This is a genomic window from Kocuria rhizosphaericola, assembly GCF_044462205.1.
GTDB lineage: Bacteria > Actinomycetota > Actinomycetes > Actinomycetales > Micrococcaceae > Kocuria > Kocuria rhizosphaericola.
In genome coordinates this window covers 1-54,192 of sequence record NZ_JBISWK010000081.1, presented here as the reverse complement: position 1 = coordinate 54,192, position 54,192 = coordinate 1, and the positions used below count along the sequence as shown (strand labels likewise).

The window sequence follows — 54,192 nt, the reverse complement described above, 5'->3', positions numbered from 1 at the left end:
GCCGCAGGGCGAGGCGGCGCCGGCCGGTCCCGAGCTCGCCGCGGCGGTGCCGCCGCCGCTCGTTAGACTGGTCCGCGCCCCCGACCGGACGATCGCACAGAACAGGTCCCCATGACGTCCCTGCTCGCCCCGCTGCTCCTCGCCGCCACCGCCGTGATCCAGGCGCTCGGCCGCTACGAGTACCACCAGAACGGCATCACCGTGGTGGGCCAGATGCTCTTCCCGATCTTCTTCGCCGTCCTGGCGATCTTCCTCGCCCGCCGCGGCGAGCGGGGCGCCTACGGCACCGCGCACCTCGGGCTGCTCGTGGTCGGCGCCGTCCTGTTCGTCCTCACCCTGGTCGGCCGGAACGGCACCGTCCCCCAGCTCTACCCCTCCGTGTGGATCTACTACGCGGCGTTCGCGCTGCTGGCGGTCCAGGCCGCGCTGCGCATCGCGGGGACCCCCGGGCGCCGGCGCGGGGACACCCCGGCCGAGGACCCCGCCCCGCGGGGCTGAGCCGCTACGGGGCGGCCGCGACTCCGCCGACGCGCTCGAGCACCAGTCCCGCCAGCTCCTCGGCCCGGGTCTCGGGCAGCCAGTGGCCGGCGTCCAGCTCCACGAACCGGTAGGGCCCCCGCACCTGCTCCGCCGTCAGCTCCGCGGCCCGCCGGCCCAGGGCGAGGTCCCGGTTGCCCCACGCGTACGTGGTCGGCACGTCGACCGGACCGGTGCGCAGCCGCGACAGCGGCAGGGCGCGGTACCAGTTCAGGGCCCCTGTGAGCGCGCCGGGTTCCCGCATCCGCGCCGCGTAGCGGGCCGCCTCCGCGGCGGGCAGGCCGGAACGGCGCAGGAGGTCCTCGAGGCGCGGTCCGAGCAGCGCCTCCGGGAGGAGGGGCAGCTGGAAGGCCCCGACGTAGGCCGAGCGCAGCGCCTGCGGCGAGCGCGTCAGGGAGCGTGCCAGGGCCCGGGGGTGCGGGACCGAGGCCACCGTCAGGGACGCCGTCCGCTCCGGCCGGTGGGCGGCGAGGGCCCACGCCACGATCCCGCCCCAGTCGTGGCCGACGACGTGCGCCCGGTCCAGTCCGGCGGCGTCCAGCAGCGCCACGGCGTCCTGGACGAGCAGCTCGAGCCGGTAGGCGCGGCGGCCCCGCGGCCGTGCCCCGGGGGCGCAGCCCCGCTGGTCGGGCACGAGCGTGCGCAGCCCCGCGCGCTGCAGCACGGGCGCGACCCGGGTCCAGCACGTGCCGTCCTGCGGGAAGCCGTGCAGCAGTAGCACGGGCTCCCCGTCCGGGGGCCCGTCGTCGCGCACGTCGAGGTGGAGGCCGCCGGGTGGGCGGCAGGTCGGCCGGTCCGACCCCTCGGGACGGCCGGACCCTCCGGGTCGCCGCGTCGGCCCGGCACTCACTCGTCGGGGGCGCGCCGCGCCCCCGACAGCGGGGTGCGCCACACGCCCGGGTCCGCGACGGGGAACCGGCGGCCGGTCACCGAGCCTGGGATGACACGGACGAAGACGCCCTTCTGGCCCGTCTGCCACGGGAACAACGGCAGGTCCACGGTGTCCATCAGCTCCTGGACCTGCTGGATACGCTCGGCGCGGCCCTTGACCACCACGCTCCACGCCTTCGCGGAGGACTCGTCGTACCCGTCGATCTCCACCGCCACGGGGACGTCGGTCAGCGCGCCCGCGATCTTCGTCCCCTCGGCCGAGCGGAAGACGAGCGTGCCGTGGTCCACCACGAAGTTGATCGGGAAGATGTCCGGGTGGTCCTCCACCCACACGGCGAGGCGGCCCACACCCGCGTCCCGCAGCAGTTCCCAGCAGCTGTTGACCGCCAGCTCCTCCACGTCGTTGCCGTGCGTGTCCGTCATCGTGTCCTCCGTCGTCGTCGCTGTCCCGGTCTGCTGCCGCGTCCTGGTCCTCGTTCTGCGCCTCGTTCTGTTCCGGGGGCGTCCACGGCCCCCGTCACTCGAAGTCGGCGAGCCAGAGGTCCGGGCCGAACACCTCGTACTGGATGTCCCGGGCCGGGACGCCGCGGGCGATGAGCGCGCTGCGCACGGCCTGCATGAACGGGAGCGGGCCGCACAGGTAGTACTGGGCGTCGTTCGGGAGGTCCATCGCGCGGAGGTCCATGAACCCCTCGCGCTCGTCGCCGCTCCTCTGCCCGGTCCCCGCGGGCTGCTCGAACCACGCCGTCAGGGACCCGTCCTGCAGGGCGCCGAGGTCCTCCTCGATCTGCCCGCGCAGCGCGAACGTCTCCGGGGAGGTGTCCGCGTGGAAGAACCGCACCGTGCGCTGCGAGCCGTCCTTCACCAGGTGCGAGAGCATGCCGGCCATGGGGGTGACGCCGATGCCGGCGCTGGCCAGGACCAGGGGCCGGTCGCTGTACTCCAGGACCACGTCGCCGGAGGGCACCGACAGCACGACCTCGTCGCCCACCTGCACCTGGTCGTGCAGGAGGGTGGACATCTCGCCGGCCGGAGTGCCGTTGCCGCGCACCCGCTTGACCGCGAAGCGCCGGTGGTGGCCGTCGTCGGCGCGGGTCAGGCTGTACTGCCGGGGCTGCTGCACCCCGTCGGGCATCTCCATCTTCAGCGTCACGTACTGCCCCGGCAGGGACCGCTTCACCTCGCGCTCGTCGACGCGCTCCACCACGAAGGTGACGACGTCCTCGGTCTCGGGGATCTTCTCGACCACCCGCCAGGTCCGCCAGACGGTCTCGGGGGAGAGCCGGACCGCGTCGTAGAGGCCCCGCTCCTGGTTGATGAGCATGTTGGCCATCAGCCAGTAGACCTCGTCCCAGGCCGCGGCGACCTCCGGGGTCACGGCGTCGCCCAGGACGTCCACGATGGCCCACATGAGGTTGTCGTGCACGATCTGGTACTGGTCCGGGTGCAGTCCCAGGGAGACGTGCTTGTGCGCGATGCGGGAGAGCAGGTGGTCCGGGAGCTCGGTGGGCTTGTTCACCAGGTAGCCGGCGAAGGCGGCCACGGAACCGGCCAGCGCCTGCTGCTGCCGGCCGTCGGCCTGGTTGCCGCGGTTGAACAGCCCGTCCAGCAGCTCGGGGTGCTCCCCGAACATGTGCGCGTAGAAGCGCTGGGCGATCTCCTGGATGTTCTCCCCGACCACGGGGAGCGTGGCCTTGACAACGGGGTACGAGGTGTCCGACAGCACGGTGGGCTCCTTCAGGGGCACCGACGTCGTCGACGGCGCTCTGGTCGCGTTCCGTCAAGCTAGCACCGCACCGGACGCCGTACCAGGACATGACACGGCGGTGCCCGGTCCCGTCGTGGGCCAGAATGGGAGGGACGCACCGACCGGCAGAGGCGAAGGGGACCGGAACGACATGACCGATCAGGAGCAGGGCCTCACCCACGTGCGCGCGGACGGGTCCGCGCACATGGTGGACGTCTCGGGAAAGGCCGTCACCACCCGCGAGGCCACCGCGACGGCCACGCTGCGCACCCGCCCCGACGTCGTCGAGCAGGTCTTCGCCGCGGACCTCCCCAAGGGGGACGCCCTGCCGGTGGCCCGGGTCGCGGGGATCATGGCGGCCAAGAAGACCCCGGAGCTCGTCCCGCTGTGCCACCCCCTGCCGATCAGCAAGGTGACCGTGGACTTCGACCGGCTGGCGGACGGCGTGCGGATCAGCGCGACGGTGCGGACCCGCGGGGTGACGGGCGTGGAGATGGAGGCGCTGACCGCGGCGACGGTGGCCGCGCTGACGCTCTACGACATGATCAAGGCCGTGGACAAGCTCGCGGAGATCGACCGGGTCAGGGTGCTCGCGAAGTCCGGCGGCAAGTCCGGGGACTGGGTGCGGACCGGCGGGGACTCCGCATGAGGAGCGCCGCCGTCGTCGTCGCCTCCACCCGCGCCGCCGCCGGGGCCTACCAGGACCGGAGCGGGCGGATCGCCGCCGACTGGTTCGGCTCCCACGGCTTCGCGGTCGAGGGCCCCTTCGTGGTGGCCGACGGCGAGGACGTCCGCGCCGAGCTCGAGCGGCTGCTCGTGGCCCGCGCCCCCGAGGACCGTCCCCGGGTGGTCGTGACCAGCGGCGGGACCGGCCTCGCCCCGGACGACCTCACCCCCGAGGTCACCCGGCCCTTCCTGGACCGGGAGCTGCCCGGCGTCATGGAGGCCCTGTGGGCGGAGGGCCGCCGGAGCACGCCGCTGGCGGTCCTCAGCCGCGGGCACGCCGGGGTCAGCGGCTCCACCTTCGTGGTCAACCTCCCCGGCTCCACCGGAGGGGTGCGGGACGGGCTGACGGTGCTCGAACCGCTCCTCGACCACGTCTGCGACCAGCTCGAGGGCAGGCGCGACCGCGGGCACGACGCCCACCACGACCACCGATCGCACGAGGAGACCGACCGTTGAGCACCCCCGGACCCATCCAGGCCGACACGGCCGTCGTCGCCGCGTTCGTGACGGTCGAACCGCTGGACCACGGGCAGGCCGTCGCGGCCGTGCAGGACGAGCGCACCGGCGCCGTGGTCTCCTTCAGCGGCGTCATCCGCGACCACGACGGCGGCCGCGCCGTCACCAGCCTCGACTACACCTGCCACCCCGGCGCGGACCGGGCCATCCAGGACGTTGCCCGCCGGGTCGCCGAGGAGTTCCCCGGGGTGCGCATCTGGGCCGCCCACCGGATCGGCCACCTGCGGGTCGGGGACTCCGCCCTGGAGGCCGCCGTGGCCTCCGCCCACCGCAAGCTCGCGTTCGCCGCCTGCGACGCGCTCGTGGACCGGATCAAGACCGAGGTGCCCATCTGGAAGGAGCAGCTGTTCGCGGACGGCTCCACCGAGTGGGTCGGACTGGACGCCTGAACGCCGTGGACCTGCCCCCGCTCGTCGACCCCGCCCCGGCGCTCACCGACGCCGAGCTGCGCCGCTACGCCCGTCACCTGACCGTCCCCGAGATCGGCGAGGTGGGCCAGCGCCGGCTCAAGAACGCCCGGGTGCTGTGCGTGGGCGCGGGCGGCCTCGGCTCCCCGGCCCTGCTCTACCTCGCCGCCGCGGGCGTCGGGACCCTCGGGATCGTCGACGACGACGTCGTGGAGACCTCCAACTTGCAGCGCCAGGTGATCCACGGCGGGACCACGCTGGGCGCGGCCAAGACCGCCTCGGCCGCCGCACGGATCGCCGACCTCAACCCGCTGGTGCGCGTCGTGGAGCACCGCGAGCGGCTCACGGCGGCCACCGCGGAGGACGTCCTGGCCGGCTACCACCTCGTCCTCGACGGCACGGACAACTTCGAGACCCGGTACCTCGTCTCCGACGCGTGCGAGCTGGCCGGTCTCCCGCACGTGTGGGGCTCGATCCTGCGCTTCGACGGCCAGTACTCGGTGTTCTGGGGCGCGCACGGGCCCACCTACCGCGACCTCTACCCCGTGCCCCCGGCGCCGGGCACGGTGCCCAACTGCGCCGAGGCCGGGGTGCTCGGCGTGCTGCCGGGCCTGCTGGGCACGGCCATGGCGGTCGAGGCCGTCAAGCTGGTCACCGGGATCGGCACCACGATGCTCGGCCGGGTCGCCACCTACGACGCCCTCTCGGCGCGCTGGTGGGAGATCCCGCTCGCGCCCACGCCGGGCCGCGCTCCCGCCACGTCCCTCGCCGCGGCCGAGGACGGCGCCCCCGCCTGCCCGGCGCCCGGCCCCGCCCCGCTGCCCGAGGACGTCCCGACCGTCACGGCTCCCGAGCTCGCGGCGCTGCTGGCGGCGCGGGAGCGCGGCGCGGCGGACTTCGAGCTCGTCGACGTCCGGGAGCCCTACGAGGCCCGGCTCGCGGCGATCCCCGGCGCGCGGCTGGTCCCGCTGGGGCAGTTCGAGTCCGGGGAGGCCCTCGCGGGGATCGACCCGGACCGCCGGGTGCTGCTGCACTGCAAGGCCGGGGCACGCTCCGAGCGAGCCCTGCGGCTCCTGGTGGCCTCGGGGCACCCCGACGTCGCGCACCTCCAGGGCGGGGTGTTGGCGTGGATCGAGCAGGTGGACCCGTCCCAGCGGCCCTACTGACCGGGCGGCGGGACCCCTGCCGCGCTGCCCCCGCACTACGCGGGGAGCGGACAGCCCTGGCCACGGGTCGGCCCCGTCTGCCTACGGTGGGGCCGTACCGTTGACGACGAGAGGATTCCACGTGTCCGAGAACAGCATCTCCGCCAGCCGCACCATCGACGCCCCGGCCGACGCCATCTTCGACGTCCTGAGCCTGCCCTCGCGCCACCAGCAGATCGACGGCTCCGGCACCGTCGTCTCCGGCGACGACCAGCGCATCCAGGAGGTCGGCCAGGTGTTCGTGATGAACATGAACGGCGAGCACATGGGCGGCGACTACGTCATGGAGAACACCGTCTCCGGCTACGACGAGAACAAACTCCTCGCCTGGAAGCCCAAGCCGCAGGGCGCGGAGCTGGAGGGCTGGGAGTGGATCTGGGCGCTCGAGCCCCAGGGCCCCGGCGCCACGCTGGTCACCGAGACGTACTCCTGGGAGCACGCGACCCCGGAGGCCCTGAAGGCCGTGTCCTTCCCGCTCTTCCAGGAGGGCGCCCTGGAGCACTCCCTCGAGCGGCTCTCGGCGGCGGTCTCCGAGAAGTGAGCGCCTGAGCCGCCGTGGCAGCACGGACGGAGGCCGATGCCGGATCGACCCACAGGATCTCCCACTGGTGGCCGTCGGGGTCCCGGAAGCAGCGCGAGCGCAGGAAGCCGTAGTCCTGGGCGTCCCCCTCGGTCCCGCCGGCGCGGACGGCGCGGTCCACGATGGTGTCGATCTCGTCGGGGGAGTCGACGCTGAGCGCGTTGACGACCGAGGCGTCGGCCGGGGTGCCGGGCGTTCCCGGGCCCACCAGGCGCAGGTGGCGGTCCTCGCTCAGGACCATGACGTGCTCGTCCTCGCGGATCTCGACGGTCCCGGCGCCGCTGCCCTCGAACGCGGGGTGCAGGCGCCAGCCCAGACAGGAGTAGAACCGCTTCGACCGCTCCAGGTCCGAGACGGGAAGGGTGATGAATTCTGTCGGTGCCATGACGTTCCCTTCTTGGTGCGGCAGGACCCGCCTTCAGCATGGCCCCCGGCCAGTGGGGGCGCAACGGTGTGACAGGCGCCTCGCCCGCATGTCAGGGCGGCATCGGAAAGGCATCGGAATGGGTGGGCGCCCTCCGGGGTTGGAACGGGCATGCAGGTCATCGGAGTCGAGTCGTTCGGAGGACCCGAGGTCCTCGCCGTCCACGAGGTGCCGGACCCCCGCCCCGGGCCCGGGGAGGTGCGGATCCGGGTCAGGGCGGCCGCCGTCAGCCCCACGGACACCGTGTTGCGCGCCGGCGGTCAGCCGCTGGAGCACCTGCGGCCGCCGTACGTGCCGGGGATGGACGCGGCCGGGATCATCGACGAGGTCGGGCAGGGCAGCGCCTGGCACGTGGGGGAGGCGGTCATGGCCATCGCCCTGCCGCGCGGGGAGCACGGGGGCGCCTACGCGGAGTTCCTGGTCGCCCCGGACGACTCGATCGCCCGCCTCCCGGCGGGCACGGACTTCGCCACCGCCTCCACGCTGCCCATGAACGGGCTCACCGCCCTGCAGATCCTCGAGGTGCTGGACCTGCAGCCCGAGCAGACCCTGGCCGTCACCGGGGCCGCGGGGACCCTGGGCAACTATGTGGTGGAGCTGGCCAAGCACGAGGGCCTGACCGTCGTGGCCGATGCGTCGGACCAGGACCTGGAGCTCGTGGAGAGCCTGGGCGCCGACCACGTGGTCGCCCGCGGCGACGACGTCGCGGAGCGGATCCGCGAGTTCTTCCCCGACGGGGTCGACGCCCTCGTGGACGCTGCCGTGCTCCACGAGAAGGCGGCTCCCGCCGTCCGGGACGGCGGGGGCTTCGCGACCGTGCGGCACTGGACGGGGGACCCGGGCCGCGGGATCAGGGTGCACCGGATCAGCGTGCCCCAGGAGTACCACTCCGGTCAGAAGCTCGACCGGTTGCGCCGGTACGTGGAGGAGGGCGTGCTGTCCCTGCGCGTGGCCGACGTCCTTCCCGCCGCGGACGCCGCCGAGGCGCACCGCCGGCTCGAGGCCGGTGGCGTGCGCGGGCGCCTCGTCCTGGAGCTCTGACGCCCGGGTCCCGGAAGCCCGCTCTCGGAGAGTCGGCTCAGAAGTGGGACCGGTACTGGTGGTCGATCCCGACCTGGTCCACCTTCCGGTGGAAGCGCATCCCGGCCAGACCGCCCAGGACCGCCGCGAGCAGCGGGATCAGGACGGCGACGACCAGGGCGATGATGCCGCCCGTGGTCAGGGTGCCCTCGCCGATCGGGATCCGCGGGAAGCTGTTGAGCTCGCGCAGGACGTTGAACTGCTCGCCCGCCACCGCGCCCAGGACCGCCAGGACGACCGCGACGAGGATCGCCCAGAGCCACACGGCCACCCCCTGCTTGGCGCCGTCGAACCGGGCCATGCGCCCGGCCACGTAGCCCCCGGCGAAGTAGGCGACGAAGAGGACCAGGGCGAGGGCGATCCCGCTGACCACGCCCACGGTGCCGGCGTCCTGGGCCACCTGCTCCGCGATCTCGCGCGGATCGGTGCTGGTCGCCACCCCCACGCCCGCGCCGATCGCGCCGAGCAGGGCGGTGAGCAGCACGGCGATGCCCGTGGCGGTCATCCAGCCGAAGAACGCGGAGCCGAACTTCATGCCCCCGAACTCCCGCTTCTCCGCCGCGACCACCTCCTGCCGGCGGCCCCGCGGGGTGGATGAGCCCGGGCGGTCCGTTCCGGCCCCCCGGGGCCCCTCCGGAGCGGTCGATCCTGACGGGTCCTGGGGTGCCATGACTCTCTCCTCACGTCCGGCCATCAGCGTGCTCCACATGCTCCTCCCGTCGGTGGCGGTCCGCAATGGGGCCGGGCGCCGCCCGGGGGTGTGCTCCACGTCACCGCCGGACATAGGCTGGTGCCCCCGGGCCGCCCCGCACGGCGGTCCGCGCGCTGCTCGGACGGAAGGTCACGACCATGGAACGCACTCCCGACTTCACACCGCGCACGGCCGTGGTGACCGGCTCCGACTCCGGCATCGGGCGGGCCACCGCCGTGGCGCTCGCGGCGGCCGGCCTGGACGTGGGGATCACCTGGCACCAGGACGAGGCCGGCGCCGAGCGGACGGCGGAGGAGGTCCGGTCCTACGACCGCCGGGCCGTGGTGGCGCGCCTGGACACCACGGAGCTGGAGAGCTGCGGTGACGTCGTCGACGGCCTCGTGGAGCGGCTCGGCGGCGTGGACGTGTTCGTGAACAACTCGGGCACGGGGGCGAACGTCCCGTTCCTGGAGACGTCCCTGGCCACGTGGCGCAAGGTGCTGGCCACCGATCTCGACGGCGCGTTCGTGTGCCTCCAGGCGGCGGCGCGGCACATGGTGGCCGCCGGCCGGGGCGGCCGGCTGATCGCCGTCACGAGCGTCCACGAGCACGTGCCGCGGGTGGGCTCGAGCGCCTACGACGCCGCCAAGCACGGTCTCGGCGGGCTCGTGAAGACCATCGCCCTCGAGCTGGGGGAGCACGGGATCACCGCGAACTCGGTGGCCCCCGGGGAGATCGCCACCCCCATGACAGGGCAGGAGGACGAGAACCCGCGGTCCACCCACCGCCCCGGCGTGCCGCTGGGCCGGCCCGGGGACGCCCGCGAGATCGCCTCGGTCATCGCGTTCCTCGCCTCCCCGGCCTCCGCCTACGTCACCGGGGCGTCCTGGGTCGTGGACGGCGGCATGGTGCAGATGGGGCCGCAGGCGGGCTCCCACCTGACGAGCGACGAGTGGCGGAAGGGGTAGCTCCGCCCGCGTCGCAGGACACCACGGTTTCCTCCGAGCCCGGAGCGCCGGGCGCTCGAACGCCCCCGGCGGCCGCCCGTGCGCGGACGGGCCCTCAGGGGTCGAAGTGGGTGGTGGCCGGGCCCTGTCCGACGGTGGTGACCAGTTCCGCGGCCAGGTCGCGCAGCTTGACGTTGCGGTTGCTGGAGGCGGCCCGCAGGATGTCGAAGGCCTGCTCCTGCGTGCAGCGGTTCTGGCCCATGACGATGCCCACGGCCAGGTCGATGGTGGTCCGCGACGCCATGGCCGCCTTCAGGTCCGCCTCGGCGTCCCGGTGCTTCTCCATCCGCAGGGCCAGGAGCAGCGCGGTGGAGGCGGAGGCCACCTCGCGCTGGACGACCTCGATCGTCGCCGGGTCGAACTTGTGGGGGCGGTCCGCGTAGAGGTCCAGGGCCGCGGCGGCCTCGCCGGCGAGCTCCAGGGGCACCCCGAGGGCGGAGAGGACGCCGTTGGCGGCGGCGGCCCTGCCGTACTCGGGCCAGCGGGGGTCGGCACGGGTGTCCGGGACGTGGACCAGCCGGTGCTCGCGGGAGGCCGTCAGGCAGGGGCCGTCACCGTAGTGGTACTGGATCTCGTCCAGCGCCTCGGCCTCGGGGCTGGACGAGGCGACGGTCGACGACCGCTTCGGCCGCAGCAGGGTGACCGCGCACCACACCTCGTCCCCGTGGGTGGACAGGGCCTGGGCGATGGTGGTCGTGAGGGCGTGGAGGAAGGACGTGATGTCCTCGCTCTCGAGCAGCAGCTCGTGCAGCGGTGCCGCGGGCGCGCCGCTCGTCTCGTGCTCCGTCATGGTCTTCCTCCGGTGGTCGCAGCGGGCACGCGGTGCAGGTGCCGTCGGCCCTGGTCGTCGGGGCCTTGGGGTCCTCGGTGTCCTCGGTGTCCTCGGGGTCCTCAGGGTCCATCATGCCGTGTTCCCGGACGCTCGGCGCCGGGCGCCGTGGCGTCCCGGCGTCCGGTGCGCGCGTCCGTCCGGATCCCGACCACCGGAGCGAGCCCACGGCCGTCGCCCGCGGGCCGGTGCGCACCGGCGGAGGACAGAAAACGCACGGGGCGGTGGCTGATGTGGACGGGGGATCCTACCCTGGACGGAGGTCGAGCAGACGGCCGTGCGACAGACGGCATGCGACGAAGGATGCTCTCGTGGACCACAGACTCTCCGTTCTCGTGCAGGTCGACCTCGGCGGCGCCTACGTGCGCCTGGCCGTCACCGGTTGCCTGACCGAGGCCAACCAGCACGTCCTGTATCCGCTGGTGCGCCGGGCCCGGACGCTGATCCCCCCGGTGACCGTCAGCGTCGATCTCACCGCCGCCGACCACGTCGAGGCGATCGCGGTGGACCTGCTGCGCTGGGCCGTCGACCACGACGGGACCATGGGCGGCGCCGGAGCCGGGGCCGTGGAGCTGGTGGTCCCCGACGACCTGCCCGGTCACCGGTCCGCCCTGCCCCCGGTCGTGCGCCGGCTGGAGGCCTGGAGCCGGTGAGCAGGGCCTCAGGCCGCCCCTGAGCCGGGGGCGCACGGTCGCGGGGTGCCGGTCGAGGGCCGCGCTCCTCTTTCCCCGTCCGGCCCGGCACCGGCCCGCCGCGGTGGCCGCGGCCGGTCACCGGCGATCTCGTTGCGTGGCCGGGCTGGCCTAGAGTGGGGTCCGACCCCGCACGCCGTCGCACGGTCGGGAGAGCCGGTCCGGGCGGCCGCGGACCGCGCTACCGTGCAGCACGGCTCCGCCGCCCGCGTGGCCCGCGGGGGTCCGCGCCCCGTGTGCGTCCGCTCCTGCGCGCACCCACCCGAGAACTGAGGCCATGGTGAGCTCTTCCTCCACCGCCGTCACGTCCCGCGCCGGACGCTCGACGGTGCTGACCGGCCTGGCGTGGTTGCTGCTGGCGGGCGTGCTGGTGCGGTCCGTCTGGCTGGTTTTCGACGGCAGCATCGACCTGGACGTCTACCGGCTCGGCGGCATGGCCGTGGTGGACCGGCACGGGTTCGCCGACGAGCTCTACGGGCCCGGGCTGAGCCTGCACGACGACGGCGGACTGCCGTTCACCTACCCGCCGTTCGCGGCGCTGCTGTTCGTGCCGCTCGCCTACCTTCCCGAGTGGCTCACCGAGCTCGTCCTGGGGCTCACCTCGATCGGCATCGCCGCAGGGCTCTCCGCCGTGCTCCTGCGCCGGGCGGCCGCCCGCGGCCGCCCGCTGCCGCTGCAGAACCTGCTGGGCCCGGCCACCGCCGTGGCCGCCGGCACCGCGGTGCTGCTGTGGTCGGGGCCCTGGATGCGCAACATCGGTCTGGGGCAGATCAACGCGCTGCTCCTCGCCCTGGTGCTCTACGACCTGCTGCGCACCCGCGACGACACCCTTCTGGGCCGGATCCCCCGCGGGTTCTGGATCGGGCTGGCCGCCGGGGTCAAGCTGACGCCCCTGGCCTTCGGGCTGGTGTTCCTGGTGCGCGGACAGCTGCGGCCGATCCTCACGATGGGCCTGACGTTCGGCGCGACCGTGCTGCTCGGGTTCCTGGTGCTGCCGCGGGACGCGGTCGTGTTCTGGACCGAGGCCGTGGTCAGCGACGAACGCGTCGGCAACACCGCGTACGTCGACAACACCTCGCTGCAGGGGGTGCTCCTCCACCTCGGCGTCCCCGGAGAGGTGGAACCCCTGCTCCGCTGGGCGCTGGTCCTCGCCATGGTCGTGGGCGTCGCCCTGCTGATCCGGGTCCTCGCGGCCCGGGGCATGATCCTCTCCGTGGTCGCGGTCAACGCCCTCGTCATGCTCTACATGTCCCCGGTCACCTGGTCCCACCACCACCTGTGGTGGGGGCTCGTGTTCACGGCGCTGTGGGTCGAGGCGTGGCCGGCGTTCCTCCGGGACGGCCCGCGCCGGCTCGCCCTGGTGCTGGGCGGGGTCGCCCTCGTGGGCCTGTACGTGGGGCCGATCCGCTGGGACGCGTGGCTGCGGCCCCTGGGGGTCCCCGGCCCGGCGATCGACCTCGTGGCCGCCCTGTCCTATCTCGCGCTGTTCCTGCTCCTGGCCCTGTGGGTGGTCACCGGGCTGCGGGCCGGGACCCGGGGCGCCGGCGACGCGGGCCGTGGCTGAGCCCGGCTCCTGGGCCGGCTACGACCGCGGCAGCCCGGGCTACCGCAGGGTGCTGCTGGCCCTGCTGTGCGCCGGGGTGGCGACGTTCGCGCAGCTCTACTCCGTGCAGGGCGTGCTGCCGCTCATGGCCACGGACCTCGGGATCGATGCCGCGGAGGCGTCCCTGGGCGTCTCCGCCGCGACCCTCGGCCTCGCCGTGGGCGTCCTGCCGTGGTCCGTGGTCTCCGACCGGTGGGGCCGGCTGCGGACCATGGTGATGGCCGTGGTGTCCGCCACTGCCCTGGGGCTCGTCATGCCCCTGGCGCCGAGCTTCGAGGCCGTGGTGGCGCTGCGCTTCGCGGAGGGCGTCGCCCTGGGCGGGATCCCCGCCGTGGCCATGGCCTATCTCGCGGAGGAGCTCGACCGCCGGCACGCAGCCGTGGCCGCCGGCACCTACGTGGCGGGCACGAGCCTGGGCGGACTCGCCGGGCGCATCATCGCCGCACCCGTGGGCGACGCGTTCGGCTGGCGGACCGGCACGATCACCGTGAGTGTGCTCGCCGCGCTCGCCGCGGTGGTGTTCGTCCTGATCGCCCCGCGCCAGCGGGGCTTCGTGCGCCAGACCGTCCGGCTCACCGGACCGGCCGGACTGCTGGGGCGTCTGCGCGCCAACCTCGCGGACCGCGGCCTGGTGGTGCTCTACCTGCAGGGCTTCCTGCTCATGGGCGGGTTCGTGGCGATCTACAACTATCTGGGCTTCCACCTCGGCGAGGAGCCGTTCGGGGTCTCCCAGACCGTGGTGAGCCTCCTCTTCCTCGCCTATCTCTCGGGCACCTGGTCCTCCGGGACCGCAGGACGGATCGCGGCGGCCCACGGGCGCCGGGTGGTCCTGGTGAGCAGCGGAGTCGTCATGCTCGCCGGGCTGCTGGCCACGCTCGTCCCGTCGATCCCCGTGGTCGTGGTGGGGCTGCTGCTGTTCACCGCAGGATTCTTCGCCGCGCACGCCGTGGCCTCCGGGTGGGTGCCGGTGCGCTCCCGCACCGGCAAGGCGCAGGCCTCGTCCCTCTACACGCTCTTCTACTACGCCGGCTCGTCCGTGCTGGGCACGGCCGGCGGTTTCTTCTACACGGCCACCGGCTGGTCGGGGGCGGTCGGTTTCGTGGCGGCCCTCGTGGTCCTCGCCGTGCTCCTGGTCCTCACGGTCCTGCGCGAGCCCGAGCCGGCCTGACCGCGCCCGCCGGAGGAGCGGTGCTCAGTCCTCGGCGCCGCCCCACTGCAGGGGAAGCACCTCGAAGGAGCTCGCGAGCGGCACTCCGAGCCGCTCGCCCACGGCGGCGGCGTTGCCCCGCAGGAAGGCGTCCGGGTCGAAGTCGGTCCAGCCGAGGCCGTCGAGGTAGGCGCTGTGGGCCCGCAGGGACTCCACGCCGGCGTCGAAGGTCTCCGTGACGTCCGCCGCGTGCCGGGCGTCGGGGGAGGCCGCCGCCCACACCGCCAGCACGTCGGGCCACGGCTGCAGGCCGGCCTCGATCTGCTCGGGGAAGACCCACCGGTTGCCGGCGTCCCGCACGGCGTCCAGGGTGGCGCGGCCCGTGGCGATGTGGTCGGCCTGGTTCAGGTTGGTGGCGTTGTCCCAGGTGTCCCGGAAGTTGTTGGTGATCACCACGTCCGGGCGGTGCCGGCGGACCACCTCGGCGATCCGCCGCCGCAGCGCCACCCCGTACTCGAGCACCCCGTCCGGCTGGTGCAGGAACTCCACCTGCGCCACGCCGACGATCCGGCACGACTCCCGCTGCTCCGCCTCCCGCAGGGGGCCGCACTGCTGCGGCTCGAGCCCGTCGATGCCGGCCTCCCCGCTGGTGACGAGGCAGTAGACCACGTCCTTGCCCTGTCCGGTCCAGCGGGCCACGGCCGCGGCGGCGCCGAACTCCATGTCGTCCGGGTGCGCGACCACCACCAGGGCCCGCTGCCAGTTCTCGTCGACGTGCGTGAGCGGAGTCTCAGTCATGGTCCCCATCATGGCCCCGGTCGCGGGGACCGGCAACGACGGCCCGGTCGATGTCGACGTGCGCGGGAGGCGTGCGGTCCCGGACCGCGCCCACGAGCTGCCACAGCGCGTAGCAGAACAGGGACGCGGCGACGAGCACGACCCCGCCGCGCTTCTGCTCCGCGTCCAGCAGCGTGGCGGCGTAGCCGGCCCAGGGCACGTGGTACCTCACCAGGCCGCGCAGCTGGTCGGCGGTGACCGGTTCGGCGTCCGGGACGGCGTTGGCGTCGCCCCGGGTCGTGAAGCTGCGCCGTCCCTCGCCGTCCACCGCCACGCCCACGATCCGGTGGGTGACGAGGGTGGGGTCGTCCGGGCGGGGCATGAACGTCACGACGTCCCCGGTGCTCAGCCCCGCGGCGTCGTCCTCGCCCTCGAGGGGTGCGACGACGACCTGGCTGCCGGTCGGGACGGTCGGTTCCATCGAGCCGGAGAGCACCGTCAGGGGCACCCATCCCAGCGCGAGCGGAACGACGACGACGGCGAGCAGCAGCGCGGCCACCGCGGCCAGGAGGGCCGCCAGCAGCGGGTGGAGGGCCGTGCGGAGCGCGGTGGTCATGACGGGAGTCCTCCGCAGATGATGCGGCGGCTCTCGCCGGGGCTCTTGATCTTCCAGGCGTAGGGACTGTCCACGTGGGTGCTGTCGCCCGTGGCGAGGACGGCCCGGACGAGGACCTCGTGGTCCTGGCCGGGGGAGTGCATCGTGCTCGGAAGATCGGCTGCGGTGAGCCAGGCCTCCCTCGCGCTGCTGTCCCGCACGGTCAGCACCAGGGTGGGCGCCCCGGTGCTGCCCACGGGCCGCACCCGGATCTGCCACGCGGTGACGGCAGGAGCGCCGTCGGGCCAGGTCCACCGGAGCAGCGCGCCGCTCGTGTCCGCACCGCACCGCCCGGGATCCGTCGCCCCCGGCCGGGCGGGAGCCGTCGTGGCCGGCGGGTCCGCAGGCGTCTGCTCCTCGGCCGGCGGGTCCGCGGGCGGCGGCTCCACCGTGAACGGCACCGTCCAGGAACGGCTCGTCGACCAGGTGCCGTCCCCGAGGGAGGCGGCCTCCAGCCGGGTGACCGCCTGCAGCCGCAGGCCGGCGAGGGGGAGCAGCGCCTCCTCGGCGACGTCCTCGGTCGAGACCGTCAGGCACAGCCCGGCGGGCCGGTCCCGCTCGAGGGGTGCCCGGGTCTCCCCGAGGACGGCCACCGGGCCGGACCCGCCCGGGGCGACGGCGGTCCACGCCTCAGGTGCGTCCGCTTCGCCGCAGTCCGTGCCGGTGCGGTAGGTGAAGCGCATCCCCGCCGGCGTGGTCACCGGCTCGCCGGCGGTGCCGGTCAGGGAGACGTGCAGCGGCCGGTACCCGACACCGAACCCCGAGGTGTTGGACAAGGTCGCCGAGCTCCCGGCGCCGACGACGTCGAAGCCGATCCGGCCCGCGGTCATGGCGGGAACCTCGGCCTGTGCGGTGGTGGACCAGCGGGCGTGGGTCCCGCCGTTCGGGGTGGTGAGCACGATGACGCCCAGCAGGACGAGGACGCCGAGCACGTAGGCCGTGGGGGTGCGGTACTGGCTCATGGGAACTCCTGGGGGATCAGTTCTGGGTGAGGGCCACGGCGAGGAGGCCCGGGGCGACCGTCGCGCCCTGGACGGAGGGGTCGGGAGAGACGTCGTACGAGACGGTGATGTCGTAGACCGCACCGTCGTGGGCCGCGGTCACGGTCCAGGAGGACGGTCCGGGACCGGGCAGGGGCGGTTCCGCGCCGGGGGCCGGCGCCAGCTCCACGCGCGGGACCACCGCGCTGCCGGCCGGCACGCCGGGATCGACCGAGAGGGTCGCGGTGAGGTTCGTGCCCTCGACGTCGAGGACCGCGCGGGTCGTGACGACCACGGTGTCGCCGGGTGCCAGCGCGGGAAGGGCGTCCGCCGGGCCGGTCAGTGCGGTGGTCCCGCGGAGGACGGCGCCGGTGGACGGGTCGAGATCGGTGTGCTGGAGGGTCGTCCTGGCGGGCTCCAGCGCCACGTCGAGGGCGCCGGTGCCGACGGACCGCGTCTCGAGCGGGGCCGCGTCGGACCAGCGGGCGGCCGTCCCGAGGCCGTTGCCGAGCAGGGTCAGGGCCAGCAGCGAGGCCGCGGCGGCGGCGAGGGCGCGGCCGGCGGCCGAGGGGCGGGGGCGGTGGGAGCGCGTCATGGGAGCCTCTGGGGGTGAGACGGGTGGGACGGGGTGTGCGAGGGGCGGAGCGGCCCGGTGCGGCGTCGCCGCCGCACCGGGGTCTCGCGCGGCGGGTCAGAGGCTCTGGTCGAGCACCAGGTCGAAGCCCTTCAGGGCCTGGGCCGGGATGTTCTGTCCCTGCTGGTCGGTGACGCTGTCGGCCTTCCACGTGAAGGCCGCGGTCACGTCGACCGTGGTGTTGTCGTCCGCCTCGGTGACGTCGTGGACCTTGTCGCCGTTCGTGTCTTGGAGGCCGCGGACCTCCAGGTCGTGGTCGACGTACGTGCCGAGGACGGGCTCGAGGTTCGCCGGCAGGTCCAGGGCCAGGGTGCCCCTGAGGTTGTCGCCCTCCGCCTGGATGGTCGGGGAGACCTTCAGCTTGACGGTGTCGCCGGGAACGACCTGGTAGGTGTCGATGTCGATGGGCCTGTCGGCGCCGTCGGTCCAGGTGGCACCCTCCGCCAGGGCGAGGCTCAGCTCGCCGGTGGAGACGGTGTCGTCGGAGGCGACGGCCTCGGAGTCGGACCACTTGGAGAAGGTGCCGCCGCCGGCAGCGAGCAGGCCGAGGGCCACGGCGCCGGCCAGGACGGCCTTGCCGGCCCGCCGGTTCCGGCCGGCCGGCGCGGTGGACTCGGACAGGGGGTTCTGCGATGCAGCGTTCATGGTTCCGCCTTCGAGCGAGAGAGGGGTGAGGGGAGAGCGAGGGTGTCGTGCCGGGCATCCGGTGAGGAGTCCGCGGAGGCGGCGGGCAGCCGGTCCCCTCCGGGTCACGGGGGACGGGGTGCCCGGCGCGACGGCCGCGCCTCGGCGCGCCGGCCCGGGAGCCGCAGTGGATCGCCCGGGGAGTCCGCCGGCAGCCCCTGCCGCGGAATCCCCTTGACACGTCAACTCTAGACAAAAGTCTATGAATTCGAACAGGCTTTTCCTGTCCCCACTTCACCTGACGTTACTTGTCGGTAATCGCTGCGTTTCGGCGGCCTCCCGGGGCGCGCCTAGGATGCCGGGGAGGGCTCCCCGCCGGTGGGGCCGGGACCGGAGGACCGCCATGACCCGAGCTTCCCAGCGCCGCCGCGTGCACCGGTACACCGCCGACGGCGACGCGTCCGGGCGGGCGGACACCCTGGCCGGCGAGGAACCCCTGGAGATCCGTCTCGACGGCAGCCCGTTCACGGTCACCATGCGCACGCCCGGCCACGACTTCGACCTCGTGGCCGGTTTCCTCGTCTCCGAGGGCGTGGTGCGCGCGCCGTCCGAGATCGTGCAGATGGACTACCGCAGCGGCATCGGCCCGGACGGGCAGCGGACCTACAACGTGGTGGAGGTGCGGCTCGCGCCCGGCGTCGCGCTGCCCGACACCTCGATGGAGCGGCACGTCTACACGTCGTCGTCGTGCGGGGTCTGCGGGACGGCCTCCATCGAGGCCGTCACCAAGGTCTCGTCCTACGACCCGGCCGGGGACCCGGCCCGGCTCCCCGTGCCCGCCGTCCTGGCCCTGCCGGACCGGCTGCGCACCGGGCAGAAGCTGTTCGCCACGACCGGGGGCGTCCACGCCGCGGGTCTCTTCCGCTTCCCGGACGGCTACGCCGGGCCCGACGGCGGCGGCGTCGAGCCCGAGCTGCTGTGCGTGCGCGAGGACGTGGGCCGGCACAACGCCGTGGACAAGGTGGTGGGCTGGGCCCTGCGCGAGGGTCTCCTGCCCCTGCGCTCCACGGTGCTGCAGGTCTCGGGCCGCGCCTCGTTCGAACTGGTGCAGAAGGCGTACATGGCCGGCGTCCCGGCGCTCGCGGCCGTCTCGGCGCCGTCGGCCCTCGCCGTGGACCTCGCGGAGCGGACGGGCGTCACGCTGCTCGGCTTCAGCCGGGGGAGCTCCTTCAACGCCTACGCCCACCGGGAGCGCCTCGTCCCCTGAGTGCGCGGGGAGGGTCGCGGCGCTGGTTACGATGGGGTCATGAAGCCCTTCCTGCTGCTCGCCACCCGCGCCGAGGACGACGTCGCGGACGAGGAGTACGAGACCATCTGCCGCTTCAGCGGCCTGCAGGAGAGCAGCCTCCACCGGGTCCGGCTGGAGGCCGGGCCCATGCCGCCGATCGACCTCGAGCGCTACTCCGGGGTCGTCATCGGCGGCTCCCCGTTCAACTCCTCGGACCCGCCGCAGCTGAAGTCCGAGGTGCAGCGGCGGGCCGAGTCCGAGATGCGGGACCTGCTCGACGAGGTCGTCGCCCGGGACTTCCCCTTCCTCGGCGCCTGCTACGGCGTCGGCACCCTCGGCACGCACCAGGGCGGGGTCGTGGACCGCACCCGGGGCGAGGGGATCGGCGTGGTCGAGGTCACCCTCACCGAGGAGGGGCGGCGGGACCCGCTGCTCCGGCAGTTCCCGCCCGCGTTCCACGGCTTCGTGGGGCACAAGGAGGGCACGCGCACGCTCGCCCCCGCCGCCGTCCTCCTGGCCACCGGCACGGACTGCCCCGTCCAGATGTTCCGGATCAAGCAGAACCTCTACGCGACCCAGTTCCACCCCGAGCTCGACGCCCCCGCGCTGCTGAACCGGATCGAGGCGTACAAGGAGCACGGGTACTTCCCGGTCGCCGAGGCCGAGGACGTCAAGGACCGCATCCGCACGGGACCGCCCGTGACGGAGCCCGAGAAGATCCTCGCCGCGTTCGTGGACCGCTACGCGCGCTGAGTCCCCGGCGCCCGGGGACCCGCGCCCCCGAACTGTCGCGTGTCCGGAAGCAGCCGGCTGCGGATACCGTGGGAGGTATGACCATGCGCGCCGCCCCCTGGAGGCAGGGACCCCTCGACGACCACAGCCCGTCCCCCGGTCCCCGCCTCCTGCCGTACCACCGGCTCGGCCACGCCGACCCCGAGCACCGGTGGTGGAAGCCGCTCGTGGAGCTGCTGCTCTTCGGGTCCTTCTACCTGGTGCTGACCATCGTCTTCGGCATCGTGTGGGCCGTGGGGATCGTGGCCGTGCGCGGCGAGGAGGCCCTGGACGAGGTCTTCCTCAAGGGCACGGAGCTGGACATCATGGACCCGGCGATCTTCTTCATGCTGTTCTTCTCCCTCGTCCTCATGATCCCGGCGCTCCTCACGGCCCGGACCATCATGGGCCCCCGGCCCGTCGGGCTGCTGCTGTCCGTGACGGGGCGGCTGCGCTGGGGCTTCCTCGGCCGGTGCCTCCTCGTGGCCCTGGTGATCTACGCGGTGGGCCACGCGGCCGCCGCCCTCCTGGAGTACTCGCTGCTCGGGACGCTGACCGCCCCGCAGCCGGTGGACGGCTTCTGGTGGCTGATCGCGATGATCGTGCTCGTGGTCCCGCTGCAGTGCGCGGCGGAGGAGTTCGTCTTCCGGGGCTACCTGCTGCAGACCGTGGGCCGCTGGCTGCGCCGTCCCGTGTTCGCGATCCTGCTGCCCGTGCCCCTGTTCACGTTCGGGCACCTGTACGACACCTGGGGACTGCTGGCGGTCGCGGTCATGGCGGTCGTCGCCGGCTATCTGACCTGGCGCACCGGCGGGCTCGAGGCGGCGATCGCCCTGCACGTGGTCAACAACGTGATCGCGACGCTCTTCGGTGCCCTCGGCCTGGCCGACCCCGACGCCGAGGAGTCGTCCTGGGTGGCCCTGGCCATCTCGGCGGGCATGCAGCTGCTCTTCGCGTGGCTCGTGGTCCGCGGCGCGGGCCGGCGCGGCGTCGAGGTGACCCGGACCGTGCACCCGCCGCGGCCGCCCCTCCTCCTCGTGCCCGGCGCCGGGCCGCACGGGCACGCCGGGGGCGGACCCGTCCGGACGGGCCCCGAGCCCGCTGCCTGGGTGTGCCCCGGCCCGCCGGCCTGCCCCGGCCACTGGGCGGAGCAGGCGCCCGGACCCGCGCCCCAGACCCTTTCGTAGACTGACCGCATGGAACCGCGCACCGCAGTCGACCCCCCGTCCGCCGCCGAGGACCTCGGCCGCTACGTGATGGAGTCGCCGAGCTCCTTCCACGCCGCGCACGCCGCCGCCGCACGCCTCGACGAGGCTGGCTTCGTCCGCCTCGACGAGACGGAGGACTGGACCCGGAGCGGCGTCCGCGGGCGGCGCTACGTGCTCCGCGACGGGGCGGTCATCGCGTGGGCCACGCCCGCGGAGGTCCCGCCGGCGGCCGGGTTCCGGATCCTCGGCGCGCACACCGACTCGCCGGGCTTCAAGCTCAAGCCCAGGCCCACCAGCACGGCCCACACCTGGCACCAGGCCGGGGTCGAGACCTACGGCGGGGCGCTGCTGAACTCGTGGCTGGACCGCGAGCTGCGCCTGGCGGGCCGGCTCGTGGTCCGGGGCGCGGACGGCGCCCCGGTCGAGCACCTCAGCGCGACCGGCCCCGTGGCCCGCATCCCGCAGCTCGCCGTCCACCTGGACCGCGACGCCAACAAGGGCCTGCAGCTCGACCGCCAGCAGCACGTGCAGCCGATCTGGGGCGTGGGGCAGCCGGAGGACGCGGACGTCCTCGCACTGCTGGCCGAGCACGCGGACGGCGGACCCGTGGACCCCGCCCGGATCGTCGGCTACGACGTGGTGCTGGCGGACTCGCAGCCACCCGCCGTGTTCGGGCACGGCGGGACGCTGTTCGCCTCCGGGCGGCTGGACAACCTGTCCTCCGTGCACGCCGGACTGAGCGCCCTCGCCCGGGAGGCGGAGGCGGTCGAGCAGGGCCGGCACATCGCGGTGCTCGCCGCGTTCGACCACGAGGAGATCGGCTCGCGCACCCGTTCCGGCGCCGCGGGGCCGTTCCTCGAGGACGTGCTGGTGCGCATCGCCGAGGGCCTGGACCGCACGGCCGCCGAGCACCGCCGCTCCCTGGCCGGTTCCGTGTGCCTGTCCGCCGACGCCGGGCACCTGGTGCACCCCAACTACCAGGGCCACCACGACCCCGTGAACCGGCCGGTGCCCGGGGCGGGCCCGCTGCTGAAGATCAACGCGGACCAGCACTACGCCACGGACGCCGTGGGCGCCGGGATCTGGGCCGAGGCCTGCGAGCGCGCCGGCGTGGGCTACCAGGAGTTCGTCTCCAACAACCGGGTGCCGTGCGGGTCCACGATCGGTCCCATCACCGCCGCCCGGCTGGGCGTGCGCACGATCGACGTCGGCATCGGCCTGCTGTCGATGCACTCCGCCCGGGAGCTGTGCCACGTGGACGACGTCGCGGCCCTCGGCGCCGCCGCAGGGGCTTTCTTCACCGCCTGACGCGCTGCGGGGCCGCGCCGTCCGGACACGGCGAGGGGCCGCGGCCCCCCGGCGCGCGCACGGCGCTCCGACGGGCGGCGGCCCCTCGCGGCAGGGACGGGCTCAGCCGGCGACGGCGCCGACCGCGACCCGCTCGGCCGGGAACTGCGGCATGGCGATGTCGGCCATCCGGGCGAGCACCCGCACGACCTGGCAGGAGTAGCCGAACTCGTTGTCGTACCAGACGTAGAGCACCAGCGAGCTGCCGTTGACGATCGTCGCAAGACCGTCGACGACGCCCGCGCGGCGGGAGCCCACGAAGTCGGTGGAAACGATCTCGGGGGAGTCGGTGTAGTCGATCTGCTTGCGCAGGGACGAGTTCAGCGAGATGTCCTTCAGGTACTGGTTGACCGCGTCCTCGGACTCCGGGGCCTGCTCGAGCTGCAGGTTCAGGATGGCCATGGACACGTCCGGGGTGGGGACGCGGATCGCGTTGCCCGTGAGCTTCCCGGCCATCTCCGGCAGGGCCTTGGCCACGGCCTTCGCCGCGCCGGTCTCGGTGATGACCATGTTCAGGGCGGCGGAGCGGCCCCGGCGGTCGCCCTTGTGCCAGTTGTCGATGAGGTTCTGGTCGTTGGTGTAGGAGTGGACCGTCTCGACGTGGCCCTGCGTGATGCCGTACTTGTCGTGGAGCACCTTCACGACCGGGGTGATCGCGTTGGTGGTGCAGGACGCGGCGGACAGGATGGTGTCCTCCGCGGTGATGACGTGGTCGTTGACCCCGCACACGATGTTCTTCAGATCGCCCTTGCCCGGCGCCGTGAGCAGCACCTTGGCCACGCCCTTGGACTGCAGGTGCTTGGACAGGCCGGCCTCGTCGCGCCACGCGCCCGTGTTGTCCACGACGATCGCGTTGTCGATGCCGTGCTCGGTGTAGTCGATCTCGGTGGGGTCGTTCGCGTAGATGAACTTGATGGCCACCCCGTTGGCCGTGATGACGTTGTTCTCCTCGTCGACGTGGATGGTCCCGTCGAACTTGCCGTGCACGGAGTCGCGGCGCAGGAGGGAGGCGCGCTTGACCAGGTCGTTGCCCGGCTTCTTGCGCACCACGACGGCGCGCAGGTTCAGGCCGGTGCCGTCGTTGCGGTTGATCAGGATGCGGGCGAGCAGGCGGCCGATGCGGCCGAACCCGTAGAGCACCACGTCCTGGGACTCCGGGGAGTTCTGGTCCCTGCGGTCCACCACGGGGGCGAGCTCCTCGCGCAGGAACGCCTCGAGGTCCTGGTCCGACTCGTGGGCGAGCCGGTTGAGCTTGCCGAGGTCCACCGCGCAGGTGCCGAGGTTCAGCCCGGACATGGCCTCGAGCAGGCGGGTCGTGTCCTCCAGGGGCAGCTCCTCGCCGTCGATGCGGCGGGCGAAGCGGTGCGCCTTGATGATCTCGGTGACGGACTTGTGCACCAGGGAGCGGCCGTAGACCGTCGGCACGACCTTGTTCTCGCGGTGCAGACGTCCGACCAGGGGAACGATGCCCTCCGCGAGTGCCTCGCGGTCGGCCCAGCTTTCGGGAGTGCTCAAGAATGACTCTCTTCCTCGGCCGGGGACGTCATCGTGTCCGGCCGTGACGTGCCGCGCCTCGTTGCGCGGTCGGATGCGCGCGCCGCTGCGGTTCGCGCAGGGTGCCGCCCACCATTCTACGGGCACGGGGCGCGGGCGGGGCTCCCGTTACACGCGTGCCGGACCGGTCCGGCACCGGGGGCGGCGGGAGCGGTGGGTGCTACCGTGAGGGCATGCTGACGGTGATCGGTGAAGCGCTCGTCGACGTGGTGTCGAAGCACGGCCAGGAGCCCCGCGCGCACGCCGGGGGGAGCCCCATGAACGTGGCCGTGGGCCTGGCCCGGCTCGGCCACGAGGTCCAGTTCCTGGGCCGCTACGGCGAGGACGAGTACGGCACGCAGGTCGAGGCACACCTGCGGGACAACGGCGTCCTCCTGCCCTTCGAGGCCGACGCGCGGCCCACGTCCGTGGCGGCGGCCGTCATCGGGGACGACGGCGCCGCGACCTACGACTTCCAGCTGGACTGGTCCCTGGACCTCACGGACGAGCAGCTGGGCGAGCTGCTCCGGGACACCACCCTGCTGCACGTGGGCTCGATCGGCGCGATGCTGGAGCCCGGCGCCTCGAGGGTCCTGCACGCCGTGGAGCAGGCCCACCGCTCGGCCCTGATCTCCTACGACCCCAACTGCCGTCCGTCCATCATCCCCGACTCCTCGGAGGCGCGGGCGCGGGCCGAGCAGCTCGTGGCCCTCGCCGACATCGTGAAGGCCTCGGACGAGGACCTCCTGTGGCTGTACCCCCACCGCAGCGTCGAGGAGAGCGCCGGCGCCTGGCTCAAGGCCGGGGCGGAGCTCGTCGTCGTCACCCGGGGGCCCCTGGGTCCTTGGGCCCGCACCCGGGCCACCGGTCCGCGCGGGGTGCAGGTGCCCGCCGCCCGCACCACCGTGGTGGACACCGTGGGGGCCGGCGACTCCTTCATGGCGGCGCTGCTCGCCTGGCTCACCGACCACGGCTACACGGGCGCCCAGGCCCGCGAGCGGATCGACAACCTCGACGAGGAGCAGGTCGGCGAGCTGCTGCGCCACGCCGCCTCGGCGGCCGGCGTCACGGTCTCCCGCGCCGGCGCCGACCTGCCCCGCAAGGACGAGCTGCCCGCCCCCTGAGCGGCCCGTCCCCGAGCCGCTCCCGACCCGATCTCCACCCCGATCCGAACCCGATCTCCACCCCGACCCGAAGGAGAGCCCGTGCCCGACCGCGACCCGTACGCAGACCTGCCCGACCTGCCGAGCTTCATCCTCACCTCCGAGGACATCTCCGACGGCGGGCCGCTCGCCCAGGCCCAGCTCTCGGGCATCATGGGCGCCGGCGGCCAGGACGTGTCCCCGCAGCTGAGCTGGTCCGGTGCCCCGGAGGGCACGAAGAGCTACGTGGTCACGGTCTTCGACCCGGACGCCCCCACCCCCAGCGGCTTCTGGCACTGGTGCCTGTCCAACATTCCCGCCGACGTCACCTCCCTCGAGCGCGGCGCGGCGTCGGACCCGCCGGCCGGGGCGGTCAAGCACCGCAACGACGGCGGCACCGACGAGTACGTGGGGGCGGCCCCGCCCCCCGGCCACGGCCCGCACCGCTACATCGTGTGCGTGACCGCGGTGGGCGAGGAGCAGATCGACGTCGACGAGAGCGCCAGCCCCGCCGTCGTCAACTTCCAGCTGTTCAGCTCCGGGATCGCCCGGGCCTGCCTCACCGGGACGCACGAGGCGTAGGTGGCAGAACACCCGTGAGCCCGACTCCGGAGGTCCCCGGGGCGGCGGTGCCGATCAGGATGATCGCCAGCGACCTCGACGGCACCGTCCTGGGGCACGACTTCCGCTTCCGCCCGCGCACCGTCGACGCGATCCGGGCTGCCCAGGACAGCGGCATCCACGTGGTGTTCGTGACGGGCCGGCCCATGCGCTGGCTCGACCCGCTGCGCGAGCAGCTCGGCCACGAGGGCGTGGTGATCTGCTCGAACGGGGCGGTGGTCTACGACCTCAGCGCCGACCTGGTCGTGGAGTCGAGCCTGTTCCCGGCCCGGGACGCCTTCGCGGTCATGGACGAGATCGCGGCCGGGCACCCCGGCACGCTGTTCGCGGCGGAGACGCTCGAGGGCGTCTTCACGGACCGGGGGTGGGCGCGCACCGACCGGATGGAGATCGGCGCCCCCCTGATCGGGGCGCTGCGGGAACGGGTGCCCGAGGGCCAGGGGCTCGTGAAGTTCCTGGCCAAGCTGGACACCGCCGACCCGCAGGAGTACTTCCGGGCGCTCGCCGAGCTCGTGGCGGGCAGGCTGTCCGTGACGCACTCCGTGGCGGCCGCCCCGCTCGTGGAGATGGGCCAGAAGGGTCTCACCAAGGCGCGCACCCTCGAGCAGTACGCGGCCGAGCTCGGCATCCGCCCGCACGAGGTGATGGCCTTCGGCGACATGCCCAACGACCTCGAGATGCTCACGTGGGCCGCCCACGGGTACGCGATGGCGAGCGGGCACCCGGCGGTCGCGCGAGCCGTCGGCCGCGTGGCCCCGCCCTTCGAGGAGGACGGGGTCGCCCAGGTGATCGAGGCGCTGCTGCGCCGGGGGCGACCTGGTGCGTCATGGGCGGGACAATCCGCTACCGCGGGGTAACAATAGGAGGGTGACCCCTCCAGCGCGCAGGCGCGACACCCCCGCAGCCCTGGCCCACCGCGGTTTCTGCCGGGACGGGGCCGAGAACACCCTCGACTCCTTCCGCGCGGCCCGGGATCTCGGCTACGAGTGGATCGAGACCGACGTCAACACCACGGCCGACGGCGTGGTCCTGTCCTTCCACGACGAGACCCTCGACCGCGTCACCGGCGGCAGCGGGAAGGTCTCCGCGCTGACCTGGGCGCAGATCAGCACCGAGCGCGTCGCCGGTGCGGGGTGCATCCCGCGGTTCGCCGACCTGCTGACGGAGCTCCCCGAGCTGAAGTTCAACGTGGACGTCAAGGACGAGGCGTCGGTGACGGCCCTGCCGGCGCTGCTCCACGAGCTCGGCGCCGTGGACCGGGTGCGGGTGACCTCCTTCTCCGAGAGCCGCCGCCGGCGCACGCTGCGGCGGATCCGCGAGCTCGACGGCCGGAGCGTGCCCACGTCCTCCGGCAAGGAGGGGATGCGCCTGCTGCTCGTGTGCTCGTGGCTGGGCGGGCCCAGCTGGCGTCTCGCCCGGCGGGCGGCCGCCCGGTGGATCGAGCCGTTCGACACCGTGCAGATCCCCCGCCGCTACCGGCTGCGGGGCGGGGCGGAGATCCAGCTCGTGACCCCTCGCTTCGTGGACTTCGCGCACCGGCACGGCATCGACGTGCACGTGTGGACCGTCAACGAGACGGCCGAGATGGCGCGGCTGCTCGAGCTCGGGGTGGACGGCATCGTCACCGACCGGGCGGACCTGCTCGCCGCGCTGCTGGCGCAGCGGGGACAGTGGCCGCCCGCGGGCGTGTGAGCCATGACACGGCGGCCCGCCCCGTGGCAGGGTGGGGACCATGACCGACACCGCCAAGACCGGCACCGCCAAGACCGGCACCGCGCAGCACGTCCGGACCGAGGTCCGCGACGGCACCGGGCACATCGTGCTCGACCGGACCCGTCAGCTCAACGCGCTGACCGCGCAGATGTACCGCGACCTCAAGGCCGCGCTCGACGCGTGGCGGGACGACGACGCCGTGCGCCACGTGCTCGTCACGTCCGCCTCGCCCAAGGCGTTCTGCGCCGGCGGCGACATCCGGGAGGTGCGGGACGCGGTCCTCGCCGGGCGGATCGAGGACGCCACACAGGTCTTCGCCACGGAGTACGCCCTCGACTGCCTGATCGCGAACTACCCCAAGCCGTACGTGGTGCTCATGAACGGCATCTGCATGGGTGGCGGCATGGGCATCTCGGTGCACGGCTCCCACCGCGTGGTGGGGCCCTCGACGGTCATGGCGATGCCCGAGACGAAGATCGGGTTCTTCACCGACATCGGTGCCTCCTGGTTCCTGCCGCGCGTCTCCCGGCCGGACCGCCGCGGCGAGCCGGGCGCGGCGGTGGGCCGCTGGCTCGCCCTCGGCGGGCAGCGGGTCGGCGGCGCGGACGCCGTCGCCCTGGGCCTGGCCGACGTCCTCGTGGCGGACGAGGACTTCGAGGCGCTCGCCGGGGCCGTGGTGGAGGAGGGGCCGGTGGACGCGCTGGCCCGCTTCGCCCGCGAGCCCGAGCCGTCCTCCGTGGTGGCGCAGTGGGAGCAGATCGAGGAGCGCTACGGCGCCCCGACCCTCGAGGAGATCGTCGCCGCCGCGCCGGAGGACCTCGCGGGGATGAGCCCGTCCTCGCTGGTGCGCACCTTCGAGTTGCTCGAGCGCGGGGCGGCCGACGACAGCGTGCGCTCCTGTCTCGAGCGGGAGCTGCGCCTCGCCGCGGACACGATCGCGCGCCCCGACTTCGCCGAGGGCGTGCGGGCGGTCCTCGTGGACAAGGACAACGCGCCGGCCTGGGAGCACGCCTCCGTCACGGACGTCGACGTCGCGGCGGTCCGGGCCGTGCTCGACGAGAAGCTGCCGCTGCCCCTCTGACCCGGCAGCACCGCCCCGGACCGCTCAGCGGCGGCGGGACGACGGGTGCTTCCCGTTGTCGCTGACCACCACGAGGGAGGGTTCCCCGCCGCCACCGGTGCCGGTGGGCCGGTCCACGAAGCGGTGGTAGCCGAGGTACAGCACCACGAGCAGCGCCACGGTGACCACGCCGAACGTGGCGAGGGTGTCCTGCGAGAACAGGCTGCGCACCACGCTGTGCAGCAGCGTGAACAGGCCGCCGAGCAGGATGCCCTGGGCGAGCACCGGCCTGCGCCGCTCCACGGCCAGGCTCACGGCGAGGAGCACGACCGAGGCGACCAGGGTCACCACGCCCACGTCGCGGCTGTGGCGCAGGACCTCGTCCTCCCACGCCTCGCGCTCCCGGTCGTACCTCACCCACTGCTGCTGCTCCTCCGGAGTGAGCTCCCGCGTCTCCTGGGCCAGGGCGATGGACCGGGGCGGCACCGGCTCCTCCGGCCCGGGGTGGACCGTGGCGACGCCGAGACCCACGAACAGGGCCAGCAGCGTCCCCAGGAAGAACGTGTAGACAGTCCGCACGGTCCTGCCTCCCGCGCGGTCCTCCGAACGGTCCTGCATGCGGCGTGCTCCGTTTCCCCCGCCCGGGCGGGACGTCCGACCGGGGCGACCGGGGTCGCCGGCGGCCGCCGGGGCGTGCTCGCATTATGGGTCGCGCCCGCTCCGTTGTCCACGGCCGTCACCTGGCCCGAGGGCCTTCCACCGGGTTCCCCACCTGCCTACGCTGGAGTCCTCAGCAGCGGCCCGCGGGACCCGAGGGCGTGTGCGGAGCACAGGAGCACCGGAGAGACGGTGGGCCGCGCGCCCGCCGGAGAGGCGGTGGGGGCCATGGTGGTCTTCCAGGACAGGGTCGAGGCCGGGCGGCAGCTGGGAAAGCGCCTGAGGTCCCTGCGCGGACAGGACGTGGTGGTGCTGGGGCTGCCCCGCGGCGGGGTGCCCGTGGCCCACGAGGTGGCCCGGATCCTGGACGCGCCGCTGGACGTCATCGTGGTGCGCAAGCTGGGGGTCCCCTCCCAGCCCGAGCTGGCCATGGGGGCCATCGGGGAGGAGGGCGCCCGCGTGCTCGACGAGCGGACCCTGCAGTACTTCGGGGTGACGGACGCGCAGCTCGAGCAGATCGAGGCGCGGGAGCGGGCCGTGCTCGAGGCCCGGACGGCGCGCTTCCGGGAGGGCCGGGAACGGGTCGACCTCACCGGACGGATCGCCCTGGTCGTCGACGACGGCATCGCCACCGGCTCCACGGCGCGAGTGGCCTGCCGGATCGCGCGCCAGCTGGGCGCCGCTCGGGTGGTGCTGGCCGTTCCGGTGGCCCCGCAGGATGCGCTGAGCCGGGTCGTCGAGGCTGACGAGGTCATCTGTCTCGCGACCCCGCCGTACTTCACGGCCGTCGGCTACCACTACCGGGACTTCTCCGCCACGGAGGACGACGAGGTGGTGGCCCTGCTCGACGCCGCCCGGCGCCGCCACCAGCCGGAGCTGCCCGGGCCGTCCCGGACGGGGCAGGCGCCGCACGGCTGGCCGGTCGACGCAGACGTGCGCATCCCGGCCGGGGAGGAAGAGCTCGAGGCGCACCTGCACCTGCCGGGGCCAGGCGCCGGCGTGGTGGTCTTCGCCCACGGCAGCGGCAGCAGCCGGTACAGCCCGCGGAACCAGTACGTGGCCTCAGTGCTGCAGCAGGCGGGGCTCGGCACCCTGCTGCTGGACCTGCTGACCCCCGGGGAGGAGACGGACCGCGGCAACGTCTTCGACATCGGCCTGCTCGCCGAGCGGCTGCTCCTGGCCACGGCGTGGCTGCGCGCGCAGCCCGGTTCCGCGGCGTCCCCGGTCGGGTACTTCGGGGCGAGCACCGGCGCCGGCGCGGCTCTGTGGGCCGCGGCCGAGCCCGGCGCGTCGATCGCCGCAGTGGTCTCCCGCGGAGGCCGCCCCGACCTCGCGGACGAACGGCTGCGCTCGGTGCAGGCGCCCACCCTGCTGATCGTGGGCAGCGAGGACTTCGAGGTGCTCGGCCTCAACCGGTGGGCGCAGGAGTCGATGCGCTGTCCCACCCGGCTGGCGGTCGTGGAGGGCGCCACGCACCTCTTCGAGGAGCCCGGCACGCTCGCCGAGGCCGCCGGCCTGGCCCGGGACTGGTTCCTCGGCCACCTCCACCCGGCCGGGGAGCCCGGCGACGGGACGCCCCGGTGAGCCCCCGCGGGCGTGGGCCGTCCCGGGAGGCAGAGGTCCTCGCGGAGATCCGCTCGCTCGCGCAGCCGCTGGCGGGGGCGCAGGACCTCGATCCGCTCGTCGAGCGCTGCGCCGGCGCCCGGTTCGTGTGCGTGGGCGAGGCGTCCCACGGCACCCACGAGTACTACCGGTGGCGGGCCCTGCTCAGCCGCCGGCTGATCGAGGAGCACGGCTTCACCTGGATCGGGGTCGAGGGGGACTGGCCGGACTGCTGGCGGCTCAACCGGTGGGTGCGCGGCGAGGCGGACCAGGACCTCGACGCCCACGGTGTGCTCGCGGGCTTCGAGCGCTGGCCCACGTGGATGTGGGCGAACGAGGAGGTCGCGGAGTTCCTCGACTGGCTCCGGGCGGAGAACGCCCGCCGGGCCGGCCGGGACCAGGTGGGCTTCTACGGCCTCGACGTCTACTCGCTGTGGGACTCGTTGCGTGAGATCATCGGCTGGCTCGAGACGAACGCGCCCGAGGCCCTGCCCGCCGCGCTGCAGGCGTGGCAGTGCTTCGTCCCGTTCCACGAGGACCCGCACCGGTACGCGCGGCGCACGCGCATCGTGCCCGAGAGCTGCGAGGCCGACGTCGTGGCCCTCCTGGCCGAGGTGCGCCGGCGCACCATGGACCGGACGGCCGGGGACCCCGCCGCGTTCGACGCCGCCCTCAACGCCATGGTCGCGGTCGACGCCGAGCGCTACTACCGCACGATGGTCCGGGGCGACCGGCAGTCCTGGAACGTGCGGGACGAGCACATGGCGGCCACGGCCGACCTGCTCTCCCGCCACCACGGGCCCAGGGCCAAGGGCCTGGTGTGGGAGCACAACTCCCACGTGGGGGACGCCAGGGCCACCGACATGTTCGACGCCGGGCTGGTCAACGTGGGCCAGCTGCTGCGGGAGCGCCACGCCGCGCACGAGGTGGTGCTCGTGGGCCTCGCCTCCTGGGCCGGCACGGTGGTCGCGGCGGAGTCGTGGGGCGCGGCCGAGGAGGTCGTCGCCGTCCCGGAGGCCCGTCCCGGCAGCCACGAGGACCTCCTGCACCGAGCCCTGGGAGAGGCCGCGGTGCTCGTCTTCGGCCGCGACCGCTCCGGGCCCTGGCTCTCGGGGAGGTACGGCCACCGGGCCATCGGAGTCGTCTACCACCCGTGGCGCGAGGCCGGCAACTACGTGCCCACCCGCATGGGGGAGCGCTACGACGCCCTGCTCTGGTTCGCGGTCACCGCCGCGCTGCGGCCCCTGCACCACGAGGGCCCGCCCGAGGAGCCCGAGCTGGAGACCGAGCCCACGGGGTTCTGACGCGTCCCGCGGGAGCGGCTCAGACGCCGGCCTGCTCCCGCCGCTCGTCGTCCTGGGCCGTGTCCGGGCGGTTCTCCCGGAAGAAGCGCCGGTGGCCGAGGAACAGCACCACGGCCAGGCCCACGCCCACGGCGATGAAGGTCATGGTGGTCTCGGTGGAGGCGAAGCTCCGCCCGATGGCGTAGAGCAGGGTGAACAGCCCGCCGAGCATGATCCCGTTGGTCAGCACCCGGTTGCGCTTCTCGAGCACGAGGCTGAGGCCGAGCAGCACCACGGAGGCGCCCAGGGCCACGACCGCCACGTTGCGGCTGTAGGCCTGCTGGTCCTCCTGCCACTGCCGCCACTGCCGCTCGTTCTCCGCCATCTCCTCGCGCTGCTCCTCGGTGGGCGTGCTCGACTCGGGCACGAACTCCATCCCCGAGGTCGGCTCCGGCATCTCCGGGCCCGGGTAGAACGTCTGGATCCCCAGCCCCACGAACAGGGCCAGCAGGGCGCCCAGGAAGAAGGTGTAGACGATCTTCATCACGTTGTTGTCCACGGCGGACACCCCGATCTGTCCCGGTCCCCGGGGCGGTCGCCGGACGGCGGCGGGACCCGTGGGGATGCCCCGATTATCGCCCCGTCGCACCCGCGGATCCAGTGCTCCCGGGAGCCGGCGGAGCGGGCCGCGTCATCATGGCGTCCCGGGCCCGGTGGGGCTTACGCGCCCCGTCGGCACTGTCTACGCTGGAAGGGTCGAGGCGGACCGCACCGGTTCCCCGGCCCACCGGGCCGACACCCCGGTCGCCGTCGCGGAACGGGTGCCACGGGAAGGAGTTCAGTCATGGCCGGATTGATGCGCAGGGAGGGGCTGGAGATGCTCGAGCCCCTCCGACGCCTCCTGGAGGGGGACGTCGAGGCGTCCTGGCCCCGCGTGGAGGAGTACCGGGACGGTGACACGGTGGTGATCCGGGCGGAGCTGCCCGGCATCGACCCCGATCAGGACGTGGAGCTCACCGTGGCCGACGACGTGCTCCACCTGCGGGCCGAGCGCAGGGAGCGGACCGAGCACAAGGACAAGGGCAGCTACCGCTCCGAGTTCCGCTACGGCTCGTTCTCGCGCACCCTGCCGCTGCCCGCCGGGTGCCGGGACGAGGACATCAGCGCCGCCTACCGTGACGGCGTGCTGGAGGTCCGCGTGCCCGTCGCCGAGCACGTCGAGCCGCCGGCGACCAAGAAGATCCAGGTGACCCGCGGCTGAGGGGACCGCGCGGCGCCGCGCAGGCCCCGAGGACCGAGGGTCCGTTGTGACCGAACTCACCGGGTCCTATGGTGGAGACAGGCGGGCTGGCCGGCCCGCCGCGAACGAGGGGGAACAGCATGGGCGAGCCGTCGTCCGGTGACCGGATCGTCGTGGGAGTCGACGGGTCCGGCTCGTCCAAGGCCGCGCTCCGGGAGGGGGCGCGGCTCGCCGAGTCCCTGGGTGCGCCGCTCGAGGCCGTCATGTGCTGGGACGACCCGCTGCTCTACGAGAGCTACCGCGTGGTCGACCCCGAGGAGTTCCGCCGCAGCAGCGAGCAGCTGTTCGAGAGCACGCTCGCCGAGGTGTTCGGGGAGCAGCGCCCCGCGAACCTGACCACCCGGTTGCTGCGCGGTCAGGCCGCCGCCCGGCTCATCGAGGAGAGCGAGGGGGCCCGGATGCTGGTGGTGGGCCGCCGGGGCACGGGCGGGGTGCTCGGCATGATCCTCGGCTCCGTCTCCTCGGCCCTCGTCTCCCACGCCAAGTGCCCCGTCCTCGTGGTGCGGCACTGAGCGGTCCGGCAGGAACCTGCCGGACGGAGCGCGCCCCGGGCACGGACCGCGGGCGCCGGAACGAAGGAGTTCGACCATGGTCGCACCATCGCAGCAACGGATCCTCGTGGGGATCGACGGATCGGACTCCTCGAAGGAGGCCCTCCGGACGGGGGACAGGATCGCCCGGGTCCTGGGCGTCCCGCTGACCGCCGTCATGTTCTGGCAGGGACCGCCCGTCTACGAGGGCTGGGAGACCGTCGACCCGAACAGGCCACCGGCCGGGACCGAGGACGTGCTCCGCGCGACGGTCGCCGACGCCTTCGGCGGGGAGGTCCCGGAGCACGTGAGCGCCGACCTGATGCACGGACGGGCCGCGGCCCGTCTGGTCGAGGAGAGCGAGAACGCCCTGATGCTGGTCCTCGGCCGCCGCGGCCACGGCGGCATGCGGGGCTCGGCCCTGGGCTCCGTCTCCAACGCGTGCGTCGCCCACGCCCACTGCCCGGTGCTGGTCGTCCGGCACTGACCGGCCGGTGCTGGCCGCCCGGCGCGGGCCACCCGGCATCGACGGGCCGGCTCCGGCCGGCCGGCCAGGACAAGGAGGTTCGGTCATGAGCGCACCGACGGACCAGCGGATCCTCGTGGGGATCGACGGCTCGGAGTCCTCGATGGAGGCCCTTCGGCTCGCCGCGGGACTCGCGGAGGTCCTCGACGCCCCGCTCGAGGCGATCGCGTGCGCGGGGGACCCCACCGTGCTGGACTCCGAGCTGTTCGTCGACGAGGAGGCGCTGCTCGCCAACCACGAGCGGATCCTCGCGCGCACGGTCGCGGCCGTCTTCGGGGAGGAGGTCCCCGCACGCCTGAGCACCACGGTGGTGCACGGCCGGCCCGCGGGCCGGCTCGTCGCGGAGAGCGAGACCGCCCAGCTGCTCGTGCTCGGCCGGCGCGGCCGCGGCGGACTGCTCGGCTCGGCACTGGGCTCGGTGTCCCACGCGTGCGTCGCCTACGCCCACTGCCCGGTGCTCGTGGTCCGGCACTGAGCGGCCCGCACCGGGGCCGGCCCGTCACGGCTCGCCGCGCGGCCCGCGCAGGGCGCGCAGGGCGTTGAGGATGGCCAGGAGGTCCACGACCTCCTGGCTGAGGGCGCCGAAGATCGCAGGGATCGCCCCGGTGGCGGCCACGAGCATGAGCGCCACGGACAGGGCGATGCCCAGCCAGATGCTCTGCAGGGCCACCTGCATGGTGCGCCGGCCGATCCGCACCGCGGTCGCGGTCCTGGCGAGGTCCTCCGTGAGGATCACGACGTCGGCGGACTCGCTGGCGGCCGTCGCGCCCCGGGCGCCCATCGCGATGCCGACGTCGGCGGCGGCGAGCACGGGGGCGTCGTTGACGCCGTCGCCGACCATGAGCACCGGCCGGTCCGGAGCGTCGCGGACGGTGCGGACCTTGTCCTCGGGCAGGCACTCGGGCAGCGCGCGGGTGATGCCCAGCGCCGCGGCGACGTGCTCGACGGTCGCGCGGGCGTCGCCGCTGAGCACGAGGATCTCCCGCACCCCGAGCCCGGTCAGCTGCGCCATCGTGGCGGCCGCGTCCTCGCGCACCCGGTCGCTCATCACCAGGGTGCCGGCGAAGCGGCCGTCCACGGCCACGTAGACGGCCAGCTCGCCCGGTCCGAGCGCCTGCTCGACCACGTCCGGGGCGGAGCGGGCCGCGTGGGCGCGCTTGCCGACCACCACGAGGCGCCCGTCCACAGTGGCGGTGACCCCTTGGGTGGCCTCCTCGTGGGCCGCCTCGGCCGGGGCCGGCAGCAGCCCCCGGGCGAGCGCGGCGTCCCGCACCGAGGCGGAGAGCACGTGGGAGGAGTACTGCTCGGCGGACGCCGTCAGGCGCAGCAGCTCGTCCTCCGGGAACGGGGGGCGGGCGTGGACGGCCAGCAGCTCGGGGCGGCCGTAGGTGATCGTCCCGGTCTTGTCGAAGGCGGCGGTGCGCACCGCCGCGAGCCGTTCGAGCGTTCCGGCGTTCTTGATGATGACGCCGTTGCGCGCCGCCCGGCTCATCCCGCCCAGGAACGCCACGGGCGCGGCGATCAGCAGCGGACAGGGGGTGGCCACCACGAGGACCTCGGCGAAGACCACCGGGTCCCCGTGGTACCACCACGCCAGCCCGGCCACGAGGAAGGCGAACGCCGTGAAGGGCACGGCGTAGCGGTCGGCCAGGCGCACCACCGGCGCACGGGACTCGGCGGCCTCGCGCACCATCGCCACGATCGTGGCGTACTGGCTGTCCGCCACGGTCGCGGTGGCCCGCAGCACCACGGCCTGCTGCTCGTTGAGCACGCCGGAGAGCACCGGATCCCCGGCGCGGCGGGTCACGGGCAGGCTCTCCCCGGTGATGGAGGACTCGTCGAACTCGGCCTCCGCGTCGACCAGCCGGCCGTCCACGGGCACGACCTCGGCGGGGCGGACCAGCAGCTCGTCCCCGGGCCGGACCTCCTCGACCGGGACGTCCTGGACGGACCCGTCCGGGTGCCGCCGGTGGGCGAGCACCGGGGCCCGTTCGAGCAGCGTGTTGAGCTCCTTGCGGGCCCGGTTAGCGGCGTAGTCCTCGAGAGCCTGCCCGCCGGTGAGCATGAGGACCACCACGAGGGACGCCAGGTACTCGCCGACCGCCACGGTGGAGCTGATCGCGGTGATGGCCAGCAGGTCCACCCCCCAGTGCCCGGCGAGGAGGTCCCCGACCATGCCCCACGCCACCCGGGCGGCCACGGCCAGCGCCCAGCCCGAGCCCAGCCACTGCGCCGGACCCGGTTGCCCGGCGACCAGCAGCCCCACGACCACGGCGCCCACGGCCAGGGTCACGGCCACGAGCGGATAGCGCCGCGGGAACTCGAGCAGCCGGGCCGCGCGGCCCGGGTCGACGTCGAGGTCGGGGCGTGCGCCCACGGAGAGGCTCATGCGTCCGCGGGGCCCCCGGGCCGGGCCGCGAGGCGCCGCTCGGTCTCGGCGATCCGCCGCGCGGTGCGCAGGAAGCTGTCCGGGTTCAGGGAGATCGAGTCGATCCCCTCCCGCACCAGGAACTCGGCGAAGTCGGGGTGGTTGCTGGGACCCTGGCCGCAGATGCCGATGGGGATGCCGGCGGCGTGGGCCTTGCGGATCGCCTCGCTGATCATCCGGGTCACGGCCTCGTCCCGCTCGTCGAACAGCGCGCGCAGGGCCTCCGCGTCCCGGTCCACGCCCAGCACGAGCTGCGTGAGGTCGTTGGAGCCGATGGAGAAGCCGTCGAACCGCGTGGCGAACTGTTCGGCCAGGATCACGTTGGAGGGGATCTCGCACATCATGTACACCTTCAGGCCCTGCCGCCCGCGCTCGAGCCCGTGCTCGGCCATCGTGGCCAGGACCCGGTCCGCCTCCGCCACGGTGCGGCAGAAGGGGACCATGACCACCACGTTGTCGAAGCCGATGCGCTCGCGGACCCGCCGCAGCGCCCGGCACTCGAGGGCGAAGCCCTCGCGGTACCGGGGGTCGTAGTAGCGCGAGGCGCCCCGGAACCCGAGCATCGGGTTCTCCTCGGGCTCCTCGAAGGCCGCACCGCCCACGAGGTGCGCGTACTCGTTGGTCTTGAAGTCGCTGAGCCGCACGATCACGGGCCGGGGGTGGTACGGGGCGGCGAGCTTGGCGATGCCCAGCGCCAGCGTCTGCACGAAGTACTCCTGCCCGTCCGCGAAGCCCGCCGTCAGCTGCGCGATCCGCCGCCGGTCCGCCTCGTCGTGCACGCGCTCGGGGTGCACGAGGGCCATGGGGTGGACCTCGACGATGTTGTTGACGACGAACTCCATCCGGGCCAGCCCCACCCCCGCGGCCGGCAGCCGCCACCAGCGGAAGGCCGCTGCGGGGCTCGCCACGTTGACCATGACGGCGGTGCGCGCGTCCGGCAGCTCCCCGAGGTCGACCTCCTCCACGTCGAACGCGAGGGTGCCCTCGTAGACCGTGCCCCGGTCGCCCTCCGCGCAGGAAACCGTCAGCTCCTGGCCCTCCGGGATCGTCCGTGAGGCGTCGCCGGTCCCGACGACGGCGGGCAGGCCCAGCTCCCGGCTGACGATCGCCGCGTGGCTGGTGGTGCCGCCGTGGTCGGTGACGATCGCGGCGGCACGCTTCATCACCGGCACCCAGTCCGGGTCCGTCATCTCGGTGACGAGCACCGACCCGTCCCGGAAGGACTCGATGTCCGCCGCGGTGCGCACCACGCACGCCGGACCGGTCGCCACGGCGTCCCCGACCGCGGCGCCCACCGCGAGCACGCGTCCCTCCTCCTGGAGGTGGTGGACCGTGAAACGGGTCCCGCTGCGTCCGGCCTGGACGGTCTCCGGCCGGGCCTGCAGCAGGAACAGCTCGCCGGTCAGCCCGTCCTTCGCCCACTCCAGGTCCATGGGGCGGCCGTAGTGGTCCTCGACGAGCACGGCCCAGCGGCCGAGCTGCAGGACGTCGGCGTCGTCGAGCACCCACGCCTCCCGCTCGGCGGGGGAGGTCTCCACGAGCCGGGTGGCGGCGGCGCCGGCAGGGGCGTCGTCGTCGTGGACGAGCTTGTGCAGCTTGGCCCCCCGGGTGCGCTCCACGACCGGGAGCTCCGCCACGTCGAGGAGGGGCTTGAAGACGAGGTACTTGTCCGGGTCCACGGTGCCCTGCACGACCGTCTCGCCGAGGCCCCACGCCGCGCTGATCACGGCCACGCGGGGGAAGCCGCTCTCGGTGTCGATCGAGAACATCACCCCCGAGCCGCCGAGGTCCGAGCGCACCATCTCCTGCACCCCGATGGACAGGGCGACCGCGAGGTGGTCGAACCGCTTGAGCTCCCGGTAGGTGATCGCCCGGTCCGTGAACAGGGACGCGTAGCACCTCCGGCAGGCCTCCAGCAGCTCGTCCTCGCCGACCACGTTGAGGAAGGTCTCCTGCTGGCCGGCGAAGCTCGCGTCCGGGAGGTCCTCCGCGGTCGCGCTGCTGCGCACGGCCACGGACAGCTCGGCGCGGCCGGTGCGCTCGGACAGCTCCCGGTAGAACCGGCGGATCTGCCGCGCCGTCTCCTCGGGGAACTCGCCGCGCAGGAACAGCTCGCGCACGGCGGCGCCGGTCTGCCGCAGCGTCGCGCGGCCCGCGCGGTGGTCCTCGAGCCGGTCCCGCAGGGCGGGCCCGATCCCGTTGGCCGTCACGTAGGACCGGTAGGCGTCCGCGCTGGTCGCGAAGCCGCCCGGCACGCGCACGCCCCGGGACGCCAGCTCCCGGACCATCTCCCCGAGAGAGGCGTTCTTGCCGCCCACGCGGGGGACGTCCGCGATCCCGAGATCTTCGAACCAGTGGACCTCGGGGGCGGCCACGTCAGCTCCTCCTGGCCAGCAGGGCCGCGCAGGCCTCGTCGCACCGCTCGCAGGCCTCGGCCGCCAGGGCGCAGTGCTCGTAGACCTCGTCGTGCTTGCGGCACGCGTCCCGGCACACCCGGGCCGCCGCCCGGCACGCCTCGAGCAGCGGCACCAGCACGGCCCGGCCGTCCCCGGGCTCCGGGAAGCCGAGACGGGCCAGCACCTGGGCGGTGGCCGAGCAGATCGCCGCGCAGTCCTGCTCGGTGCGCAGGCACTCGCGCAGGTCCGCGACGGCGTCCTCCTCCACGCAGGCGTCGGCCGCGATCCGGCAGATCTGGGCGGTGTCGAGGCACGCCTCGATGCACTCGGCCTCGGCCGCGCGCTCGTCGTGCGTGAGCTCGGGTGCGGCGGGGTGCGCCATCAGGGCGCGGCTGATCGTGCTCACGGTCTGTCCTCCATCTGGTGGGACCGGTACGGGGCGGTTCAGCCCGCGAGGCGCGGCCTCGGGGCGGTCCGGGACCGCGCTGCCCGGCGTGCGGGCTCGGGGGTCCCGGCGTGGCGGTGGGCGCCCACCCACTCGGCGAGCTGGGTGACGGTGCCGTGCCCGGGGAACTCGGCGGGCAGCACGAAGTCGACGGCGGGCGTGCCGCGCACGGCGTCCTCGTGCTCCGCGGCCCAGCGCAGCAGGTCCACCGCGGCCGGCTCGACGTGGTGGGCGGCGGTGAGGTCCACGACCACGGCGATGTCCGGCGTCAGGGTTCGGGCGCGGCGGACCAGGGGGCACAGGGCCCGGTGGTTGAGCTCGGTGACGCACCCGCTGACCACGAGCCGGATGTGCCGGCCGTCGAGATCGACCTGGACGAGAACGGACGGTTTGTGGTGCATGGTGTCTCCCCTGCAGCTCGTGGTGCGTGGCCGGCTGCTCGGCCTTCCCGCACTCCACGCTAGGGGAAAGGAGACCTGGCTCACCAAGAGTTGCGGCCTCTCGGGGGCACATTTCCTCTACCGACGAGTAGAAGGGAGCTCGGCGGCACTCAGCCCAGGGGCGAGGGCAGCCGCGTGGTGTCGGGGGCGAGGGGGTCGGTGCTCACCGTCCCCCGCACGCGGGCGAGGAACGCCATGAGGTGGTAGACGACGAGCGTGGCCGCGGTGCCCAGGGCGATGCCCGCGAACTGCAGTCCGGAGGCCTCCCACGTGTAGTCGGCCACCCCGATGATCATGGCCACCGCGGCGGTGGTGAGGTTGACCGGGTTCGAGAAGTCCACGCGGTTCTGCACCCAGATCCGCACGCCGAGCATGCCGATCATCCCGTACAGCACCGTGGCGGCCCCGCCCAGGACCCCCGCGGGGACCGTGGCCACCGCGGCGCCGAAGACCGGGAAGACGCTCAGCAGGATCGCCACGACGGCGGCGACCCAGTAGGCCGCCGTCGAGTAGACGCGCGTGGCCGCCATGACACCGATGTTCTCGGCGTAGGTCGTGGTGCCGGAGCCGCCGCCCGAGCCGGCGATCACGGTGGCGAGCCCGTCGGACATGATCGCGCGCCCGATGTAGGGGTCGAGGTCGTCACCGGTCATGAGGGCCACGGACTTCACGTGCCCGATGTTCTCGGCCACCAGCACGAGCACGACGGGGACGAACAGGCCGATCAGGGGCAGGTGGAACTCGGGGGTCTGGAACGGGGGCAGCCCGAAGAGCCCCTGCTCCTGCCACACGGTGCCGAGCGCGGAGAAGTCCACCTCGCCCCGGACCACCGCCGTCAGGTAGCCGATCAGCACGCCGAGCAGGATCGACAGCCGGCCGGGCAGGCCGCGGAAGACCACCGAGATCAGGACGATGGACGCCAGGGTCATGAACCCGGTGACGGGGGCGGCCATGAAGTTGTCCTTCGCCGACGGCGCCAGGTTGAACCCGATGAGCGCCACGATGGTGCCCGTGACCAGGGGCGGCATGAGCTTCTGGAGCCAGGCCGTGCCGGCGTACTGCACCGCCAGGCCGATGAGGAACAGCGCCGCGCCCGCCATGAGGACGCCGCCCAGCGCGCCGCCGGGACCGTACTGGGTCATCGAGGCGGTGATGGGGGCGATGAACGCGAAGGACGAGCCGAGGTAGGACGGCACCCGGCCCGCGGTGATCACCAGGAAGAGGATCGTGCCTACGCCGGAGAAGAACAGCGTGGTGGACGGCGGGAAGCCCGTGATCAGCGGCACCAGGAACGTGGCGCCGAACATGGCCACCACGTGCTGCGCGCCGATCGTGATCGTGCGGGGCCAGGTGAGCCGCTCCCGCGGCGTGACGACCTCACCGGCGGTGACGGTGCGGCCGTCGCCGTGGAGGCGCCAGCCCAGGCCGAGGCGGGTGGTGACGGTGCGTCCGGGCACGGGGGAACTCATGCGGGTCTCCTCGACGGCGGGGTGGGAGCCCGGATCCGGGCCTCCACCACTGTACTCGGTGCCCCTGCCGGGCGGAGAGGGGGCCCTGGGCCCGCCGGCGGGCCAGGGCGCCGGGCCCGCCCCCGGGAGGTGTCGGACGCCCTCCATATGATCAGCACGGTGACGGAAACTATGATGGTGGTCGATCACCCCCCAACGTCCGGACAGGAGTCGACACATGCGTCAGCCACAGCCACGAGGGCCGCTCGGTGAGGACCTCCTCGCGGTGCTCCGGGAGGAGCCCGGCACCCCCGGGGCCGAGGCCCGGGCCGCGGCCCTGCCGGCGGCCGCCCGTGCCGCCGTGTCCCGCGCGGACGGGGTCCTCGAGGACGAGGACGTCCAGCTCGGCCTGTTCGTCCTGCACGCCCTGCACTACCAGGGCGTCGACGGGGTCGACGACCGCTGGGAGAGCGACCCCGAGCTGCTGCGCGCCCGGGAGGTCCTCTCCGGCGCGCTCGAGGCGCAGCTGCGCGCGGAGCTGCCCGCCGACACCGTGCCCGGCACGCCGCAGTCGGTCGCCGACGCCCTGTTCGCCATGGCCGCCGAGGACGACGGCCCGAGCCTCGCGCGCCACCTCTCCGGCCGGGCGGACGGGGAGCAGGCACGGGAGTTCCTGCAGCTGAAGTCCGTCTACCAGCTCATGGAGGGCGACCCGCACACCTGGGGCATCCCTCGGCTGAGCGGCCGGGCGAAGGCCGGACTGATCGAGATCCAGGTCGACGAGTACGGGGGCGGCAACGCCTCCCGCATGCACTCGGCCCTGTTCGCGGCCGGGATGCGCGAGGCCGGCCTCGACGACTCCTACGGCAGCGCCGTGGACCGGGTGCCCGCCGAGTGGCTCGCCGGCGTCAATACGATCACGATGTTCGGTCTGCACCGCCGGCTGCGCGGCGCGGTGGTGGGTCACCTCGCGATGTACGAGATGACGTCCTCCGTGCCCTCGAAGTTCCTGGCGCGCGGCTTCCACCGCCTGGGGCTGCCGGCCGCGGCCGCGTTCTACGACGAGCACGTCGAGGCCGACGCCGCCCACGAGCAGATCGCGGCGCGGGACATGGCCGGCGGCCTCGTGGTCGAGGAGCCCGCCGTCGCGGCGGACGTCTTCTTCGGCGCGCGCTGCGTCCTGCACCTGGACGCGCTCGCCGCCCACCAGGCGCTCGGGCGGTGGGAGGCGGGGGAGTCCGCGCTGCGCCCGGCCACGGCGGAGCCCGCCCGGCGCGGCGCCGCGGAGCTCGTCCGGTGAGCGCGGCGCAGCGCAGCGAGGACTCCGGGCCGCTCCCCGGCCCTTCGTCGCTCCCCGACCCCGGACCGGTCCCCGACCCTTCGTCGCTCCCCGACCCCGGGCCGGCAGCGGCCGGCGGGTCCACCGAGCCGGTGACGATCACCGTGTGCCCCGACGGCCCGCTGCTGGTGCGCGGCGGCTACGAGCTGCTGGACGGCGACGACCGGCCCATCGACCCCGGGCGCGCCACCGTGGCGCTGTGCCGCTGCGGGGCCTCGTCCATCAAGCCGTTCTGCGACGGCTCGCACAAGCGGGCCCGCTTCCGGGCCCGCTGAGCCTCAGCGGCGCGGGCCCGGCTCGCGCAGCAGCCACTGCGCGAGCTGGTCCAGGGCCATGCCCAGCAGGCCGATGACGAGGATCACCACGAGCATCTCGTCGTAGGCCAGCCGATCACGGGCGTTGAGGATCTCGTAGCCCAGGCCGCTGCTGACCCCGAGCATCTCGGCCGGGACGATGACCACCCACGAGATCCCCAGGGCCAGCCGCACGCCGGTCATGACGAACGGCCGGATGCTGGGGAGCACCACGGTGCGCAGCCGCTCGACCGGGGTGGCCCCGAGCGTCTCGGCGACCCGCAGGTGCAGCGGATCCAGCGCCTTCACGCCCGCGGCCGTGTTCATGGTGATCGGCCAGACGGCGGCGGCGGCCACGAGGAAGATGACGGGAGCGTTGCCCACGCCCAGCAGGGCCACGGCCACCGGCGCCCAGGACAGCGGGGAGACCATGCGCAGGAACTGCACCACCGGGGCGCTGGTCCACCGGAAGCGCCGGTAGGAGCCGATGAGCAGGCCCAGCGGCACGCCCAGGCCCGTGGCGACGGCCAGCCCGCACAGCAGCCGCCACAGGCTCGTCAGGCCGTCCTGGACCACCACGCCCCGCTCGAACAGCGAGGCCACGGCGCCGGGCATGCGCTCGGGCTGGAACGCGGCGATCATCGTGCTGGCGCCCGCCGCGGCGTGGGTGAACGCCCACCACACGGCGACCGTGACCAGCACCCCGAAGATCCCCCAGGCCGGGCCGGTCCAGCGGGACCCGGTGCGCCGGGTCGTCCGCGCCGGAGCGGAGCGGTCCGGCCCGGTACGGGACGGGTCGGTGCGGGACGGGCCGGTGCGGGCGACGTCGTCGAGGTCGGTGGGGGTCCCCGAGGCGTCCTGCGGGGTCCGGTGCGGGGCGCTCATGGGTCGATCTCCTCGGTGCGGGTCGTGCCGGTCAGGCCGAAGACGCCCAGCCCGCCGATCTTCTCGATGCTGCGGGTCACGAGCGTGTCGTCGACGAGCTCGCGATGGGCGGCGGCCGGGTCCAGGCCGTCGAGGAACCCGGCCGGCGCGTCGACGACCGTCTCCTGCATGGCGCGCACCAGCTCCTCGGTGAAGCTCGCGTACGGGTACGGGCGGAAGTCCAGGCGCTCGCCGTTCCACGCGGGGTGGTGCAGGGCGTCCTGGTGCTCGGCGGCGTGGTAGGTCAGGGCCTTCTGGATCACGGGCCTGGGCTGGGGGAGGTAGTCGGCGGAGAGCAGCGCCGCGGTCTCGGGGCGGTTCTGCCGGGCCCAGGCCTGCGCCCGGACGAGGGCGTCCATGAACCCCTGGGCCTGGGCCGGGCGGTTGCGGATGAGCTCGCCGCGCATCATCGTCACGCAGCACGCGTGGTCGTGCCAGACGTCGCCGAGGAACCGGTGGATGTTCCCCACGTCCTTCGCCTCGGCGGCCGCGTTGAACGGGTCGGCGACCACGTAGCCGCCGATCACCCCGTTGTTCAGCGCCGGGAGCATGTCGGAGGGGGCCATGGGCAGCAGGGCGACGGTGCGGCGCTGCCGGGACGGGGCCTCCCGCATCACCGGGGTGAGACCGGCCTCGCGCAGCATCTTCTGCACGATCACGTTGTGGACGGACCACCACGCGGGGATCGCCACGGACTCCCCGGACAGGTCCTCGAGCCGTTCCACGTCCGGGCGGACCGTGAGGGCGGAACCGTTGATGTGGTTCCAGGCCGTGATGCGGACGTCGGCCCGCAGCCCGTAGCGCATGTACAGCGCCATGGGCATGAGCATGTGGATCGCGTCCACCTTGCCCGCCACGAACGCCTCGGACAGGGACGCCCAGCTGCGGAAGAGCACCGGGTCCGCGACCGGGACGGCGGCGTCGTCGTAGTACCCGTTGGCGTGGGCGACCAGCAGGGGGGAGGCGTCCGTGATGGGGAGGTACCCGATCCGCACGGGGCGTGCCGGGCCGGCCGCGCCGCGGGCGTCCTGCTGGCTGTCCGCGTAGAGGGCACCGGCGCCCCAGCCGAGCCCGGTGAGGGCCGCGGCACCGGCCCCGGCGCGCAGCAGGACCCGCCGGCTCGGCCCGACGGCGCTCATATGACCCAGTTCCCGGAGCCGTCGTCGCTCCCGCGGTAGTGGGCGAGGATCTGCTCGGCCGTCGTGCCGTCCTGCGCCGGGACCCACTGCTGCCGGAACCCGCGCGGACCGGCGAAGAAGCCGATCCGGTCGCCGAGGGTGATGGCCTCGTCGACGTCGTGGGTCACGAGGAAGACCGTCAGGTCGAGCTCGGTCGCGAGCGCGCGCAGCCACAGCTGCAGGTCCTTGCGGGTCGCCGGGTCCAGGGCGCTGAACGGCTCGTCGAGCAGGAGCACGTCGGGGCGCACCGCGAGCGCGCGGCCCACCGACACGCGCTGGGCCTGCCCGCCGGAGAGCTCCTGGACGGGGGTGTGCGCGAGCGGGGTCAGCCCGAGGATCCCCAGCAGGTCGTCCACGCGGGAGTCCTCGAAGCGGTCGCGGTTGCGCCGGTACCGGCCGCCGAGGGCGATGTTCTGGCGCACCGAGAGCCAGGGGAACAGCCCGGGGTCCTGGAAGACGACGGCGAAGCGCTCGTCGGTGTCCCCGAACTCGATGCTGCCCCCGTCCAGGGGCTCGAGCCCGGCGATCGCCCGCAGCAGGGTCGACTTCCCGGATCCGCTGGGGCCCAGCACCGCGAGGGTCTCGCCGTTGCGCAGGGTCAGGTCCACCCCGTCGAGGGCGGGGGCGGAGGCCCCCGGATAGCTCTTGCGCAGGCCGCGGACGGTGAGCGCCGGCCGCGAGGCGGGCGCGGCGCGGCTCAGGCCAGGTTCTGCAGTACCCACCGCAGGTGACCTTCCGTCGGGGACTGCACGGGCAGGAACGCGGCCTCGCGGGCCCGGCGCGCCGTGGGGGAGGTCATGGCGTAGCCGCGCCCGCCCACGACCTTCCCCTCGATCCGGGTGGCCCGGCCCGTGAGCAGCGCGGCGTCCAGCCGGAGGGAGAACAGCTCCCGGGGGCCGGCCTCGCGGGGCGTGTCCGCCAGGCGCAGCAGGTCGGTGCGCAGGCGCCGGTACTCGGCGGTCGCCTCCTCCAGCTCCTCCCGGAACACCTCGGCGACGCCCTGCAGGGCCTCGTGCGCGGCGGTCAGCGCGGCGGCCGAGAGGCCGAGGCAGAAGGCGGTCTGCAGCAGCAGGAACGGGCCCCTGACGGCGGCGAGGAAGGACGGGACGTCCTCGCTGAGCAGGTCCTCGGCCAGGTCGACGGGCACGTCCTCGAGCACGAGCACGCCCGAGGCCGTCGCGTTGAGCGCCATCAGGTTCTCGAGCAGCCGCACTGTCACGCCGGGCGCCGAGACCCGGGTCCGGAGCACCGCGCGCGAGCCGTCCTCCCGCACGGCGGGCAGCACCACGACGCCCTCGGGGTACAGGTTGGAGGCCCACGGCACGGTGCCGTTGAGGACCGGTCCCGAGGGGCCGGCGGTGAGGGTCACGGGGATCTCCCCGATGCCGGCCGCGTCCTTGAACGCCGGCGCCATCGCCGAGCACCCGGGCACGGCACCGGACCGCACGTCGGCGGAGAGCTCCGTGCCGGTGGCGGCGAGGTACTCGACGGTCGCCCGGTGCGCCCACAGGGAGAACGCCGTGGCGGTGCACTCGGTGGCGAGGTCGAACACGACGGCGGCCTGCGTGGCCAGCGACCCGGTCAGGCCGAGGTCCAGCAGCCCGCGGTCGCCCAGCTCGCGCAGGGTCTCCAGCGGGGAGGCGGCGGCCGTGTCGACGTCGCGGGCACGGGCCGCGGCGGTGCGGCGGACGAAGTCGTGGTCCGGGTAGTCGACGAGCGGCGCGAGCAGCGGCCGGCTCTCGGGGACCGGCCCGCCGGCCGTGGACGGGGATCGCGTGGACTGTGTCATGGGTCTTCCGTTCTGCCTGGGAGTGCGGGGCGGGCTCGTCCGCGCGGCGGACGGACCCGGGGCGGGAAGCACGACGGCGGCCCCCGGCTCGTGGGGGCCGCCGTGTCGTCGAGTGCTGCGTCCCGCTCAGACGTTGAGCTTGAACATCCGGTCGAACGGGGTGCCCACCGCCTGGCGTGCGCGCTCCACGGACGCCTCGTCGGGAGCGTTGTAGAAGCACAGGCACTTGGCGGTGTCCTCGCGCACGTAGGTGCGCAGGAAGGAGACCTCGGGGACCTCTGCGTACTTCGGGGAGTTGGCCTTCTTGCGCGCCAGGTACTGCTCCATGGTGATCTCCGCGGGGATGTCCCACTCCACCAGGAACTGCGCGTCGCCCTTGAGCTTCTTGATGTCCTCGAGCTCGGCGCCCACGAGGCGGACGGCGTCAGGGCCGGTCACCTCCGCGGCGGCGTCCCCTGCGGCGGTGCGCACCGTCTGGGCGAGGCCCTCGTCGCTGTCGGCCTCGACGATCACGAACACCCGTCCGTGATCGGCGGTGACCTGGGACTCGATGAACTCGGCGCCCGCCGCGGAGACGGCCTCGGAGACCGTGGCGATGAGCTGGGTCACGGCGTCCTTCGACGCGGAGGCGGGAACGATCTCGAGCAGGTGCAGAGACATGGGATTCCTTCCGGAAGGGGGCCGCGGCCGAGCCGCGCGGGCACTGGTTCCAGGCTAGGCTCCTTGCTCCGGGACGTCGCGGGAGACGTCACACTTCGAAACATCGCGCTCTTTCGCTGGTTCTGCTCGATCCGGGGGCCCTTGGTGTGGAAAATGCGTCCCTCCCCGTCCTGCACGGAACGGCACGGGGGCTCGCGGTCCCGGGGGCCGCTACCCTGGGGGCGTGCGCGCGGAAGAGCTGAACCGGTCCGTCCAGGACTGCCTGAAGACCGTCTGGCTGGCCCAGGAGTGGTCCTCGGACGCCGTGACCACCACCGGGCTGGCCCAGCGGCTGGGCCTGTCCCCGTCCACCGTGTCGGAGGCCGTCAAGAAGCTCACCGCCCAGGGCCTGCTGAGCCGCCCCGCCCACGGCGGGATCGTCCTCACCGACCGGGGCCGGGACGTCGCCGTGCAGATGGTCCGGCGGCACCGGATCCTCGAGGCGTTCCTCACCGGCCGCCTCGGCTACGGGTGGGACGAGGTCCACGAGGAGGCCGAGGTGCTCGAGCACGCCGTGAGCGAGAAGTTCGTCGCGCGGCTGGAGGCACTGCTGGGCCACCCGGAGCGGGACCCGCACGGTGACCCGATCCCGCGGCGGGACGGCACCGTGCCGTCCGCGCCGGCCGTGCTCCTGGCCGACGTCCCGCCGGGCAGCTCCGTGCTGGTGGCCCGGGTCTCCGACGCGGATCCGGACGTGCTGCGCCGGCTCGGGACCGCCGGGATCCGGCCCGGCACGGAGCTCGTGCTCGGCGAGCACCGGGCCCGTGCGGTGTCCGTGCTGGTGGGCGGGGACGTCGTCGAGGTCGACGTCCTCGCCGCGGAGGCGGTCTGGGTCCGGCCGCAGGACCGGCCCGGACCGCCTCCGGTCAGGAGATGACGCCGTCCACCAGGGCCTTGGCCTCCTGCTGGACCTGCTCCAGGTGCTCCTCGCCGAGGAACGACTCCGCGTAGATCTTGTAGACGTCCTCCGTGCCGGACGGCCGCGCCGCGAACCACGCGTTCTTCGTGGTCACCTTCAGCCCGCCGATCGCCGCGCCGTTGCCGGGGGCGTTGGTCAGCTTCGCCGTGATCTGCTCGCCGGCCAGGGTGTCCGCCTCCACCTGGGCCGGGGAGAGCTTCTTCAGGGCGGCCTTCTGCTCCCGGCTCGCCGGGGCGTCGATGCGCTGGTAGACGGGGGCGCCGAACTCCTGGGTGAGCTCCGCGTAGCGCTGGGACGGGGTCTTCCCGGTGCGGGCCGTGATCTCCGCGGCCAGCAGCGCCAGGATGATCCCGTCCTTGTCGGTGGACCACACGGAGCCGTCCCGGCGCAGGAAGGACGCGCCCGCGGACTCCTCGCCGCCGAAGCCGATCGAGCCGTCCATCAGCCCGGGCACGAACCACTTGAAGCCCACCGGCACCTCCACGAGCTCGCGGCCCAGGGAGGCCGCCACCCGGTCGATGATCGAGGAGGACACCAGGGTCTTGCCGACCCCGGCGTCCGGCGACCAGCCGGTCCGCTCGCGGAAGAGGTAGTCGATCGCCACCGCCAGGTAGTGGTTGGGGTTCATCAGGCCCGCGTCCGGGGTCACGATGCCGTGGCGGTCCGTGTCGGCGTCGTTGCCGGTGGCGATGTCGTACTTGTCCCGGTTCCCGATGAGCGAGGCCATGGCGGACGGGGAGGAGCAGTCCATCCGGATCTTCTCGTCCCAGTCGAGGGTCATGAACGCCCACTGGGGGTCCACCTCCGGGTTCACCACGGTCATGTTCAGACCGAAGCGCTGGGCGATCTCGCCCCAGTAGGCCACGGAGGCCGAGCCCATGGGGTCGGCGCCGATGTGCAGCCCGGAGTCGCGGACCACGTCGAGGTCGACGACCTCCGGCAGCGTCCGCACGTACTCCTCGAGGAAGTCGTAGCCGCCGGTGGTCCCGGCCGCCCGCGCCTGGGCCAGCGGCACCCTGCGCACTCCCGCCATGCCGTTCTCGAGGAACTGGTTGGCGCGCTGGGCGATCCACTCGGTGGCGTCGCTGTCCGCGGGGCCGCCGTTGGGCGGGTTGTACTTGAAGCCGCCGTCGGAGGGCGGGTTGTGCGAGGGCGTGATGACGATGCCGTCGGCCATCCCCTCGGCCCGGCCCGTGTTGTGGGTCAGGATCGCGTGGGACAGCGCCGGGGTGGGCACGTAGCCGTCCCGGGAGTCCAGCAGCACCGTCACGTCGTTGGCGGCCAGCACCTCGAGGGCGGTGTCCTGCGCGGGCCCGGACAGCGCGTGGGTGTCCTTGCCCATGAACAGCGGGCCCGTGATCTGCTGGCCGGCGCGGTACTCCACGATGGCCTGCGTGATCGCCGCGATGTGCTGCTCGTTGAACGACGCCTTGAGGGACGAGCCCCGGTGCCCGGACGTGCCGAAGGCCACGCGCTGGTCCGGGTCCGACGGGTCGGGCGCGACGTCGGTGTAGGCGTCGAGGAGCTTGCCGAGGTCGACGAGGTCACTGGGTTGGGCGACGGTGCCCGCACGGTTGGTCATGGCGCCCAACCTACCGCCGGGCGGACGGCGCGCGGGGACTGGCACGCGATCGGGTCGCCAGGTTTCGTGCTCCGTGCCGGGCGGGAGCGGGCCGCACCGGGGGCTGGAGGAATCGCGGCCGGTGGGACAGGATGAGGGCACCAGAGCGGGCAGGACCGAACGAGGGGACCGACACCATGAGCAACGCACCCGACGAGTCGACCGAGGGCTCGGGCAAGGGCCCGGAGGGCACCGTCCCGGACAACGAGCAGGGCATCGGGCTGACCACCGACGAGAACGCGACCGGTTTCGAGCCGGAGGAGGACCCCGAAGCGGCCACCGAGCCGGGGGACGACCCCGAGGCGGAGGAGGCCCTGGGCCACTCCTAGGCCGCGGGGCGGGGCCCGGGCAGACCCAGGTCCTCGAGCTGGGCGACGACGGCGAGCAGCTGCGCCTCCGCGCTCGGACGGCCGATGAGCTGGACGCCCATGGGCACGAGCGGTGCGTCGTCGTCGCCCGCCGGGCGGGTCCACAGCGTCGGGACGGTCACCGCGGGCAGGCCCACGACGTTCACGATCGAGGTCCACGGCGTGTACCGGCACTGGCGCAGGTAGTCCTGGTCCGCGCCGGCGGGGTCCGCGAGGTCGTAGCCCTCCCAGTACCAGCCCAGCGGGCGCGGAGTCATGGCGAGCGCGGGTGTCAGGACCACGTCCCAGGCGCCGTACGCGCGCACCACGTCCTGCTCGACGCGGCGCAGCACGTTCACGGCCCGGGCCAGCTCGACCGCCGACCGGCGCAGGGCGCGGGCCCGGAAGGCGCCCGCGAGCCCGGTCAGCCTCTCCGCCTGGTCGTCGTCGAGGGGCGCGGTGCCCATCGAGGTGGTCCACACGTCGAAGAACGCCCCGGGGTACTCGGGGTCGTAGGACAGCCCGGCCTCCTCGACCTCGTGCCCGGCGGCCCGCAGCCCGGCGACGCCCGCGTCGAGGGCGGCGCGCGCCTCCGGGGAGACCTCGATGTCCTGGACGGTGTCGAACGGGGAGGCGGTGCTCACCCCGATCCGCAGCGGCCGGTCCCCCCACGGCGGATCGCCCCGCCGGGCCGCGCGCACGCCGTCGAGGAACGACCCCTGCGGGGCGGCGCGCACCGCCCGGCGCACCACGTTGCCGTGCGCCGGGCCGGGCGCGGGGGAGCAGAGGATGTCGAGCAGCAGCGCCGCGTCCTCGGCCGTGCGGGCCAGGGGGCCGTTCACCACCAGCTGGGCGGCGTCGGACTGCGCGTCCGCGGTGGGCACCCGGCCGCGGTTGGGCTTGAGCCCGACCAGCCCGCACGCCGCCGCCGGGATGCGCACCGACCCTCCGCCGTCGGAACCCGGCGCCACCGGGAGCAGGCCCGCCGCCACGGCCGCGGCCTGACCGCCCGAGGAGCCGCCGGCCCCCGTCGACGGGTCGTGCGGGTTCCGGGCGGGCGGGGCCACGAGGTTCTCGGAGTAGCAGTTGAGGCCGAACTCGGGCACCTGGGTCTTGCCCAGGCACACGGCACCGGACGCGCTCAGCACGGCCGCGAGGTCGTCGTCGGTCCGCGCCACGGGCGCGCCCCCGGGCTGCCCCGCCACCGCGGCGGAACCGTAGGTGGTGGGCATCCCCGCGACGTCGTGCAGGTCCTTCACCGCCAGCGGCACGCCGTGCAGAGGCCCGCGCGCGGCCCCGGCGGGCAGCGCGTCGAGCGCGCGGGCCCGGGCGAGGGCGAGGTCAGGGGCCACGTGGACGAACGCCCCCAGCGCCGGATTGCGCTCCTCGATCCGGGCCAGGAAGTGCTCGGCGGTCTCGACCGCGCCCACGTCTCCGCGCGCCAGCGCGTCCCGCAGCTGCACGGCGCTGAGGTCTCCGATCGGGGTCACCGAGGCTCCTGTCCGGGGTCGTGCGGTTCCCGTCCGGGGTCCGCGGGGTGCTGGGCCCAGGCTAGTAGGCTTGACGGGTGTCGGGGCGTGCCCACGCCCCTCCGGTTCCTCGACCCCGCAGGAGATCCCCGTGCCGACAGACCGTGTGCCCCTTCCCTCGGTGACCCGCGCGGTGACGGCGGCCGTCCTGCTCCTGGCCCTCAGCGGCTGTTCCCTCGCCGACCGGGACCCCGCTGCCGGTGCCGGGCAGGACGGTCCGGCGTCCGCCGCCACGAGCGCCCCCACGGCCTCCGCCGCCACGAGCGCCCCCACGGCCTCCGACGACGCGTCGGTCGCCACCGTCCAGCAGACGTGCGCCCGCGTGCTCGAGACCGTGCACTCCGCCCCGCAGCAGCTGAGGGACGATCCCGCGGGACTGTTCGCCGAGGTCGACGAGCTCGCCGCCACCGCCCCGGACGAGCTGTCCGGGCAGCTGACCTCGGTCCGTGAGGCGGTCTCCGGTTTCCGTCAGGGCGAACGTTCCTTCATCAGCGTGGTCCAGGAGGTCAGGGGCCTGCAGGAGCGCTGCTCCGGCTGACGCCCACCGTGCCCGGGGCCGTCCGTCACCGGGCACGCCCGAGGGGCTCCTCCGCACGGCGGGAGACGCGTCTTCCGTGCGGAGGAGCCCCTCGTGACGGCGGGCCGGCGGTGCTACTGCGCCGCGCTGCGGACGGCCTGCGCGAGCACCCGCAGGCCGTCGCGCAGCAGCTCCTCACCGATGACGAGCGGAGGCAGCAGGCGCACGATGTTGCCGAAGGTCCCGCAGGTCAGGACGATGACGCCCTGCGCGAGGCAGTCCGCGGCGATCGCCTTCGCGGCGTCGGCGTCGGGCTCCGTGCCGCCGGGCCGGACGAACTCGAGCGCCATCATGGCCCCGCGGCCGCGGATCTCGCCCACGATGCCGGTCTCCTCGGCCACCGGGGCCAGCTCCTCGCGGATGATCTCCTCGACCCTGCGGGCGCGGGCGACGAGGTCCCACTCCTCGATGGTCTGCAGCGCGCCCAGGGCGGCGGCGCAGGCCACGGGGTTGCCGCCGTACGTGCCGCCGAGGCCGCCGGCGTGCACGGAGTCCATGATCTCCGCGCGGCCGACCACGCCGGACAGCGGCATGCCGCCGGCCACGCCCTTGGCCACGGTGATCAGGTCGGGGACGACGCCCTCGTGGTCCACGGCGAACCACTCGCCGGTGCGCGCGATGCCGGACTGCACCTCGTCGACGACGAACACGGCGCCGTTGCCGGTGCACCACTCGGACAGCGCGGGCAGGAAGCCGTCGGCCGGGACGATGAACCCGCCCTCGCCCTGGACGGGCTCGATCACGACGGCGGCGACGTTCTCCGCGCCGACCTGCTTCTCCACCTGGAGCAGCGCGCGGCGGGCGGCCTCGGCGCCGGTCATGCCCTCCGGGTCCCGGAACGGGTAGGACACGGGCACACGGTAGACCTCCCCGGCGAACGGGCCGAAGCCCTGCTTGTAGGGCATCACCTTGGCGGTCATCGCGAGGGTCATGTTCGTGCGGCCGTGGTAGGCGTGGTCGAACACGACGACGGCTTGGCGGCCGGTGTGCACGCGGGAGATCTTCACGGCGTTCTCCACGGCCTCGGAGCCGGAGTTGAACAGTGCCGCCTTCTTCGGGAAGTCGCCGGGGGAGAGCTCGGCGAGCTTCTCCGAGACGGCCACGTAGCCCTCGTACGGGGTGACCATGAAGCAGGTGTGCGTGAAGTGCTCCACCGCCTCCTGCACCTTGGCGACCACGGCGGGGGCGGAGCCGCCCACGGTGGTCACGGCGATGCCGGAGCCGAGGTCGACAAGCTGGTTGCCGTCCACGTCGAGCACGATCCCGCCGTCGACGTCGGAGGCGTAGGCCGGCACGGACGAGGCGACTCCGGAGGCGACGGCCGCGGCACGCCGCTCGGTCAGCTCGCGGGACTTCGGGCCCGGGAGGGCTCCGTCGACGCGACGGACCTGCTCGAGCCGGTACTGGATCTCGGTCACGGCGAGATCTCCTTTCTGTGGGGGCGGGGTGGTGAGGACGTCGAGCGGGCGTGCGCCGGCACGGGACGG

The 54,192-nt window shown here is 74.0% G+C and carries 57 protein-coding genes and 1 pseudogene; 31 read left to right on the top strand and 27 right to left on the bottom strand.

What is annotated here, in order from left to right:
* Positions 1–111: 111 nt before the first annotated feature.
* Positions 112–498 carry a hypothetical protein gene (locus ACH9D2_RS08575; protein ID WP_396362421.1) on the top strand — a complete coding sequence of 129 codons (387 nt, stop codon included), beginning with the start codon at positions 112–114 and terminating at the stop codon, positions 496–498.
* A gap of 4 nt (positions 499–502) precedes the next feature.
* Here ACH9D2_RS08575 and ACH9D2_RS08570 read toward each other — a convergent pair whose 3' ends face one another.
* The 3 genes from ACH9D2_RS08570 to ACH9D2_RS08560 form a co-directional block, all read right to left on the bottom strand.
* Positions 503–1,258: an alpha/beta fold hydrolase gene (locus ACH9D2_RS08570; protein ID WP_396362420.1), complete on the bottom strand. Its 756-nt coding sequence runs from the start codon at positions 1,256–1,258 to the stop codon at positions 503–505.
* 125 nt (positions 1,259–1,383) lie between these two features.
* Positions 1,384–1,851 carry a pyridoxamine 5'-phosphate oxidase family protein gene (locus ACH9D2_RS08565; RefSeq protein ID WP_396362419.1) on the bottom strand — a complete coding sequence of 156 codons (468 nt, stop codon included), beginning with the start codon at positions 1,849–1,851 and terminating at the stop codon, positions 1,384–1,386.
* A 94-nt stretch (positions 1,852–1,945) separates the two neighbouring features.
* Entirely contained in the window at positions 1,946–3,154 is a 1,209-nt protein-coding gene (locus tag ACH9D2_RS08560) for a globin domain-containing protein (protein WP_396362417.1), read from the bottom strand.
* Positions 3,155–3,326: 172 nt separating this feature from the next.
* On the opposite strand from ACH9D2_RS08560, the gene moaC reads away from it, so the two are divergent.
* The 5 genes from moaC (at position 3,327) to ACH9D2_RS08535 (ending at position 6,570) form a co-directional block, all read left to right on the top strand.
* Positions 3,327–3,824 carry a cyclic pyranopterin monophosphate synthase MoaC gene (gene moaC / locus ACH9D2_RS08555; protein ID WP_396362416.1) on the top strand — a complete coding sequence of 166 codons (498 nt, stop codon included), beginning with the start codon at positions 3,327–3,329 and terminating at the stop codon, positions 3,822–3,824.
* On the top strand, positions 3,821–4,357 hold the full coding sequence (locus ACH9D2_RS08550; RefSeq protein WP_396362415.1) for a molybdopterin-binding protein: 537 nt from the start codon (positions 3,821–3,823) through the stop codon (positions 4,355–4,357). Before moaC ends, ACH9D2_RS08550 begins: the two co-directional genes overlap by 4 nt.
* Positions 4,354–4,806 carry a molybdenum cofactor biosynthesis protein MoaE gene (locus ACH9D2_RS08545; protein WP_396362414.1) on the top strand — a complete coding sequence of 151 codons (453 nt, stop codon included), beginning with the start codon at positions 4,354–4,356 and terminating at the stop codon, positions 4,804–4,806. Before ACH9D2_RS08550 ends, ACH9D2_RS08545 begins: the two co-directional genes overlap by 4 nt.
* Before the next feature lie 5 nt (positions 4,807–4,811).
* Entirely contained in the window at positions 4,812–5,990 is a 1,179-nt protein-coding gene (moeB, locus tag ACH9D2_RS08540) for a molybdopterin-synthase adenylyltransferase MoeB (RefSeq protein WP_396362413.1), read from the top strand.
* Between the two features lie 121 nt (positions 5,991–6,111).
* On the top strand, positions 6,112–6,570 hold the full coding sequence (locus ACH9D2_RS08535) for an SRPBCC family protein (protein WP_396362412.1): 459 nt from the start codon (positions 6,112–6,114) through the stop codon (positions 6,568–6,570).
* Between the two features lie 67 nt (positions 6,571–6,637).
* Here ACH9D2_RS08535 and ACH9D2_RS08530 read toward each other — a convergent pair.
* Positions 6,638–6,994 (bottom strand): annotated as a pseudogene (locus ACH9D2_RS08530) (VOC family protein); the annotation flags it as partial.
* 150 nt (positions 6,995–7,144) lie between these two features.
* Between ACH9D2_RS08530 and ACH9D2_RS08525 the strand changes: the two are divergent.
* Positions 7,145–8,074, top strand: coding sequence for an alcohol dehydrogenase catalytic domain-containing protein (locus ACH9D2_RS08525; protein WP_396362411.1), 930 nt, complete (start codon positions 7,145–7,147; stop codon positions 8,072–8,074).
* A 37-nt stretch (positions 8,075–8,111) separates the two neighbouring features.
* On the opposite strand, the gene ACH9D2_RS08520 is transcribed toward ACH9D2_RS08525, so the two are convergent.
* Positions 8,112–8,783 (bottom strand): hypothetical protein, encoded by a 672-nt coding sequence (locus ACH9D2_RS08520; protein ID WP_396362410.1) that lies wholly within the window; start codon positions 8,781–8,783, stop codon positions 8,112–8,114.
* A gap of 179 nt (positions 8,784–8,962) precedes the next feature.
* On the opposite strand from ACH9D2_RS08520, the gene ACH9D2_RS08515 reads away from it, so the two are divergent.
* Positions 8,963–9,772, top strand: a complete 810-nt coding sequence (locus tag ACH9D2_RS08515; RefSeq protein WP_396362409.1) for an SDR family oxidoreductase — start codon at positions 8,963–8,965, stop codon at positions 9,770–9,772.
* Between the two features lie 94 nt (positions 9,773–9,866).
* On the opposite strand, the gene ACH9D2_RS08510 is transcribed toward ACH9D2_RS08515, so the two are convergent.
* Positions 9,867–10,601, bottom strand: a complete 735-nt coding sequence (locus ACH9D2_RS08510) for a GAF and ANTAR domain-containing protein (protein WP_396362407.1) — start codon at positions 10,599–10,601, stop codon at positions 9,867–9,869.
* 350 nt (positions 10,602–10,951) lie between these two features.
* Here ACH9D2_RS08510 and ACH9D2_RS08505 point away from each other — a divergent pair, with 350 nt between their 5' ends.
* From ACH9D2_RS08505 to ACH9D2_RS08495, 3 genes are all read left to right on the top strand, one after another.
* Positions 10,952–11,293 carry a hypothetical protein gene (locus ACH9D2_RS08505; protein WP_396362406.1) on the top strand — a complete coding sequence of 114 codons (342 nt, stop codon included), beginning with the start codon at positions 10,952–10,954 and terminating at the stop codon, positions 11,291–11,293.
* A 316-nt stretch (positions 11,294–11,609) separates the two neighbouring features.
* On the top strand, positions 11,610–12,896 hold the full coding sequence (locus tag ACH9D2_RS08500) for a glycosyltransferase 87 family protein (protein WP_396362405.1): 1,287 nt from the start codon (positions 11,610–11,612) through the stop codon (positions 12,894–12,896).
* Positions 12,889–14,103, top strand: coding sequence for an MFS transporter (locus ACH9D2_RS08495; RefSeq protein ID WP_396362404.1), 1,215 nt, complete (start codon positions 12,889–12,891; stop codon positions 14,101–14,103). The genes ACH9D2_RS08500 and ACH9D2_RS08495 overlap by 8 nt, the downstream gene beginning before the upstream one ends.
* Positions 14,104–14,127: 24 nt before the next feature.
* Here the strand turns inward: ACH9D2_RS08495 and ACH9D2_RS08490 are convergent, their stop codons facing one another.
* The 5 genes from ACH9D2_RS08490 to ACH9D2_RS08470 all read right to left on the bottom strand — a co-directional run bounded on the left by ACH9D2_RS08490 (position 14,128) and on the right by ACH9D2_RS08470 (position 17,773).
* Positions 14,128–14,880 (bottom strand): PIG-L deacetylase family protein, encoded by a 753-nt coding sequence (locus tag ACH9D2_RS08490; protein WP_396362403.1) that lies wholly within the window; start codon positions 14,878–14,880, stop codon positions 14,128–14,130.
* Positions 14,873–15,475 carry a signal peptidase I gene (locus ACH9D2_RS08485; RefSeq protein ID WP_396362402.1) on the bottom strand — a complete coding sequence of 201 codons (603 nt, stop codon included), beginning with the start codon at positions 15,473–15,475 and terminating at the stop codon, positions 14,873–14,875. Before ACH9D2_RS08485 ends, ACH9D2_RS08490 begins: the two co-directional genes overlap by 8 nt.
* Complete coding sequence (locus tag ACH9D2_RS08480; protein WP_396362401.1) at positions 15,472–16,476, bottom strand: hypothetical protein; 1,005 nt, start codon at positions 16,474–16,476, stop codon at positions 15,472–15,474. Before ACH9D2_RS08480 ends, ACH9D2_RS08485 begins: the two co-directional genes overlap by 4 nt.
* Before the next feature lie 16 nt (positions 16,477–16,492).
* Positions 16,493–17,089, bottom strand: a complete 597-nt coding sequence (locus ACH9D2_RS08475) for a hypothetical protein (protein ID WP_396362400.1) — start codon at positions 17,087–17,089, stop codon at positions 16,493–16,495.
* Positions 17,090–17,185: 96 nt separating this feature from the next.
* Positions 17,186–17,773, bottom strand: a complete 588-nt coding sequence (locus tag ACH9D2_RS08470; protein ID WP_396362399.1) for an alternate-type signal peptide domain-containing protein — start codon at positions 17,771–17,773, stop codon at positions 17,186–17,188.
* 382 nt (positions 17,774–18,155) lie between these two features.
* On the opposite strand from ACH9D2_RS08470, the gene fdhD reads away from it, so the two are divergent.
* The 4 genes from fdhD (at position 18,156) to ACH9D2_RS08450 (ending at position 22,327) form a co-directional block, all read left to right on the top strand.
* On the top strand, positions 18,156–19,019 hold the full coding sequence (gene fdhD, locus ACH9D2_RS08465) for a formate dehydrogenase accessory sulfurtransferase FdhD (RefSeq protein ID WP_396362398.1): 864 nt from the start codon (positions 18,156–18,158) through the stop codon (positions 19,017–19,019).
* Between the two features lie 39 nt (positions 19,020–19,058).
* Positions 19,059–19,793, top strand: a complete 735-nt coding sequence (locus tag ACH9D2_RS08460) for a glutamine amidotransferase (RefSeq protein ID WP_396362397.1) — start codon at positions 19,059–19,061, stop codon at positions 19,791–19,793.
* 77 nt (positions 19,794–19,870) lie between these two features.
* Positions 19,871–20,998 carry a CPBP family glutamic-type intramembrane protease gene (locus tag ACH9D2_RS08455; protein ID WP_396362396.1) on the top strand — a complete coding sequence of 376 codons (1,128 nt, stop codon included), beginning with the start codon at positions 19,871–19,873 and terminating at the stop codon, positions 20,996–20,998.
* 9 nt (positions 20,999–21,007) lie between these two features.
* Positions 21,008–22,327: a M18 family aminopeptidase gene (locus ACH9D2_RS08450; RefSeq protein ID WP_396362395.1), complete on the top strand. Its 1,320-nt coding sequence runs from the start codon at positions 21,008–21,010 to the stop codon at positions 22,325–22,327.
* A gap of 102 nt (positions 22,328–22,429) precedes the next feature.
* Here ACH9D2_RS08450 and ACH9D2_RS08445 read toward each other — a convergent pair whose 3' ends face one another.
* Positions 22,430–23,881: a glyceraldehyde-3-phosphate dehydrogenase gene (locus ACH9D2_RS08445; protein ID WP_396362394.1), complete on the bottom strand. Its 1,452-nt coding sequence runs from the start codon at positions 23,879–23,881 to the stop codon at positions 22,430–22,432.
* A 212-nt stretch (positions 23,882–24,093) separates the two neighbouring features.
* Here ACH9D2_RS08445 and ACH9D2_RS08440 point away from each other — a divergent pair, with 212 nt between their 5' ends.
* The 5 genes from ACH9D2_RS08440 (at position 24,094) to ACH9D2_RS08420 (ending at position 28,456) form a co-directional block, all read left to right on the top strand.
* Positions 24,094–25,023, top strand: a complete 930-nt coding sequence (locus ACH9D2_RS08440) for a carbohydrate kinase family protein (protein ID WP_396362393.1) — start codon at positions 24,094–24,096, stop codon at positions 25,021–25,023.
* Positions 25,024–25,104: 81 nt separating this feature from the next.
* Positions 25,105–25,623, top strand: a complete 519-nt coding sequence (locus tag ACH9D2_RS08435; protein ID WP_396362392.1) for a YbhB/YbcL family Raf kinase inhibitor-like protein — start codon at positions 25,105–25,107, stop codon at positions 25,621–25,623.
* A gap of 14 nt (positions 25,624–25,637) precedes the next feature.
* A complete protein-coding gene (locus tag ACH9D2_RS08430) occupies positions 25,638–26,519 on the top strand; it encodes an HAD family hydrolase (protein WP_396362391.1) in 882 nt (293 codons plus the stop codon).
* A gap of 10 nt (positions 26,520–26,529) precedes the next feature.
* Positions 26,530–27,354 (top strand): glycerophosphodiester phosphodiesterase family protein, encoded by an 825-nt coding sequence (locus ACH9D2_RS08425; protein WP_396362390.1) that lies wholly within the window; start codon positions 26,530–26,532, stop codon positions 27,352–27,354.
* Positions 27,355–27,394: 40 nt separating this feature from the next.
* Positions 27,395–28,456 carry a 3-hydroxyisobutyryl-CoA hydrolase gene (locus tag ACH9D2_RS08420; RefSeq protein WP_396362389.1) on the top strand — a complete coding sequence of 354 codons (1,062 nt, stop codon included), beginning with the start codon at positions 27,395–27,397 and terminating at the stop codon, positions 28,454–28,456.
* A gap of 24 nt (positions 28,457–28,480) precedes the next feature.
* Here the strand turns inward: ACH9D2_RS08420 and ACH9D2_RS08415 are convergent, their stop codons facing one another.
* Positions 28,481–29,053, bottom strand: coding sequence for a hypothetical protein (locus ACH9D2_RS08415; RefSeq protein ID WP_396362388.1), 573 nt, complete (start codon positions 29,051–29,053; stop codon positions 28,481–28,483).
* Positions 29,054–29,320: 267 nt separating this feature from the next.
* Between ACH9D2_RS08415 and ACH9D2_RS08410 the strand changes: the two genes are divergently transcribed.
* Both ACH9D2_RS08410 and ACH9D2_RS08405 read left to right on the top strand, forming a co-directional pair.
* Positions 29,321–30,676, top strand: coding sequence for a phosphoribosyltransferase family protein (locus tag ACH9D2_RS08410; protein WP_396362429.1), 1,356 nt, complete (start codon positions 29,321–29,323; stop codon positions 30,674–30,676).
* Entirely contained in the window at positions 30,673–31,998 is a 1,326-nt protein-coding gene (locus ACH9D2_RS08405; RefSeq protein WP_396362387.1) for an erythromycin esterase family protein, read from the top strand. The genes ACH9D2_RS08410 and ACH9D2_RS08405 overlap by 4 nt, the downstream gene beginning before the upstream one ends.
* Positions 31,999–32,017: 19 nt before the next feature.
* Here the strand turns inward: ACH9D2_RS08405 and ACH9D2_RS08400 are convergent, their stop codons facing one another.
* Complete coding sequence (locus tag ACH9D2_RS08400; RefSeq protein ID WP_396362386.1) at positions 32,018–32,536, bottom strand: hypothetical protein; 519 nt, start codon at positions 32,534–32,536, stop codon at positions 32,018–32,020.
* 285 nt (positions 32,537–32,821) lie between these two features.
* On the opposite strand from ACH9D2_RS08400, the gene ACH9D2_RS08395 reads away from it, so the two are divergent.
* From ACH9D2_RS08395 to ACH9D2_RS08380, 4 genes are all read left to right on the top strand, one after another.
* Positions 32,822–33,238: an Hsp20/alpha crystallin family protein gene (locus ACH9D2_RS08395; protein ID WP_396362385.1), complete on the top strand. Its 417-nt coding sequence runs from the start codon at positions 32,822–32,824 to the stop codon at positions 33,236–33,238.
* A gap of 119 nt (positions 33,239–33,357) precedes the next feature.
* Complete coding sequence (locus ACH9D2_RS08390; RefSeq protein WP_396362384.1) at positions 33,358–33,789, top strand: universal stress protein; 432 nt, start codon at positions 33,358–33,360, stop codon at positions 33,787–33,789.
* 76 nt (positions 33,790–33,865) lie between these two features.
* Positions 33,866–34,294 (top strand): universal stress protein, encoded by a 429-nt coding sequence (locus ACH9D2_RS08385; RefSeq protein WP_396362383.1) that lies wholly within the window; start codon positions 33,866–33,868, stop codon positions 34,292–34,294.
* Positions 34,295–34,379: 85 nt separating this feature from the next.
* Positions 34,380–34,808 (top strand): universal stress protein, encoded by a 429-nt coding sequence (locus ACH9D2_RS08380; protein WP_396362382.1) that lies wholly within the window; start codon positions 34,380–34,382, stop codon positions 34,806–34,808.
* A gap of 24 nt (positions 34,809–34,832) precedes the next feature.
* Here the strand turns inward: ACH9D2_RS08380 and ACH9D2_RS08375 are convergent, their stop codons facing one another.
* From ACH9D2_RS08375 to ACH9D2_RS08355, 5 genes are all read right to left on the bottom strand, one after another.
* Complete coding sequence (locus ACH9D2_RS08375; RefSeq protein WP_396362381.1) at positions 34,833–36,722, bottom strand: heavy metal translocating P-type ATPase; 1,890 nt, start codon at positions 36,720–36,722, stop codon at positions 34,833–34,835.
* Positions 36,719–39,136 carry a phosphoenolpyruvate synthase gene (gene ppsA / locus ACH9D2_RS08370; RefSeq protein WP_396362380.1) on the bottom strand — a complete coding sequence of 806 codons (2,418 nt, stop codon included), beginning with the start codon at positions 39,134–39,136 and terminating at the stop codon, positions 36,719–36,721. The genes ACH9D2_RS08375 and ppsA overlap by 4 nt, the downstream gene beginning before the upstream one ends.
* 1 nt (position 39,137) lies before the next feature.
* Complete coding sequence (locus tag ACH9D2_RS08365; protein WP_396362379.1) at positions 39,138–39,563, bottom strand: four-helix bundle copper-binding protein; 426 nt, start codon at positions 39,561–39,563, stop codon at positions 39,138–39,140.
* A 38-nt stretch (positions 39,564–39,601) separates the two neighbouring features.
* Positions 39,602–40,003, bottom strand: a complete 402-nt coding sequence (locus tag ACH9D2_RS08360) for a hypothetical protein (protein WP_396362378.1) — start codon at positions 40,001–40,003, stop codon at positions 39,602–39,604.
* A 149-nt stretch (positions 40,004–40,152) separates the two neighbouring features.
* Positions 40,153–41,511 carry a uracil-xanthine permease family protein gene (locus tag ACH9D2_RS08355; RefSeq protein ID WP_396362377.1) on the bottom strand — a complete coding sequence of 453 codons (1,359 nt, stop codon included), beginning with the start codon at positions 41,509–41,511 and terminating at the stop codon, positions 40,153–40,155.
* A 217-nt stretch (positions 41,512–41,728) separates the two neighbouring features.
* On the opposite strand from ACH9D2_RS08355, the gene ACH9D2_RS08350 reads away from it, so the two are divergent.
* Together ACH9D2_RS08350 and ACH9D2_RS08345 are read left to right on the top strand one after the other, a co-directional pair.
* Entirely contained in the window at positions 41,729–42,790 is a 1,062-nt protein-coding gene (locus tag ACH9D2_RS08350; protein ID WP_396362376.1) for an iron-containing redox enzyme family protein, read from the top strand.
* 131 nt (positions 42,791–42,921) lie between these two features.
* Positions 42,922–43,104 carry a CDGSH iron-sulfur domain-containing protein gene (locus tag ACH9D2_RS08345; protein WP_058875364.1) on the top strand — a complete coding sequence of 61 codons (183 nt, stop codon included), beginning with the start codon at positions 42,922–42,924 and terminating at the stop codon, positions 43,102–43,104.
* A gap of 3 nt (positions 43,105–43,107) precedes the next feature.
* Here the strand turns inward: ACH9D2_RS08345 and ACH9D2_RS08340 are convergent, their stop codons facing one another.
* From ACH9D2_RS08340 to ACH9D2_RS08320, 5 genes are all read right to left on the bottom strand, one after another.
* Positions 43,108–44,007, bottom strand: a complete 900-nt coding sequence (locus tag ACH9D2_RS08340) for an ABC transporter permease (protein ID WP_396362375.1) — start codon at positions 44,005–44,007, stop codon at positions 43,108–43,110.
* Positions 44,004–45,185 carry an ABC transporter substrate-binding protein gene (locus tag ACH9D2_RS08335; RefSeq protein ID WP_396362374.1) on the bottom strand — a complete coding sequence of 394 codons (1,182 nt, stop codon included), beginning with the start codon at positions 45,183–45,185 and terminating at the stop codon, positions 44,004–44,006. The genes ACH9D2_RS08340 and ACH9D2_RS08335 overlap by 4 nt, the downstream gene beginning before the upstream one ends.
* Positions 45,182–45,946 (bottom strand): ATP-binding cassette domain-containing protein, encoded by a 765-nt coding sequence (locus ACH9D2_RS08330; protein ID WP_396362373.1) that lies wholly within the window; start codon positions 45,944–45,946, stop codon positions 45,182–45,184. The genes ACH9D2_RS08335 and ACH9D2_RS08330 overlap by 4 nt, the downstream gene beginning before the upstream one ends.
* Positions 45,922–47,013 (bottom strand): acyl-CoA dehydrogenase, encoded by a 1,092-nt coding sequence (locus tag ACH9D2_RS08325; protein ID WP_396362372.1) that lies wholly within the window; start codon positions 47,011–47,013, stop codon positions 45,922–45,924. Before ACH9D2_RS08325 ends, ACH9D2_RS08330 begins: the two co-directional genes overlap by 25 nt.
* Positions 47,014–47,139: 126 nt before the next feature.
* The gene (locus tag ACH9D2_RS08320; protein ID WP_396362371.1) at positions 47,140–47,673 is read right to left on the bottom strand and encodes a DUF4242 domain-containing protein; all 534 of its coding nucleotides are present in this window, start codon (positions 47,671–47,673) and stop codon (positions 47,140–47,142) included.
* Positions 47,674–47,896: 223 nt separating this feature from the next.
* Between ACH9D2_RS08320 and ACH9D2_RS08315 the strand changes: the two genes are divergently transcribed.
* Positions 47,897–48,589, top strand: a complete 693-nt coding sequence (locus ACH9D2_RS08315; protein ID WP_396362370.1) for a metal-dependent transcriptional regulator — start codon at positions 47,897–47,899, stop codon at positions 48,587–48,589.
* Here ACH9D2_RS08315 and pgm read toward each other — a convergent pair.
* Entirely contained in the window at positions 48,579–50,213 is a 1,635-nt protein-coding gene (pgm, locus tag ACH9D2_RS08310) for a phosphoglucomutase (alpha-D-glucose-1,6-bisphosphate-dependent) (protein ID WP_396362369.1), read from the bottom strand. The genes ACH9D2_RS08315 and pgm overlap by 11 nt on opposite strands.
* A 176-nt stretch (positions 50,214–50,389) precedes the next feature.
* Between pgm and ACH9D2_RS08305 the strand changes: the two genes are divergently transcribed.
* Positions 50,390–50,581, top strand: a complete 192-nt coding sequence (locus tag ACH9D2_RS08305) for a hypothetical protein (RefSeq protein ID WP_396362368.1) — start codon at positions 50,390–50,392, stop codon at positions 50,579–50,581.
* On the opposite strand, the gene ACH9D2_RS08300 is transcribed toward ACH9D2_RS08305, so the two are convergent.
* The gene (locus tag ACH9D2_RS08300; RefSeq protein WP_396362367.1) at positions 50,578–52,089 is read right to left on the bottom strand and encodes an amidase family protein; all 1,512 of its coding nucleotides are present in this window, start codon (positions 52,087–52,089) and stop codon (positions 50,578–50,580) included. The two genes, ACH9D2_RS08305 and ACH9D2_RS08300, sit on opposite strands and share 4 nt — an antisense overlap.
* 130 nt (positions 52,090–52,219) lie before the next feature.
* On the opposite strand from ACH9D2_RS08300, the gene ACH9D2_RS08295 reads away from it, so the two are divergent.
* On the top strand, positions 52,220–52,666 hold the full coding sequence (locus tag ACH9D2_RS08295; protein WP_396362366.1) for a hypothetical protein: 447 nt from the start codon (positions 52,220–52,222) through the stop codon (positions 52,664–52,666).
* 113 nt (positions 52,667–52,779) lie between these two features.
* On the opposite strand, the gene gabT is transcribed toward ACH9D2_RS08295, so the two are convergent.
* Positions 52,780–54,123, bottom strand: a complete 1,344-nt coding sequence (gene gabT / locus ACH9D2_RS08290; RefSeq protein WP_396362365.1) for a 4-aminobutyrate--2-oxoglutarate transaminase — start codon at positions 54,121–54,123, stop codon at positions 52,780–52,782.
* Positions 54,124–54,192: the final 69 nt, after the last annotated feature.

Coding starts and splice junctions, on each gene's coding strand:
- ACH9D2_RS08575 (WP_396362421.1), top strand. CDS start 112: ATGACGTCCCTGCTCGCCCCGCTGCTCCTCGCCGCCACCGCCGTGATC.
- ACH9D2_RS08565 (WP_396362419.1), bottom strand. CDS start 1,851: ATGACGGACACGCACGGCAACGACGTGGAGGAGCTGGCGGTCAACAGC.
- moaC (WP_396362416.1), top strand. CDS start 3,327: ATGACCGATCAGGAGCAGGGCCTCACCCACGTGCGCGCGGACGGGTCC.
- ACH9D2_RS08550 (WP_396362415.1), top strand. CDS start 3,821: ATGAGGAGCGCCGCCGTCGTCGTCGCCTCCACCCGCGCCGCCGCCGGG.
- ACH9D2_RS08525 (WP_396362411.1), top strand. CDS start 7,145: ATGCAGGTCATCGGAGTCGAGTCGTTCGGAGGACCCGAGGTCCTCGCC.
- ACH9D2_RS08520 (WP_396362410.1), bottom strand. CDS start 8,783: ATGGCACCCCAGGACCCGTCAGGATCGACCGCTCCGGAGGGGCCCCGG.
- ACH9D2_RS08515 (WP_396362409.1), top strand. CDS start 8,963: ATGGAACGCACTCCCGACTTCACACCGCGCACGGCCGTGGTGACCGGC.
- ACH9D2_RS08510 (WP_396362407.1), bottom strand. CDS start 10,601: ATGACGGAGCACGAGACGAGCGGCGCGCCCGCGGCACCGCTGCACGAG.
- ACH9D2_RS08500 (WP_396362405.1), top strand. CDS start 11,610: ATGGTGAGCTCTTCCTCCACCGCCGTCACGTCCCGCGCCGGACGCTCG.
- ACH9D2_RS08490 (WP_396362403.1), bottom strand. CDS start 14,880: ATGACTGAGACTCCGCTCACGCACGTCGACGAGAACTGGCAGCGGGCC.
- ACH9D2_RS08485 (WP_396362402.1), bottom strand. CDS start 15,475: ATGACCACCGCGCTCCGCACGGCCCTCCACCCGCTGCTGGCGGCCCTC.
- ACH9D2_RS08480 (WP_396362401.1), bottom strand. CDS start 16,476: ATGAGCCAGTACCGCACCCCCACGGCCTACGTGCTCGGCGTCCTCGTC.
- ACH9D2_RS08475 (WP_396362400.1), bottom strand. CDS start 17,089: ATGACGCGCTCCCACCGCCCCCGCCCCTCGGCCGCCGGCCGCGCCCTC.
- ACH9D2_RS08470 (WP_396362399.1), bottom strand. CDS start 17,773: ATGAACGCTGCATCGCAGAACCCCCTGTCCGAGTCCACCGCGCCGGCC.
- fdhD (WP_396362398.1), top strand. CDS start 18,156: ATGACCCGAGCTTCCCAGCGCCGCCGCGTGCACCGGTACACCGCCGAC.
- ACH9D2_RS08460 (WP_396362397.1), top strand. CDS start 19,059: ATGAAGCCCTTCCTGCTGCTCGCCACCCGCGCCGAGGACGACGTCGCG.
- ACH9D2_RS08455 (WP_396362396.1), top strand. CDS start 19,871: ATGACCATGCGCGCCGCCCCCTGGAGGCAGGGACCCCTCGACGACCAC.
- ACH9D2_RS08450 (WP_396362395.1), top strand. CDS start 21,008: ATGGAACCGCGCACCGCAGTCGACCCCCCGTCCGCCGCCGAGGACCTC.
- ACH9D2_RS08440 (WP_396362393.1), top strand. CDS start 24,094: ATGCTGACGGTGATCGGTGAAGCGCTCGTCGACGTGGTGTCGAAGCAC.
- ACH9D2_RS08420 (WP_396362389.1), top strand. CDS start 27,395: ATGACCGACACCGCCAAGACCGGCACCGCCAAGACCGGCACCGCGCAG.
- ACH9D2_RS08415 (WP_396362388.1), bottom strand. CDS start 29,053: ATGCAGGACCGTTCGGAGGACCGCGCGGGAGGCAGGACCGTGCGGACT.
- ACH9D2_RS08410 (WP_396362429.1), top strand. CDS start 29,321: ATGGTGGTCTTCCAGGACAGGGTCGAGGCCGGGCGGCAGCTGGGAAAG.
- ACH9D2_RS08395 (WP_396362385.1), top strand. CDS start 32,822: ATGGCCGGATTGATGCGCAGGGAGGGGCTGGAGATGCTCGAGCCCCTC.
- ACH9D2_RS08390 (WP_396362384.1), top strand. CDS start 33,358: ATGGGCGAGCCGTCGTCCGGTGACCGGATCGTCGTGGGAGTCGACGGG.
- ACH9D2_RS08385 (WP_396362383.1), top strand. CDS start 33,866: ATGGTCGCACCATCGCAGCAACGGATCCTCGTGGGGATCGACGGATCG.
- ACH9D2_RS08380 (WP_396362382.1), top strand. CDS start 34,380: ATGAGCGCACCGACGGACCAGCGGATCCTCGTGGGGATCGACGGCTCG.
- ACH9D2_RS08375 (WP_396362381.1), bottom strand. CDS start 36,722: ATGAGCCTCTCCGTGGGCGCACGCCCCGACCTCGACGTCGACCCGGGC.
- ACH9D2_RS08360 (WP_396362378.1), bottom strand. CDS start 40,003: ATGCACCACAAACCGTCCGTTCTCGTCCAGGTCGATCTCGACGGCCGG.
- ACH9D2_RS08355 (WP_396362377.1), bottom strand. CDS start 41,511: ATGAGTTCCCCCGTGCCCGGACGCACCGTCACCACCCGCCTCGGCCTG.
- ACH9D2_RS08350 (WP_396362376.1), top strand. CDS start 41,729: ATGCGTCAGCCACAGCCACGAGGGCCGCTCGGTGAGGACCTCCTCGCG.
- ACH9D2_RS08340 (WP_396362375.1), bottom strand. CDS start 44,007: ATGAGCGCCCCGCACCGGACCCCGCAGGACGCCTCGGGGACCCCCACC.
- ACH9D2_RS08335 (WP_396362374.1), bottom strand. CDS start 45,185: ATGAGCGCCGTCGGGCCGAGCCGGCGGGTCCTGCTGCGCGCCGGGGCC.
- ACH9D2_RS08325 (WP_396362372.1), bottom strand. CDS start 47,013: ATGACACAGTCCACGCGATCCCCGTCCACGGCCGGCGGGCCGGTCCCC.
- ACH9D2_RS08320 (WP_396362371.1), bottom strand. CDS start 47,673: ATGTCTCTGCACCTGCTCGAGATCGTTCCCGCCTCCGCGTCGAAGGAC.
- pgm (WP_396362369.1), bottom strand. CDS start 50,213: ATGACCAACCGTGCGGGCACCGTCGCCCAACCCAGTGACCTCGTCGAC.
- ACH9D2_RS08305 (WP_396362368.1), top strand. CDS start 50,390: ATGAGCAACGCACCCGACGAGTCGACCGAGGGCTCGGGCAAGGGCCCG.